General features: G+C 50.4%; 40 protein-coding genes (1 of these 40 running past the window's edge). 14 read left to right on the forward strand and 26 right to left on the reverse strand.

What is annotated here, in order from left to right:
• Together I2E69_RS13290 and tsaD are read right to left on the reverse strand one after the other, a co-directional pair.
• Nucleotides 1–69: the 5' end (the start) of a BACON domain-containing protein gene (locus I2E69_RS13290; RefSeq protein ID WP_195461716.1), read on the reverse strand. The gene continues 804 nt to the left of window position 1, outside the view; the window shows 69 of its 873 coding nt (coding positions 1–69); it begins with the start codon at nucleotides 67–69; the stop codon falls past the left edge of the window.
• Nucleotides 70–96: 27 nt separating this feature from the next.
• Nucleotides 97–1119 carry a tRNA (adenosine(37)-N6)-threonylcarbamoyltransferase complex transferase subunit TsaD gene (gene tsaD / locus I2E69_RS13295; RefSeq protein WP_195461717.1) on the reverse strand — a complete coding sequence of 341 codons (1023 nt, stop codon included), beginning with the start codon at nucleotides 1117–1119 and terminating at the stop codon, nucleotides 97–99.
• A gap of 60 nt (nucleotides 1120–1179) precedes the next feature.
• Between tsaD and I2E69_RS13300 the strand changes: the two genes are divergently transcribed.
• The 7 genes from I2E69_RS13300 to tpx all read left to right on the forward strand — a co-directional run bounded on the left by I2E69_RS13300 (nucleotide 1180) and on the right by tpx (nucleotide 10141).
• The gene (locus I2E69_RS13300) at nucleotides 1180–5775 is read left to right on the forward strand and encodes a translocation/assembly module TamB domain-containing protein (protein ID WP_195461718.1); all 4596 of its coding nucleotides are present in this window, start codon (nucleotides 1180–1182) and stop codon (nucleotides 5773–5775) included.
• 89 nt (nucleotides 5776–5864) lie between these two features.
• Nucleotides 5865–6539 (forward strand): MotA/TolQ/ExbB proton channel family protein, encoded by a 675-nt coding sequence (locus I2E69_RS13305; RefSeq protein WP_195461719.1) that lies wholly within the window; start codon nucleotides 5865–5867, stop codon nucleotides 6537–6539.
• 6 nt (nucleotides 6540–6545) lie between these two features.
• Complete coding sequence (locus tag I2E69_RS13310; RefSeq protein WP_195461720.1) at nucleotides 6546–6950, forward strand: ExbD/TolR family protein; 405 nt, start codon at nucleotides 6546–6548, stop codon at nucleotides 6948–6950.
• A gap of 115 nt (nucleotides 6951–7065) precedes the next feature.
• Nucleotides 7066–7755, forward strand: a complete 690-nt coding sequence (locus tag I2E69_RS13315) for a TonB family protein (protein WP_195461721.1) — start codon at nucleotides 7066–7068, stop codon at nucleotides 7753–7755.
• A 10-nt stretch (nucleotides 7756–7765) separates the two neighbouring features.
• On the forward strand, nucleotides 7766–8206 hold the full coding sequence (locus tag I2E69_RS13320) for a DUF1573 domain-containing protein (RefSeq protein ID WP_195461758.1): 441 nt from the start codon (nucleotides 7766–7768) through the stop codon (nucleotides 8204–8206).
• 13 nt (nucleotides 8207–8219) lie between these two features.
• Entirely contained in the window at nucleotides 8220–9530 is a 1311-nt protein-coding gene (locus I2E69_RS13325) for an amidohydrolase (protein ID WP_195461722.1), read from the forward strand.
• Between the two features lie 101 nt (nucleotides 9531–9631).
• Nucleotides 9632–10141, forward strand: coding sequence for a thiol peroxidase (gene tpx, locus I2E69_RS13330; RefSeq protein WP_195461723.1), 510 nt, complete (start codon nucleotides 9632–9634; stop codon nucleotides 10139–10141).
• A 72-nt stretch (nucleotides 10142–10213) separates the two neighbouring features.
• On the opposite strand, the gene I2E69_RS13335 is transcribed toward tpx, so the two are convergent.
• Both I2E69_RS13335 and I2E69_RS13340 read right to left on the reverse strand, forming a co-directional pair.
• The gene (locus tag I2E69_RS13335; protein ID WP_195461724.1) at nucleotides 10214–10864 is read right to left on the reverse strand and encodes a hypothetical protein; all 651 of its coding nucleotides are present in this window, start codon (nucleotides 10862–10864) and stop codon (nucleotides 10214–10216) included.
• 45 nt (nucleotides 10865–10909) lie between these two features.
• A complete protein-coding gene (locus tag I2E69_RS13340; RefSeq protein ID WP_195461725.1) occupies nucleotides 10910–12946 on the reverse strand; it encodes an alpha-amylase family glycosyl hydrolase in 2037 nt (678 codons plus the stop codon).
• 92 nt (nucleotides 12947–13038) lie between these two features.
• Here I2E69_RS13340 and I2E69_RS13345 point away from each other — a divergent pair, with 92 nt between their 5' ends.
• The 7 genes from I2E69_RS13345 (at nucleotide 13039) to I2E69_RS13375 (ending at nucleotide 23470) form a co-directional block, all read left to right on the forward strand.
• Nucleotides 13039–14592, forward strand: coding sequence for a peptide MFS transporter (locus I2E69_RS13345; RefSeq protein ID WP_195461726.1), 1554 nt, complete (start codon nucleotides 13039–13041; stop codon nucleotides 14590–14592).
• Between the two features lie 162 nt (nucleotides 14593–14754).
• A complete protein-coding gene (locus I2E69_RS13350) occupies nucleotides 14755–16758 on the forward strand; it encodes a sensor histidine kinase (protein ID WP_195461727.1) in 2004 nt (667 codons plus the stop codon).
• 148 nt (nucleotides 16759–16906) lie between these two features.
• Nucleotides 16907–17542 (forward strand): TetR/AcrR family transcriptional regulator, encoded by a 636-nt coding sequence (locus tag I2E69_RS13355; protein ID WP_195461728.1) that lies wholly within the window; start codon nucleotides 16907–16909, stop codon nucleotides 17540–17542.
• A gap of 92 nt (nucleotides 17543–17634) precedes the next feature.
• The gene (locus tag I2E69_RS13360) at nucleotides 17635–18972 is read left to right on the forward strand and encodes a TolC family protein (protein WP_229095525.1); all 1338 of its coding nucleotides are present in this window, start codon (nucleotides 17635–17637) and stop codon (nucleotides 18970–18972) included.
• Nucleotides 18973–18995: 23 nt separating this feature from the next.
• Nucleotides 18996–20006 (forward strand): efflux RND transporter periplasmic adaptor subunit, encoded by a 1011-nt coding sequence (locus tag I2E69_RS13365; RefSeq protein WP_195461729.1) that lies wholly within the window; start codon nucleotides 18996–18998, stop codon nucleotides 20004–20006.
• 15 nt (nucleotides 20007–20021) lie between these two features.
• Nucleotides 20022–23162 carry an efflux RND transporter permease subunit gene (locus I2E69_RS13370; protein WP_195461730.1) on the forward strand — a complete coding sequence of 1047 codons (3141 nt, stop codon included), beginning with the start codon at nucleotides 20022–20024 and terminating at the stop codon, nucleotides 23160–23162.
• Between the two features lie 14 nt (nucleotides 23163–23176).
• Nucleotides 23177–23470, forward strand: a complete 294-nt coding sequence (locus tag I2E69_RS13375; protein WP_195461731.1) for a PG0541 family transporter-associated protein — start codon at nucleotides 23177–23179, stop codon at nucleotides 23468–23470.
• Nucleotides 23471–24050: 580 nt separating this feature from the next.
• On the opposite strand, the gene rfbB is transcribed toward I2E69_RS13375, so the two are convergent.
• From rfbB to I2E69_RS13485, 22 genes are all read right to left on the reverse strand, one after another.
• On the reverse strand, nucleotides 24051–25106 hold the full coding sequence (rfbB, locus tag I2E69_RS13380) for a dTDP-glucose 4,6-dehydratase (protein ID WP_195461732.1): 1056 nt from the start codon (nucleotides 25104–25106) through the stop codon (nucleotides 24051–24053).
• 82 nt (nucleotides 25107–25188) lie between these two features.
• Nucleotides 25189–26091, reverse strand: a complete 903-nt coding sequence (gene rfbA / locus I2E69_RS13385) for a glucose-1-phosphate thymidylyltransferase RfbA (protein ID WP_195461733.1) — start codon at nucleotides 26089–26091, stop codon at nucleotides 25189–25191.
• Nucleotides 26092–26102: 11 nt separating this feature from the next.
• On the reverse strand, nucleotides 26103–27086 hold the full coding sequence (locus I2E69_RS13390) for an MraY family glycosyltransferase (protein WP_195461734.1): 984 nt from the start codon (nucleotides 27084–27086) through the stop codon (nucleotides 26103–26105).
• A gap of 26 nt (nucleotides 27087–27112) precedes the next feature.
• Nucleotides 27113–28072: an NAD-dependent epimerase/dehydratase family protein gene (locus I2E69_RS13395; RefSeq protein WP_195461735.1), complete on the reverse strand. Its 960-nt coding sequence runs from the start codon at nucleotides 28070–28072 to the stop codon at nucleotides 27113–27115.
• Nucleotides 28073–28100: 28 nt separating this feature from the next.
• Nucleotides 28101–29036 carry a nitroreductase family protein gene (locus I2E69_RS13400; RefSeq protein WP_195461736.1) on the reverse strand — a complete coding sequence of 312 codons (936 nt, stop codon included), beginning with the start codon at nucleotides 29034–29036 and terminating at the stop codon, nucleotides 28101–28103.
• The gene (locus I2E69_RS13405; RefSeq protein WP_195461737.1) at nucleotides 29030–29473 is read right to left on the reverse strand and encodes an adenylyltransferase/cytidyltransferase family protein; all 444 of its coding nucleotides are present in this window, start codon (nucleotides 29471–29473) and stop codon (nucleotides 29030–29032) included. Before I2E69_RS13405 ends, I2E69_RS13400 begins: the two co-directional genes overlap by 7 nt.
• 64 nt (nucleotides 29474–29537) lie before the next feature.
• Nucleotides 29538–30038: an adenylyltransferase/cytidyltransferase family protein gene (locus I2E69_RS13410; protein ID WP_195461738.1), complete on the reverse strand. Its 501-nt coding sequence runs from the start codon at nucleotides 30036–30038 to the stop codon at nucleotides 29538–29540.
• Nucleotides 30035–31276 (reverse strand): hypothetical protein, encoded by a 1242-nt coding sequence (locus tag I2E69_RS13415; protein ID WP_195461739.1) that lies wholly within the window; start codon nucleotides 31274–31276, stop codon nucleotides 30035–30037. The genes I2E69_RS13410 and I2E69_RS13415 overlap by 4 nt, the downstream gene beginning before the upstream one ends.
• 15 nt (nucleotides 31277–31291) lie before the next feature.
• Nucleotides 31292–32704: a lipopolysaccharide biosynthesis protein gene (locus tag I2E69_RS13420; protein WP_195461740.1), complete on the reverse strand. Its 1413-nt coding sequence runs from the start codon at nucleotides 32702–32704 to the stop codon at nucleotides 31292–31294.
• 116 nt (nucleotides 32705–32820) lie between these two features.
• Nucleotides 32821–33888, reverse strand: coding sequence for a hypothetical protein (locus tag I2E69_RS13425; RefSeq protein WP_195461741.1), 1068 nt, complete (start codon nucleotides 33886–33888; stop codon nucleotides 32821–32823).
• A gap of 25 nt (nucleotides 33889–33913) precedes the next feature.
• Nucleotides 33914–35164 (reverse strand): hypothetical protein, encoded by a 1251-nt coding sequence (locus I2E69_RS13430; RefSeq protein WP_195461742.1) that lies wholly within the window; start codon nucleotides 35162–35164, stop codon nucleotides 33914–33916.
• Nucleotides 35165–35170: 6 nt separating this feature from the next.
• Nucleotides 35171–36301, reverse strand: coding sequence for a dTDP-4-amino-4,6-dideoxygalactose transaminase (rffA, locus tag I2E69_RS13435; RefSeq protein ID WP_195461743.1), 1131 nt, complete (start codon nucleotides 36299–36301; stop codon nucleotides 35171–35173).
• 13 nt (nucleotides 36302–36314) lie between these two features.
• Nucleotides 36315–37517 (reverse strand): glycosyltransferase, encoded by a 1203-nt coding sequence (locus I2E69_RS13440; protein WP_195461744.1) that lies wholly within the window; start codon nucleotides 37515–37517, stop codon nucleotides 36315–36317.
• Nucleotides 37518–37566: 49 nt separating this feature from the next.
• A complete protein-coding gene (gene wecB / locus I2E69_RS13445) occupies nucleotides 37567–38697 on the reverse strand; it encodes a non-hydrolyzing UDP-N-acetylglucosamine 2-epimerase (RefSeq protein ID WP_195461745.1) in 1131 nt (376 codons plus the stop codon).
• 12 nt (nucleotides 38698–38709) lie between these two features.
• A complete protein-coding gene (locus I2E69_RS13450) occupies nucleotides 38710–39564 on the reverse strand; it encodes an SDR family oxidoreductase (protein ID WP_195461746.1) in 855 nt (284 codons plus the stop codon).
• A 4-nt stretch (nucleotides 39565–39568) separates the two neighbouring features.
• On the reverse strand, nucleotides 39569–40612 hold the full coding sequence (locus I2E69_RS13455; RefSeq protein WP_195461747.1) for a polysaccharide biosynthesis protein: 1044 nt from the start codon (nucleotides 40610–40612) through the stop codon (nucleotides 39569–39571).
• A 12-nt stretch (nucleotides 40613–40624) separates the two neighbouring features.
• Nucleotides 40625–41857 (reverse strand): glycosyltransferase family 4 protein, encoded by a 1233-nt coding sequence (locus tag I2E69_RS13460; RefSeq protein ID WP_195461748.1) that lies wholly within the window; start codon nucleotides 41855–41857, stop codon nucleotides 40625–40627.
• A gap of 122 nt (nucleotides 41858–41979) precedes the next feature.
• Nucleotides 41980–42516 carry a hypothetical protein gene (locus I2E69_RS13465; RefSeq protein ID WP_229095526.1) on the reverse strand — a complete coding sequence of 179 codons (537 nt, stop codon included), beginning with the start codon at nucleotides 42514–42516 and terminating at the stop codon, nucleotides 41980–41982.
• A gap of 163 nt (nucleotides 42517–42679) precedes the next feature.
• On the reverse strand, nucleotides 42680–43198 hold the full coding sequence (locus I2E69_RS13470) for a GNAT family N-acetyltransferase (protein WP_195461750.1): 519 nt from the start codon (nucleotides 43196–43198) through the stop codon (nucleotides 42680–42682).
• Nucleotides 43199–43205: 7 nt separating this feature from the next.
• Nucleotides 43206–44168 carry a hypothetical protein gene (locus tag I2E69_RS13475; RefSeq protein ID WP_195461751.1) on the reverse strand — a complete coding sequence of 321 codons (963 nt, stop codon included), beginning with the start codon at nucleotides 44166–44168 and terminating at the stop codon, nucleotides 43206–43208.
• Nucleotides 44168–45376 carry an acetyl-CoA carboxylase biotin carboxylase subunit family protein gene (locus I2E69_RS13480; RefSeq protein WP_195461752.1) on the reverse strand — a complete coding sequence of 403 codons (1209 nt, stop codon included), beginning with the start codon at nucleotides 45374–45376 and terminating at the stop codon, nucleotides 44168–44170. The genes I2E69_RS13475 and I2E69_RS13480 overlap by 1 nt, the downstream gene beginning before the upstream one ends.
• A gap of 11 nt (nucleotides 45377–45387) precedes the next feature.
• Complete coding sequence (locus I2E69_RS13485; protein WP_195461753.1) at nucleotides 45388–46497, reverse strand: DegT/DnrJ/EryC1/StrS family aminotransferase; 1110 nt, start codon at nucleotides 46495–46497, stop codon at nucleotides 45388–45390.
• Nucleotides 46498–46713 lie beyond the last annotated feature (216 nt).

Raw genomic sequence — 46713 nt, forward strand, 5'->3', positions numbered from 1 at the left:
GGGCAGGACGGAGGCGGAGGCCAGCAGTAACAGGCCCGCGAGGACCCGCATGAATTTGGATGTTTGCACAAATTATTTTTTTTGTGAGTGAGTAGCTTACAACTCTTCGAGGCGCGCCACGGGCGAAACGTCCAATGCGGCAAATTCGCCTTCGCGGTAGTGGTAGTACCCCGCCATGGCGATCATCGCGGCGTTGTCGGTCGTGAATTTGAACTCCGGGATGAAGGTTCGCCAGCCGCGCCGGCGGCCCGTTTCGCTAATGCCGTTGCGAAGGCCCGAGTTGGCCGAAACGCCGCCCGCAATAGCGATGTCGCGGATGCCGGTCTCCTTCGAGGCGCGGATCAGTTTGTCCAGAAGTATCTCGATGATGGTCGATTGCAGCGATGCGCAGAGGTCGGCCTTGTGTTTTTCGATGAAGTCGGGGTCCTGGGCCACGGCGTCGCGCAGCGTGTAGAGAAACGAGGTTTTCAGCCCTGAGAACGAGTAGTCGTAACCGTCGACGCGGGGGTGTGCGAAACGGAACGCCTTCGGGTCGCCCTCCTTGGCGAGGCGGTCGATCACCGGGCCGCCCGGATAGGGGAGTCCCATCACCTTGGCGCATTTGTCGAAGGCTTCGCCTGCGGCGTCGTCGATCGTCGTGCCGATGATCTCCATTTCGAGCGGGGAATCCACGCGCACGATCTGCGTATGGCCGCCGCTTACCAGGAGGCACAGGAACGGAAAATCGGGATGGGGCAGCGCGCGGTCCGGCAGGTCGATGAAGTGCGAGAGGATGTGCCCCTGCAGGTGGTTGACCTCGACCATCGGGATGTTATGGGCGATCGAAAGCCCTTTGGTGAACGACACGCCGACGAGCAGCGAGCCGACCAGTCCCGGGCCGCGCGTGAAGGCGATGGCGTCGATCTGGTCGGCGGTGATGCCCGCATCCCTGAGTGCCGTGTCTACGACGGGGATGATGTTCTGCTGGTGGGCCCGCGACGCCAGTTCGGGGATTACGCCGCCGTATTTGACGTGAACGGCCTGCGAGGCAATGACGTTCGACAGCAATACGTGGTTGCGCAGTACGGCCGCCGAGGTGTCGTCACACGAAGATTCGATGCCGAGAATTGTAATATCCATCCGGTTTTTCGTTATTTTTTAACTATTTTAGCTAAATTTGCAGGTTATATAGAAGTCCTGATGCGCAAAGGTATAAAAATATTGGGAAAGGTGTTCTCGGCGGCGGTTTTGTTGCTGATAATTGTTCCCGTGGTGCTCTCGCTGCTGCTCGACATTCCCGTCGTACAGAACTTCGTGGTGCACAAGGCCGCAGCCGTCATTTCGCGCAAGCTGGAGACCACCGTGGCGATCGACCGCGTGGACATCGGCATCTTCTCGAAGGTCAAGGTAAAGGGCTTCTATGTCGAGGATTACCAGCGCGATACGCTGTTGTATGTCGGGAAGCTGGATGCCTACATCACGAGTTTCGGCATCTTCGGCGGCGGGCTGGAGCTCAGCCGCGGCGAGATCACCGACGCGAGGCTTTACCTGCGGCAGACGCCCGACGGGGAGATGAACATCAAGCAGATCGTCGACCGCATTTCCGACCCCGACAAGCCCAAGAAGGGCAACTTCAAGCTCTCGCTCCGGAAGGCTTCGATCGAGAACATGGACCTCTGCCTCGAACGCCTCGACCGCCGCGACCCGGAATACGGCATCGACTTTTCGCACATGCACCTCTACGGCATCACGGCCCGCGTGGACGACTTCACGATCGACGGCTCGGCCATCTATACCTCCATTGCGGCCTTCTCGGCCCGGGAACGCAGCGGGTTCGTGCTGGACCACCTCGCCGGGCGGTTCTACATGACGCAGGGCTGCCTGGGCTTCGAGAACGCTTCGATCATCACGCCGTATTCGAACATCAACCTTCCCTACGTCTCGCTGGTGGGTGACTCGTGGTCTCAGTATAAGGATTTTATCGGCGAGGTGCGCATCGACGCTCTGATGCGCAATACGACGGTCGCAACCGACGACATCGCCTATTTTGCGCCTAAACTGCGGGACTGGCATGTGGATTTCACGAACGTCAACATCGAGGTTGCCGGCGTGGTGTCCGATTTTACGGGCAAGATCAAAAGCATGCAGATCGGCGAGGGAACGACGCTTGTGGCCGACGCTGCGGTGAAGGGGCTTCCCGACATCCGGAAAACCCATTTCGACCTGTCGGTTCCCCGCCTGCGCTCCACGGCCGATGCGGTCGACAAACTGGCCCTCGGCATCGCAGGACGCAAACTTTCGGATAAACTGGTCGATGTGCTGGGTAACTCGGGGCAGATCGACCTCAATGCCCGCTTCCGGGGTCTGCTCTCGTCGTTCGACATGCAGTTGGGCGCGGCGACGGGCGTGGGCAACATCTCCTGCAACCTGAAAATGGCCCCTGTCCGGGGAGGCCTGAGCAGCGTGCGGGGCGATGTCGAGACCCGCAATCTCCGGCTGGGCGACCTGCTCGACCGCCGGGACCTGCTGGGCAATGCCACCCTCACGGCTTATGTCGACGGCGTGATCGGACGGGGAACAGCCGACGCCCGGGTCGTAGGCAACATCTCGCAGTTGGGTTTCAACGGCTATGTTTACGACTCGCTGCGGCTCGACGGCCGCCTGCGCAACCGGGAGTTCGACGGCCGCATCACGGCCCGCGACCCCAACCTCGATTTCGATTTCTTCGGCATGGTCGACCTGAACGACTCCGTGCCGCGTTACGACTTTACGATGGACCTGCGGCATGCCGACCTGGCCCGGCTGCACGTCAACCGCCGCGACTCGGTGTCGCAGCTCTCGGCCCGTATCGTCGCCAATGCCGGAGGGCGTTCGCTGGACGACCTGAACGGCCGTATCCAGGTGACCGACGCCCGTTACAAATACAACGACAAGGAGATCACGGCTTCGAACATGACCGTTACGGGCGAGAACTCCGAGCGGAGCAAACTCGTGGAGTTGCGTTCGGACTTCGCCGATGTCACGTTCCGGTCGAAAACCAGTTACCGTACCGTCTTCGAGTACCTGCGCCGGAGCGCGTGGAAATACCTGCCCATGCTAAGCCGCGAAGGGCTGGAAGAGGGCCCTTCGGAGCGCAAAGCCGCCGTGGCCAACGACTTCTCGCTGCTGTCGGTCAATATCCGTAATTTCAACCCGGTGGCCGACGCCGTCTCCGCAGGACTGCAGATTGCCGACGGTTCGTCGCTGCAACTGCTGTTCAATCCCGCCAGCGACCAGTTGTCGCTGAAAGCCACGTCGGAATACATCGAGCGCAGGCGCATGCTTGCCACGCGCCTGTCGGTCAACGCCTCGAACCGCGGCGACTCGCTGGCGGTCTACGCCTCGGCCGAGGACCTTTATGCCGGGGTGCTGCACCTCCCGCGCCTCTCGCTGACGGGCGGCGCACGACAGGGCCGCATGCAGCTTTCGGCGGGCTTCGACGATACGACGCGCAGCGTCTCGGGACTCGTCGGGTTCCGCGCTTCGGTGGCTGAGGAGTACGGTCCGAACGGCCGCGTCGTCGATCTGCGTATACTTCCCTCGCACATCACCCGCGGCAACAAGACGTGGCAGATTTTCGCCCACAAAATCCTGCTGGATACCGCGCAGGTCGTGATCGACAAGTTCTACGTGATGAACCGCGAGCAGGAGTTGCTGCTCAACGGCGTCGCTTCGCGCAGCCGCGAGGATTCGGTGACGCTCTCGCTGCGCAACTTCGACCTGGCGCCCTTCGCCCAGCTTGCCGCCCACATGGGTTACTCGATCGAAGGCCGCACGAACGGTTCGGCGACGATGAAATCGGTGCTTCGGGGCGGTGAGGTCACGGCCGACATCCTGCTCGACAGCGTGGAGGTCAACGACATTCCCGCGCCGCCGATGCGCCTCGATTCGCGCTGGGATTTTGCCCGCAGCCGCGCCGGGGTGACGGTGACCAACCGGGTCAAACGCGACACGCTCATCCGCGGCTTCTATGCTCCCGACCGCAACCGTTACTACGCCCGGCTGGATGTCGACAGCCTCGACATGGGGCTGCTGAACCCGATTCTCTCGGGCGTTATCTCCTCGACCACGGGCCTGGCTTCGGCCGACCTCGTGTTGCAGGGGCAGGGACGCAAGGCCGACCTCGAAGGCGAAATCCGCGTTTCGCAGTTGAAAACGACGGTCGATTTCACGCAGGTGACCTATTCGATGCCCGAGGCGATGCTGACGGTGAAGAACAACCGCTTCAGGGCGTCGAACGTCCCGATCTTCGACCCCCAGGGCCACCGGGGACGCTTCGATTTCGACATGAGCCTCCAGCACCTTTCGAACATCTCTTACGACGTACGCGTGGCTCCGCAGCAGATGCTCGTGCTCAATACCGATTCGGACGACAACGACGTTTTCTACGGAAAGGTCTACGCTACGGGCCAGGCCCGCATCTCGGGCCACAAGGGGGCGGTCGACATGGATATTACGGCTTCGACCGACGGCAACTCCTCGTTCGTGATGCCGCTGTCGAGCAAGTCGAATATTTCGAGCGCCGATTTCGTGGTCTTCGAAGAGCCCGAGAAGGCCGATACGCTCGACGACGTGGCGCGCAAAAAACTCTCCTTCGAGCGCAAGCAGCGCCAGAAATCCGATGCCGGGAGCCAGATGAACATCAACATGGCGCTCGACGTGCGGCCCGATGCCGAGGTAGAACTCGACGTGGCGGGCAATACGGTGAAGGGCCGCGGCGAGGGTTCGCTCAACCTGCAGATCAGGCCCAAGGCCAATATTTTCGAAATCTACGGCGACTATACCATCTCGGAGGGCAGTTTCATGCTGTCGCTCCAGCAGATCATCAACAAACGCTTCACCATCGAGAGCGGTTCGTCGATCCAGTGGACCGGGGCGCCGATGAACGCAATGCTCGATATCGACGCCGCCTATAAGGTCAAGGCTTCGCTGCAACCGCTGTTGCAGGGCACGGCCGACCTGGGGGGCGACCGCTCGGTTCCCGTGGAGTGTATCATCCACCTCGGGGACCGCCTTTCGAATCCGACCATCACCTTCGACGTGCGGGTTCCCGGTTCCGACCCCGAGACGCAGAGCCTGATCGCCAACGCCCTTTCGACCCCCGAAACGGTCGACACGCAGTTCCTTTACCTGCTGCTGTTCAACAGCTTCATGTCCGAGACTTCGTCGCAGGCCACCTCGAACATCGGCAGTTCGGTTTCGGCGGCCACGGGCCTGGAGTTCGTCTCCAACATGGTCAGCAACTGGCTTTCGTCGTCCGACTACAACGTCGTGATCCGCTACCGGCCCAAGTCGGAGCTGACGAGCGACGAGGTGGATTTCGGGCTGTCGAAGAGCCTGATCAACAACCGCCTGTTCGTCGAGGTCGAGGGCAACTACCTGATCGACAACAAACAGGCCGTGAACAGTTCGATGTCCAACTTCATGGGCGAGGCCTACATCACCTACCTGATCGACCGGGCCGGGACACTCAAACTGAAAGCCTTTACGCAGACTATCGACCGTTTCGACGAGAACCAGGGTTTGCAGGAGACCGGCATCGGCGTCTACTTCAAGGAGGACTTCAACAACCTGCGCGACCTGCGGCAGCGGATCAGGGAGCGCTTTACCAACAAGAAACGCAAGGCGCAGCGCATCGCCCGCCGGACGGCCCGTGCGGCCGAAAAAGCAGCCGAAGAGGCGGAAAAGAAACGATTGCGGGAGCCGGCGGATACGCTTTCGCCCTTCGAATACGTTAAGGATGAAGGGGATGAATGAGCGGGGAATTGATCGTGTTCGGTAAGGCCCTGCCCGCAGACACGCAAATAACGAGACAGACAACAAATTTTAAATAAACGTAAAAATCTATGACAACTTTTTTGCAGGCCGCCGAGGCGGTGGTCGTTAGTGAGGAAACCCGTATGGGACTGTGGACCCTGTTTACCAAAGGCGGCTGGCTGATGTGGCCGCTGCTGGCGCTGGGAGGCGTGACGATTTTTATTTTCGTGGAGCGTTTCATGGCCATCCGCAAAGCCTCGGTCCTGGACATGAATTTCATGAACCGTATCCGCGACTACATCTCCGACGGTAAGATTTCGACGGCTGTGAACCTTTGCAAGAAGACCGACACGCCGATCGCGCGCATGATCGAAAAGGGTATCGAGCGCATCGGCCGCCCGATGAGCGACGTGCAGACCGCCATCGAGAATGTCGCCAACCTCGAAGTTTCGAAACTCGAAAACGGCCTTCCGTTCCTGGCGACGATCGCCGGCGGCGCCCCGATGATCGGTTTCCTCGGCACGGTGCTCGGTATGGTGCAGACCTTCATGGACATGTCCGCTGCGGGCGGTACGGTCGACCTGGGCCTGCTGTCGAGCGGTATGTATGTGGCGATGGTGACCACCGTGATGGGTCTTATCGTCGGTATCCCGGCCTATTTCGGCTACAACTACCTCGTGGCGCGCATCGAAAAGCTGGTGTTCCAGATGGAGGCCAACTCGATCGCGTTTATGGATATTCTGAATCAACCTGTTCAAAAATAGCATATTATGGCAATCAAACACGGATCGAAAGTCGATAAATCGTTCTCGGCCTCGTCGATGACCGACCTGATGTTCCTGCTGCTGCTGTTCCTGCTGATCGCCACGACGCTGATCAACCCCAACGCCTTGAAACTGATGCTCCCGAAAAGCTCGAACCAGTTGAAGGACAAGGCGATGACCACGGTGTCGATCCAGCAGAGCGGCCCCTCGTACAACTACTACGTCGAGTTGCAGAAGGTGCAGGGTATCGAGGGCGTGGAGCGGGCGCTCAAGGCGCGCCTCGACGGCCAGAAGGACGCTACCGTGTCGTTGCATTGCGACAAGTCCGTCGCGGTGGACGAGGTGGTGAAGGTGATGAACATCGCCAAGGACAATAATTATAAGCTTATTTTGGCTACTTCGCCGAAATAAGTTGAATTAAAAATGAAAAATTGAGAATTGAAAATTAGGCGTTTCGAATACCTGGCAGAGTCTGTCCGATGAACGATTTTTAAATTTTCATTCTTAATTTTTAATTGGGAAGCCAATGTACTACTACGATCCCGATAATAAATCCCCGCGCAGGTGGGCGATGATCGCGGCGGCGGCCTATGTGCTGTTGCTTGCCGGCTCGTTCGCGCTGGTGTCGTTCGATTTCGCGCCTGCACTGGACAAACCGGGCGACACGATCCTCGTCGACTTTACGGAGCCGCCCGTTCCCGAGCCGCCCAAGCCGCCCGTGAAGGTGGCCAACGAACCGCGCGTGCACGATGTCGCGGCTCCCGTGGAGCAGACGGCGCAGGTTGCAGGCAAGGACGAGGTGACGCAGACGCCCAATCCCAAAGCTCTCTTCAAGATGAACAAGGGCGGGGCGGACGAACCCGACAATGCGGGCAACCCGCGGGCCCCCGAGGGCGAGGACAAGGCCAGCGGCACGGGCCCCGGGCTGAATCCTGACGGACTGGACCAACTGGACCAGGGTCTGAAAGGACGCGGACTGGTGGGTAACCTGCCCAAACCGTCGTATCCCGGCACGAAGAGCGGTAAGATCGTTGTACGCGTGACGGTCGACGCTTCTGGCAAGGTCACGGGGGCTTCGTTCGAACCCAAAGGCTCGACGACGGATGCCCCCGAGCTGATCGAGGCGGCAAAGGCCGCGGCCCGCAAGGCGCGTTTCACCGAAAGCCGCGCTGCGGTGCAGGGTGGTACGATAACCTATATTTTCCGCATGGAATAGAATTTGAATGATGAAAATACTACTGCTGACAATCCTCGGCTGCCTGTGTTTTACGGCGGCCGATGCCGGTAAACCCGCCAAGGGGGCGCACCTGAAAATGGAAAATCCGACCTACGACTTCGGCGACGTGCCCCGCAAGGGCGGCGACCTGGTCCGTGAGTTCCGGTTTGTCAACGACGGTACGGCGCCGCTGGTGCTGGTGCGCGTCATCACCTCGTGTTCGTGCCTCAAGGCGTCGTTCTCGAAGCGTCCCGTGGAACCGGCCGATTCGGGAGTGATCCGTATCACCTACGAGCCCCACAAGAGCGAGCCCGGAGCCTTTAACAAAGTGATTCAGATCTACTCCAATTCGGTGGACGGGCGCGACGTGATCACCGTGCAGGGCAACTCGATCGAGGGGCAGCCGCGCGGGAAGGTCAAGACGGAGCGTGTGAAAGTGAAATATAAATAAAATACCGTTTTTTATGGCAATCCTTTTTTCAAATGCGACGGTGCTGCCGATGACGGCCGCCGGAGGGCAGCCCCCGACCTTTACGGGCTGGGTGGGCGTCGACGGCAACCGCATCGCACTGGTTACGGAGTCGGAGCCGGCTGCCGCGGAGTTTCGCGCGGCGCACCCCGGGCTCCGGGAGATCGACTGCCGGGGCAAGCTCGTGATGCCGGGGCTGGTGAACACCCATTGTCACGCGGCCATGACCCTTCAGCGCAGCTATGCCGACGACATCGCCCTGATGGAGTGGCTCCACGACTATATCTGGCCTTTCGAGGCGCAGCAGACTGCGGACGACGTGGTGCTGGGCATGACACTCGGCATTGTCGAGATGCTGCTGGGCGGCGTTACGTCGTTCGTCGACATGTATTATTTCGAAAACCGCTGTGTGGAGACGGTCGAGCGGCTGGGCATCCGCGCCATGCTGGGCTGCAACTACTTCGATTCGAACGTCGACGAGGTATTGCCGCAGGCGGAGGAAGCCGTACGGCTGGCTGCCGGGTGTGACCGGGTGCAGATCGCCCTCGCGCCCCATTCGCCCTACACCGTGTCGCCCGAAAACCTCCTGCGCGGAAAACAGATGGCGGACAAATACGGCCTGCACCTGATGACCCATATTTCGGAGACGCAGGACGAGGTCCGCATCGTACGCGAAAAGTACGGGAAAACCTCGGTCGAACACCTCGACGGGCTGGGACTGCTGGGCCCGAAAACCATCGGCGCGCACTGCGTCCATGTGACGGAGAGCGACATCGGGACCCTCGCTGCGCGGGGTGTCGCCGTGTCGCATAACCCGCAGAGCAACATGAAAATATCGAGCGGCGTGGCTCCTGTCGAACGGATGCGCGCCGCGGGTGCGCTGGTGACGGTCGGCACGGACGGAACCTGCTCGAACAACGACCTCGATATGTTCGAAGAGGTGCGCACGGCGGCCTTCCTGCAAAAATCGGCGACGGGCGACCCCCTGGCCCTTCCGGCCTGGGAGGCGCTGCGGCTGGCGACGGTCAACGGCGCGCGTGCGATGGGCTATGCCGAAGGCGAACTGGGCGTGGTCCGCGAGGGGGCGCTGGCCGACCTTGTCGTCGTGGACCTTCAGAAACCGCACCTGCAGCCCATTCACAACGTCGTTTCCAACCTCGTTTACTGCGGCAAGGCGTCGGATGTCGACACGGTGGTCGTCGACGGTCGGATCGTCGTCGAGAACCGCCGCGTGGCGGGCGTCGACCTGCCGAAGCTGTATGCTGCGGCTGCAGAAGCCGTGGCGCGGATCAAAGCCGAAAGCTGAAAAGGGCGGATCGGCACTGCATTGCGTATCGTTCCGGCGTCCCGGCTCCTGCCGGGTGGCATCGGAATTGCGTTTAACCACCTGATTAAATCGATTGAATTATGGAACACAAGGTAACTTTCGGCGGCAAGCCCGTGACGCTTGTCGGCAATCGCTGCAAAGTGGGGGAGATGGCCCCCGTATTTACGGTTATCGACGCGGGACTGAAACCCGTATCGTCGGATATTTTCCACGGCAAGGTGCGTATTTTCAGCGTCTTCCCGTCGGTCGACACTTCGGTCTGCTCGTTGCAGAACATCCGCTTCAACCGCGAAGCGTCGAAACTGGGCGACGACGTGGTCGTCGTGGCCCTGTCGGTCGACCTGCCTTTCGCCCAGAAACGCTTCTGTGCAGCCGAAGGTATCGACCGCGTGCATGTCTTTTCGGACTACAAAGAGCTGGATTTCGGCATGAAATACGGCTTCGTGATCGACGAACTGCGCCTGCTGGCACGCGGCGTCGTGGTCGTGGACAAGGACGACGTGGTGCGCTATGTGGAGTATGTGCCCGAGATCACCCACGAACCCGATTACGAAAAGGCGCTGGACATGGCGCGCGAACTGGCGAAGTAACCCTCCGCAGCGGCCCGAAAAAAGGAGCGAATCTCACGATTCGCTCCTTTTTCTAATGTAGTGGATTCAGGGTCAGGAATTTATCAGCGACCGGCTTCGTGCCCATTTGTTGCACGCCGCCGAGACGAGGACGGCGATGAACGCGGCAGGGATGAGCGCGAGGATCAGCGGCTGCCAGCAGGCGGAGGGTCCCTCGGCGTAAAGGACGATGCCGGCGATATAGTGGATGAGGCCGATGGCCAGCCAGGCCGTCAGCATCACCGAACCGATCGTGATATTGAGCCGCAAGGGAGAATAGCGGCCTGCTTTTTTCGAAAAGAGGTTGCTGTCCATCTCCCACGGGCGGCACAAAGCTCCCAGCCGATAGCGCTCCGGAATTACCAGACCTTCCGTTTCATCCCGTTCGATCTCGAATATGTAGCTTTCGTAGACCTCGTACCAGGCTTTCGACCCCTTGGCCATCATGATCCAGATCAGGGCGAACGACGTTCCGAGCAGCGCTGCCGCGCAGGCCGCTTCGTGCAGCACCAGGAGGTTGGCTGCCCCGGGTTCGGCGTTCAGGATTTTGGACGCCAGCAGTCCGTAAACGATGAAACAAAAGACCAGAAAGATGGACAGGAGGAACGATCTGCGCCACAGGTTCGTGACTTCGAACGTCCGACATTTGTAGAATCCTTCTCTTAATTCCTTTAAAGACACTTCATTGCTGTTTTCATTGGGCATAGTAAATCTGTTTTGATTAATAAAAAATATAGAATAGTTGCGTAACTATTTTTTGCGTAGGTAGACCGTTGCTGTCCGCGAGGTGTTGTAGACGCGGATGCGCGGGCATGGCGTGCCGTCGCTGTCCGGGACGTTGAACGAGAAGTGCTCCGCCTCCATCGACTGCCGTTCGGGGCCGCCGAAACGCTTTTCGTCGGTCGAGAGCACCGGAACGTATTTGCCCGGGGCCTGCACGGGAAGTTCGTAGTCGGGGATCGAGGCTGCGGGATGCCAGTTGAAGACGAACAGCAGGTCGCCGTGCGAGAAGACCATCGTCTTGTTCTGCTCGTCCATCAACAGGTTCCAGGCATAGCCGTCCGAGAGCACGTTGTATTTTTTCGCCAGTTTGAGCATCGCCTTGTCGAAGTCGCCCAGCCAGGCGTAACGCAGAAATCCGTTTTTTGCCAGCGACCATTGCCGCCGGGCGTGGGCGTAGCTCCATCCGTTGCCTTCACGCGGGAAATCGATCCATTCGGGATGCCCGAATTCGTTGCCCATGAAGTTGAGGTAGGCCTGGCCGCCCGTCGAAAGGGTCATCAGGCGGATCATCTTGTGCAGGGCCATGCCGCGATCGATCACGACGCTTTCCGACGAGCGGTCCATGTGGAAATACATCTCCTTGTCCATCAGCCTGAAAGCGATGGTCTTGTCGCCGACGAGCGCCTGGTCGTGCGATTCGGCGTAGGCCACGGTCTTGACTTCGGGCAGGCGGTTGGTCATCACCGACCACATCTCCCAGATGTCCCACTGTTCGTCGGGAACGTCCTTCAGTTGTTTGATCCAGAAGTCGGGGATGGCCATACCCAGGCGGTAGTCGAAGCCGATGCCGCCGTCGGCGATCGGGATACACATGCCCGGCATGCCGCTTACGTCCTCGGCGATGGTCACGGCCGGGGGCAGGAAGTCGTGGACGAGGCGGTTGGCCAGCGTGAGGTAGTCGAGGGCGTCCTCGTTGACCCCCTCGTCGAAGAACCGGTCGCGGGAGTCGAACGTGACATAGCCGTGATGGTGGTAAATCATCGACGTTACGCCGTCGAAGCGGTAGCCGTCGAAATGGAATTCGTCGAGCCAGTATTTGACGTTCGACAGCAGGAAATGCTGCACCTCCTCCTTGCCGTAGTCGAAGAGTTTCGAGTCCCAGTATTGCTGGTAGCCCGCGTCGCCCGGCAGCGAGTAGAGGCAGTCGGTTCCGTCGAGCTGGTTGATACCCTCGTTGAGGTTTTTGACGTAGTGGGCGTGCACGAGGTCCATGATCACCGCCAATCCCAGTTCATGGGCCCGGCGGATCAGCTCCTTCAGCTCCTCCGGCGTGCCGCAGCGCGACGTGGGGGCGAAGAAACTCGACACATGGTAGCCGAACGATCCGTAGTAGGGGTGCTCGGCGATGGCCATGAGCTGTACGGCGTTGTAGCCCTCTTTTTTGATCGTGGGGAGTATTTTTTCCGTAAATTCGCGGTAGGTTCCCACGCCCTCCTTCTCCTGCGCCATACCTACGTGGGCCTCGTAGATGAGCAGGCTGCCGACCGCGGAGGCGTCGAAGGCATCGCCGCGCCAGTCGAACGGCTGTGCAGGGTTCCAGAACTGCGCCGTGTAGTTTTTGGTGGCCTCGTCCTGTACGACGCGCGTGGCGTAGGCCGGGATCCGGTCCATCCAGCCGTTGTCGCCGTGGACATGGATTTTATAGAGCGAGCCGTGCCGCAGCCGGTCGCGGTACATCGCCGCCGGGAAAAAGGCGCTCCAGACCCCTGCCGCATCCTTGTGCATGCGGATTTCGGTACGCTGCCAGTTGTTGAAATCGCCGAAGACGTAAACGTCGTGGGCCCCCGGCAGCCATTCGCGCAGCCACCAGCCGTCCAGCGCATCGTCCCACTGCCAGCCGAAATAACGGTAGCCGTTGGCGTAGTCGACGAGCGACCCCGACGAGCGTTCGATAGCGGCGAGTTTCTGCGTATAGCGTTCGACGCGCCGGTTCATCTGTTCCTCGACGGGGTGCAGCCATTCGTCGCGTTCGACGATTGGAAGTCTTCGGGTCGTTTTTTCCATAGGGGATGTTCGAATTTATACAAATATACTAAAAATTTTTCTATCTTTGTCAGCAAACATAAAATCATATCATTTACTAACACCAAATTTCTATGTTTAAAAATCAACCCAAAGGATTGATCGCGGCGGCTTTGGCCAATATGGGCGAACGCTTCGGTTTCTACATCATGATGGCTATCCTGACCCTGTTTATCTCGGCCAAGTTCGGCCTGGACGAAGCTACGGCGGGTTATATCTATTCGGGTTTCTATGCGTCGATCTACCTGTTGGCGCTGGTGGGCGGTATCATCGCCGACCGGACCAAGAACTATAAGGCGACGATTATGTGGGGCCTTATCGTGATGAGTATCGGCTATTGCCTGATCGCCATCCCGACCCCGACCCCGGTTCCCAACCTTTCGCTCTACCTGACGCTGACCTGCCTGGGTCTGCTGGTGATCGCCTTCGGTAACGGTTTGTTCAAGGGCAACCTCCAGGCGCTCGTCGGTCAGATGTACGACAACAGCGAATTCAGCGCCAAGCGTGAATCGGGTTTCCAGATTTTCTATATGTTCATCAACGTCGGCGGGTTCTTCGCGCCGTTCGTCGCTATCGGCGTGCGTAACTGGTGGCTCAAGGTCAACAACTTCGATTACAACGCCAAACTGCCCGAACTCTGCCACGAATACCTGGCCAAAGGCGAGCAGATGGCCGGCGAGGGCCTTGCCAACCTGAATTCCTATGCCAGTGCGGTTCACCTCGACGGTACGTCCGTGAGCGACCTGCACGCATTCTGCAACAACTACCTCGACGTTTTCAACCGCGGTTTCCACTATGCCTTTATCGCCGCTATCGTGATGATGCTTATCTCGCTGGCGATCTACATGGTCAACAAGAACAGTTTCCCCGACCCGTCGCAGAAAGCCGCAGCCAAAGGCGCCAAAGCTTCGGCCGCGGAGATCAAGATGTCGGCGCAGGAGATCCGCCAGCGTATCTATGCGCTTTTCGCCGTGTTCGGCGTCGTGATTTTCTTCTGGGTTTCGTTCCACCAGAACGGCTATTCGCTGACCTATTTCGCCCGCGACTACGTGAACCTCGACGTGATCAACATCGACCTGGGCTTCACGACCATCAAGGGCGCCGAAATTTTCCAGAGCGTCAATCCCTTCTTCGTCGTGTTCCTTACGCCGATCATCATGTGGTTCTTCGGCTGGCTGCGCAAGCGCGACATTGAGGTTTCGACCCCGATGAAGATCGCCATCGGTATGGGTATCGCCGCCCTGGCTTACGTTTTCCTGATGCTCTTCTCGCTGGCCCTGCCTACGAAGACCGAGTTGGCCGGCATGCGCGCCGACGAGATGCAGTCGCTGCTGGTTACCCCGTGGGTGATGGTGGGTCTTTACTTTATCCTTACGGTGGCCGAGCTGTTCATTTCGCCGCTGGGCCTCGCGTTCGTATCGAAGGTTGCGCCTCCCCACATGCAGGGCCTGATGCAGGGCTTCTGGCTGGCCGCTACGGCAGTGGGCAACGCCCTGCTGTTCGTGGGCGGATGGCTCTACCTCCACACGCCGATGTGGGCTACGTGGGCCGTATTCGTCGCCGCCTGCGGATTGTCGATGCTCGTCATGCTGTCGATGGTCCGGTGGCTCGAACGGGTTACGAAATAGACGGGTATCCCCGTTTTGGAAAAGGTTGCCGCAATATCCTGCGGCAACCTTTTTTTGTTTATCCGCGGCGATAAGTTTGGTATTCGGGCGGATATTATTAACTTTGTGCCTTATCCAATTAATCGTATCATGTCTTTGCGCATCCGCAACTCTCTTTTAGGGATGTTTCTTTTGGCCGTGCTTGTCGGCTGTCTGCCCGTACAGGCTGCGCAGGACCGCGGGAAATCACCTGCCGACAGTATCCTGAAACTTTATTACGAAGATGTCAGAGCCCGCCTGAGTACGCCCGAGGGGCTGCAGATGTGCGATACGCTCTTCACACGCGCAAGCGAAACAGGCTGGGTGCAGATGCAGGCCATTGCGCTGTGCCTCAAACTCGACTATTATTATTTCCGCAACGACCGCGAGGGAATCCTCGAAGGTACGAGGCGCGTGCGGGATTTCTGCCTGGCGCACGGCAAGTCGGAGGAGCTGCGTTATTTCTACTATTTCGTCTGGGGCGGACGCCTGATCACCTACTACATCAAGCAAAGCCAGCATAACGTTGCGGTGTACGAGACGCGCCAGATGCTTGCCGAAGCGCAGGCCGACGACTACCAGCGCGGCGTTGCCGATTGCTACCGCCTGCTGGCTAACCTCTACCTCGTGCAGGACTCCTTCCGGCAGGCGTACGAGAATTTCCGCCGTGAACTCGATGTCCTGGAACGTCATGGAATCGAGGATGTCAACCTGCCTACGCAGTACGCTTCGCTGGCCCAATGCGCCGTCGAACTCGACATGCCCGATACGGCGCTCGTCGTGCTCCGCAAGGGGCGGGCGCTCGATCCGGAACAGCCTTTCCAGCGGTTTTCGCTTTATAAAGCCTATGCGCTCTGCTACCTCGAAACCGAAGATTTCGACCTGGCGCGGCAGTATGTCGATTCCGCCGAAATGCAGTTTCGCGGCGAGCCCTCGATGCAACTCCATATTTCGGGCCTGCGTTTCCTGAAAACCGAATATTACAAGACCACGAAGCAGTATGATAAGGCGCTGACGGTCTTGCAGGAATCGCTTGCCGACACCGTCCGGCGGGAGACGGGGCATCTCTATTACACGCAGTTGAAGGACTTGGGCAATATCTACTGGCTCAAGGGCGACATGCGCCGTTCCGCAGCGAATTACCGCGATTACATCCATCTCTCCGACTCGGTGCGCAGCGCGGAGATGCGCAGTTCGACCGACGACTTTTCGGGTATTCTCGAGATCGCCCGCCTGCAGAACGAGACCAAGGAACTGCAACTGGTCCTGCAGCAGAAACGGCTGCGCAGCACCTACTTCATCATTGCATTGCTGGGCTGCGTGCTGGTGTTGGGCGGACTCTTCTTTGCCCGTGCGATGAAATTGAACCGCAGGCTGAAAGCGTCCGAAGCGCTGGTCAAGGCGCAGAACGAGCACCTCGTGGCTGCCGGGGAAGAACTCCTGCGGGCCAAGGAGAGCGCCGAGCAGGCGAGCCGCATGAAGAGCGATTTCATCCGCAACATGTCGCACGAAGTGCGGACGCCGCTCAATTCGGTCGTGGGTTTCTCGCAGGTCCTCGCCTCGAAGTACCACGACGATCCCTCTGCGACCGAATACACCTCGATCATCGTGTCGAGCAGCATGAACCTGCTGCGGCTGGTCGACGACGTGCTGAACGTCGCCTATCTGGACCAGGCCGATACGCTGCCCCGCACCGACCATACGGCGATGAACAACCACTGCCACGAATGCGTCTCCAAAATCCTCTCGCAGGTGAGGCCCGGGGTGACGATGATCTTCGAACCGTCGTCGGCCGACCCGGTGGTGCATACCAACCTCAAGCGGGTGATGCAGATTATCCAGCACCTGCTGCTCAACGCTGCGAAGTTTACCGTCGAGGGGGAGATTATCCTGACCTACGACTGCCTGATTCCGCAACGGCTGATGCGCTTCACGGTGACCGATACCGGGCCGGGTATTCCGCTTGCCGACCAGGAGACGGTTTTCGAACGTTTCGTCAAACTCGACACCTTCTCGCAGGGCACGGGGCTCGGGCTGCCTGCCTGCCGCCTGACCGCAGTCAAACTGGGCGGCCGTTTGTGGGTCGATCCCGCCTACACCGACGGTTGCCGCATGATTCTCGAAGTGCCGGTCGACCTGCCGGAATAAATTGTTTTTGCAGATATATCTTACACGAAGGAGTCCTGTTAGGCTCCTTTTTTGTCGTTTTTGTTAAAAAACGCAGGAAAACGAAAAACTTTTTTTGTTTCACGAGTTTTCTTGTATATATTTGCGACCGTATCAATCGGATTAGATCATGGATCAGAAGGAACGAATCATTGAACAGGCTATGCAGATGTTCGTGTCGCAAGGCATCAAGTCGGTGCGCATGGACGACATCGCACAGCAGCTGGGCGTCTCGAAACGGACGCTCTACGAACTGTTCGGAGACAAAGAGGGGTTGCTCTACCTGGCGATGGACCGCTTTTTCGAGCAGAGCCGCCTGGAACGCTCGGCGGCGTGCGCTCATGCACGCAACGTACTCGAAGCGATGTTTATGGTACTGGGCGGCGTTATGGACAATGCCGAGGTTATCCAACGCCTGTTGAACAACCTGCGCAAGTTTTACCCGGCCGTTTACGAAAAGATGGTGCGTGAAGGCTCCGCCAAAAGCCGCCGCGACTTGCAGGATATGCTCGAAACGGGAATTGCCGACGGACTGTTCGTCGATACGTTCAACATCGATCTGGCGATCTCGGTGCTTTACTACACGGCCTCGGCGCTCACCGTACGCAAGGACCTGATGCTGCCCGAGGGCATGCCGGAGCGAGAGGCGTTCGTCCAGATTATCAGCAACTTTTTTCGCGGTATCTCCACGACCAAGGGGCTGTTGCTCGTCGACGACTATGTGAAACGTTACGAACCGGCTAAAACCGTAAATAAAAAGCAGTGACCCGTGTGGAAAGGGCCGGAAGAGGGCCTTTAAAATATTTGTCCATACCGTTCGTCTGCATAAATAATAACGAAATATAATTTTTCTGAATAATGATGAAACGACTTTTTTTAATCTTAGGCCTTTGTGCGGCCGGCATCGCCGGCGCTTCGGCCCAGATGCGGTTGACACTGCCCCAGGCCTTGGAACTCGCCCTGAGCGAGAACCCGACCATCAAGGTCGCGGAGATGGAAGTGCAGCGTTACGACTACGTGAAACGCCAGACGTGGGGCAGCCTGCTGCCGCAGGTGTCGGTAACCGGGCAGGCTAATCACCAGTTCATCGTACAGCAGATGTCCAAGGGTTTTTCGCTCGGAAGCGATCCCTATACGACGTTGAGCGGTGCGGTCGATGCTTCGCTGCCGCTCTTCGCACCACAGGTTTACCGCCTGATGAAACTCAACGACCAACAGATGGCTGCAGCCGTCGAATCGGCGCGCGCGTCGCGTATCGACCTGACGGCCGAGGTGAAGAAAGCCTTCTACAACATCCTGCTGGCCGAGCAGTCGCTCGCGGTGCTCCGCGAATCGGAGGCCACGGTGCAGCGTACGGTCGACGACACCGAGGTGCAGTACAAACACGGACTGAGTTCGGAGTACGACCTTCTGACGGCCCAGGTGCAGTTGAGTAACCTGAAGCCCACGATCCTCCAGACGGAGAATTCGATCAAGCTGGCCAAGCTGATGCTCAAGATGTACCTTTCGATTCCCGAGGACGTGGCGATCGAGGTAGTGGGCGAGCTGGACGCCCTGCGCGACGACGTGCTGGCGGGGACCGACGGGCTGACGACCGACGTGACCGACAACTCCGACCTGCGCACGCTCGAATTGCAGGAAGAGATGCTTCGCCTCCAGCTCAAGGCCGAGAATGCAAGCCGCCTGCCGACGATCGGGGCCTTCGGAAACTTCACGCTTACGGGAAACAACATGGGTTCGGTGAAGTTCGATATGGCGACCGGCGGCATGTCGAGCGTCAAGGACGGTTATTTCTGGCAGAATCCGCTTTCTGCCGGCATCCGGGTCTCGGTTCCCATCTTTTCGGGCCTGACCAAGATGAACAAGTCGCGCGAGCTGAAGAATCAGATTTCGCAGATTTCGCTCCAGCGCAGTTATGCCCGCCAGCAGGTCGACGTGCAGGTACGCTCGGCGCTCAACGACCTGATGACCGCCCGCGAGACGATGTACGCCCAGGAACTCACGGTCGAGCAGGCGCGCAAGGCCTACAAGATTTCCGACACCCGCTACCGTGCGGGCGCGGGAACGATCCTCGAACTCAACAGCGCGCAGCTTTCGCAGACGCAGGCGCAACTGAATTTCTCGCAGGCGATCTACGACTACCTTTCGGCCAAGGCCGAGTACGACCGGATCATCGGACGCGAACATGACAAATAAATAAAAAAACAGGATAAGAACGTATGAAAAGATTCGTGATTTTAGGAATTGCCGCCGCTACGATTGTCGGTTGCACGGGTAAAAAGAACGCCGTCGTTACGGAAGACAAAGGCGTGCTGACCAAGAGCGCCGTCGCCGAGGAGGCTACGGTGCGGCTGACGGAGGTTTTCACCTCCGAGATCGAACCCTACAAGGAGAACGACATCACTCCTGCGGCTTCGGGCGTACACATCGACAAAATCATGGTCGAGGTGGGCGATCCGGTGCGCGAGGGCCAGTTGATCGTGTCGCTCGACCCCACGCAGTACACCCAGCAGTTGGTGCAGTTGAAGACCGTCGAGGACGACTACAACCGCCTGCTGCCCGTCTATGAGGCGGGAGGTATCTCGGCCCAGCAGATCGAACAGGCCAAGGCTCAGTTGGACGTGCAGCGCGAGGTGGTCGCCAACCTCAAGAAGAATATCGAGGTGCGTTCGCCCATTTCGGGCGTCGTCACGGCCCGCAACTACGAGTCGGGCGACCTGTTCGCCCAGCAGCCGATCCTGCACATCATGCAGATCGACCCGCTGAAGGTCATCGCCAATATTTCGGAGCAGTATTTCCCCAACGTGAAGGTCGGGATGCCGGTGAAACTGACTGTCGACATCTTCCCCGACGAGGAGTTTACGGGGACCGTGTCGCTGATCTATCCGGCGCTGGACCCCACGACCCGCACCTTCAAGGTCGAGGTCAAGGTTCCCAATGCCAAGCGCACGCTGCGTCCGGGCATGTATGCCCGCACGACCTTCGACATGGGCAGCAAGCAGGGCGTGATGGTTCCCGACGTAGCCATCCAGAAGCAGGTCGGCTCGGCCGAGCGTTACCTCTATGTCATCGTGGGCGATTCGGTTGCCGCCCGCCGTTCGGTGGAGGTGGGCCGTCAGATCGGCGGCAGCGTGGACATCCTGCGGGGCGTCGAGCCCGGCGAGCAGGTGGCTGTCACCGCGCTGTCGAAACTCTTCGACGGGGCCAAAGTGGAAGTTAAGAAAGACTAAAAAAGACCCTTTTCAATGAAAATATACGAAAGCGCGGTCCGCAAACCGATCTCTACGATCCTGCTGTTCGTCGGCGTGATGGTCATGGGCCTCTTCTCGCTGATGAACCTGGCGGTAGACCAATATCCCGAGATCGAAATACCCCAGATTTCGGTCATCACCTTCTATCCGGGCGCCAATGCCGCGGATATCGAAACCAACATCACCCGTGTGCTCGAGGACAACCTCAACACGGTGAGCAACCTTAAGAAGCTGACTTCCAAGTCGCAGGATAACGTCTCGATGATCACCGTCGAGTTCGAATACGGTTCCGACCTGAGTGAAGGGGCCAACGAAATCCGCGACGTGGTGTCGCGTGTGCAGTCGATGCTGCCGGACGACATCGACTATCCGACGATCTTCAAGTTCTCGACCTCGATGATTCCCGTGATGATGATCGCCGTCACGGCCGAGGAGAGTTATCCGGCCCTGAACAAGATTCTCGACGACAAACTGGTCAACGTGCTCAACCGCGTCGACGGCGTCGGCGCCGTGTCGATCATCGGTGTGCCCGAACGCGAGGTGCAGGTCAACGTCGATCCCGCCAAACTCGAAGCCTACAACCTGACTGTTGAGCAGTTGGGCCAGATCATCGCCGCCGAGAATGTCAACATCCCCAGCGGTACGATCGATATCGGTAACAATACGTTCAATATCAAGGCCGACGGCGAGTTCAAACTCTCGGACGAGCTGCGCAAGGTCGTGGTGTCGAACGCCGGAGGCCGCACGGTGAAACTCTCCGACGTGGCCCAAATCCGCGATACGCTCGAAAAAGCGACGATGGACGAGCGCGTCAACGGCCAGTTGGGTGTGCGCGTGATGTTCCAGAAGCAGTCGGGCGCCAACACCGTGAATATCGTCCACGAAATCCAGTCGCGCCTGCCGGAGATTCAGAAAACCCTCCCGAAGGATGTCAAGATGGAGCTTATCTTCGAGGGCTCGAAGGAGATCACCGACGCCATCGGATCGCTTTCGGAGACCATTCTCTACGCCTTCATCTTCGTGGTGTTGGTGGTGATGGTGTTCCTCGGCAGGTGGCGTGCGACGATGATCATCTGTATGACGATCCCCGTGTCGCTGATCTGTTCGTTCATCTACCTGTTCGCTACGGGCTCCACGCTGAACATTATTTCGCTCTCGTCGCTCTCGATCGCCATCGGTATGGTCGTCGACGACGCGATCGTGGTGCTCGAAAACATTACGACGCATATCGAACGCGGTTCGAACCCCAAGGAGGCCGCCATCTACGCTACCAACGAGGTATGGCTGTCGGTTATCGCCACGACGCTCGTGGTCGTTGCGGTGTTCCTGCCGCTGACGATGGTCCCGGGCATGGCGGGTATCCTGTTCCGCGAACTGGGCTGGATCGTGACGATCGTGGTCTGCGTTTCGACCCTGGCGGCTATTTCGCTGACCCCGATGATGTCGGCCTACATGCTCAAACTCGAGGGCGGCGTGCACGACTACAAGGGCCTCGGCGTGATCTACAAACCCATCGACCGGGCGCTTGCCTGGCTGGACGGCGCTTATGCCCGTTCGCTCAACTGGGTCGTACGCCACCGTCGTATCACCTTCTTCTCGATGATGTCGATTTTTATCGTGTCGCTGGGTCTGCTGACGCAGGTTCCGACGGAGTTCTTCCCTCCTTCGGACAACAACCGTATTTCGGCTACCGTCGAACTGGAGCAGAATATCGCCGTGGAATATACGGCGCGTATCGCCCGTCAGATCGACAGCATCATGTATGCGAAATACCCCGAAATCGTACTCGTGTCGGCTTCCTCGGGCGCCAACTCTTCCGACGACGCCTTTGCGGCGATGCAGACCACCGGTTCGCATATCATCAACTACAACGTGCGCCTGTCCGACGTGGAGGAGCGCGACCGCTCGATTTACGTCATCTCCGACCTGCTGCGCGAGGAGCTCGACAAGATTCCCGAGGTGCGCCAGTATACGGTGACCCCCGGCGGTATGTCGGGCAGCATGAGCGGTTCGGCGACCGTGGATGTCAAGGTCTTCGGCCATGACATGGACGTTACGAACGCCATTGCCAACGACCTGAAGGAGAAGATGGGCGAACTGAACGGTGTACGCGATGTGAAGCTTTCGCGCGACGACCTTCGCCCGGAGTACAACGTCGTCTTCGACCGCGACCGCCTGTCGTATTACGGCATCAGCAGCGCTACGGCGTCGCAGGCCGTGCGCAACCGCATCGACGGTCTCGTGGCTTCGAAATACCGGGAGGACGGCGACGAGTACGACATCGTCGTGCGCTATGCCGAGCCGTTCCGCAACCGTATCGAGGACGTGGAGAACATTACGCTCTACAATGCGCAGGGCCGCCCCGTGAAACTCAAAGAGGTGGGAACCGTCGAGGAGGAGTATGCCGCGCCGATGATCGAGCGCGAGAACCGCCAGCGCGTCATTTCCGTCAAGTCGACGCTGGGAGCCGGCGTTGCGCTGGGCGACGTGGTGGCCGAGGTGAACCAACTGATCGGCGAATATCCTACGCCCGACGGCGTGGACCTCGCAGTGGGCGGTACGGTCGAGGATCAGGGCGACGCCTTCTCCGACCTGGGAACGCTGCTCATCCTGATCGTCATCCTGGTTTATATCGTGATGGCCACGCAGTTCGAGTCGCTGAAATTCCCCTTCATCATCATGTTCACCATTCCGTTCGCTTTTACGGGTGTGTTCCTCGCGCTGTGGATGACCTCCACGCCGCTGTCGCTGATCGCCCTGATCGGAGCCATCATGCTCGTGGGTATCGTGACCAAGAACGGTATCGTGATGGTGGACTACATGAACCTGCTGATCGAGCGCGGCTCGGGCGTCTTCGACGCGGTGATCGCCGGCGGTAAAAGCCGTCTGCGTCCGGTGCTGATGACTTCGTTTACGACCATCCTGGGTATGTTGCCGCTGGCAATCGGCACGGGAGCCGGATCGGAGACCTGGCAGCCGATGGGTATCGCCGTGATCGGCGGTCTCACGTTCTCGACGATCCTGACGCTGTTTATCGTTCCGGTGCTCTACTCGATCCTCGTCAACCGCTCGCAGCGTAAGGAGAAGGAGAAGCTGGCGCAACTGGCTGCCAAACACCAGGCAAGCAACCATTAATTGAAATTACGACTATGAAAGCAGTATTTTTGTCATACAACCAGGCGCTGACCGACCGCGTGAACGCCATTCTCGACGAGCAGGGCATCCGCGGCTTCACCAAATGGGCGCTGACCCAGGGCCGCGGTTCGGTCGACGGCGAACCCCACTACGGCACGCATGCGTGGCCCTCGATGAACGCTTCGATCCTGGCTATCGTCGACGATGCGCAGGTGGCTCCGCTGATGGATGCCTTCCGTGAACTGGACGCCGCGACCAAGATGCAGGGTTCCCGGGCGTTTGTCTGGAACGTCGAAAGCGGTTTCTGATTCCGCTGATTGCGGCCGCCTGCCGCATATCCCCCGAACGGGGCGGATGGAGAGTGTACACGAAGTACTATCATCCATTCATTTTCAGATAGAGTTGTAACTTAAAAGGTTACAACTCTATCTGTATATAGCAAGTAATGATTAGGAAACAGCACAACCAACGAGGAAAGCATCTTCGTTATCGACACTCATCCCCAGTTTGTTTTGCGTAAGGCTACTCTGTGAATGGTTGCTTTTGTGCATGTCAATAGGTTCGTTGTTGAACCAATATATACTGTCATTCAAATTGAACATGTCTGGAGACATGGAAGGTTTGAAGTTGAAGACCGAGATGTTGAAGATTCACAGGGTCTTGGATGAGTAAAGATATCCCGTTAGCCGCATGAAACTCAATGCTCATGCTTAGGTCAATAGCCGGTTCTTCCTAGGCAGGCTTACTCTTGCGAACTCGGTGAAGATTGATCGGATTCACCGAATCAGTACAGCTCGAACTCAACTAAATGAACTCATCATGAGATTCTCCGAATGCACACCCTAAAGATAGCAAAAATCCCGGCTCTTATGAGCCGGGATTTTAAATCTAGCGGGTTTTATACATTTCCTCATAGTAACGTTTATAATCGCCTGAAGTAATATTATCCAACCACTCTTGATTGTTCAAATACCACTTGACGGTTCTTTCAATACCTTCTTCGAATTGAAGGCTCGGTGACCATCCAAGTTCCTTGTGCAATTTCGTCGAGTCGATTGCATATCTCAGATCATGACCTGCGCGATCGGCAACATAAGTGATAAGATGAGTACTCGTCCCCTCCGGATTGCCTAAAAGGTTGTCGACTGTTTTTATAAGAATATTGATAAGGTCGATATTTTTCCATTCGTTGAATCCTCCGATATTATAGGTCTCTGCGATTCTGCCTTCATGGAAAATAAGGTCGATCGCGCGCGCGTGGTCCTCGACATAAAGCCAATCCCGGATATTTTCACCTTTACCGTAAACCGGCAGCGGTTTACGGTTGCGAATATTGTTGATAAACAATGGGATAAGCTTTTCTGGAAATTGATAAGGACCATAGTTGTTCGAACAATTCGTTATGATTGTCGGGATTCCATAGGTATCGTGGAAAGCACGGACAAAATGGTCACTACTTGCTTTGCTTGCACTATATGGACTGTGCGGCTGATATTTGGTCGTTTCGACAAAGAATCCGCCGTTCATTTCGAGTGCGCCATAAACTTCATCGGTGGAAATATGGTAAAACAACTTATTTTCCCAATTTCCGTTCCAATGGCTTTTTGCGGCCTGTAACAGCGAAAGGGTTCCGAGGACGTTCGTCTCGGCAAATGTGAACGGGTCCTTAATACTACGATCGACATGACTCTCGGCTGCAAGGTGAATAACACCGTCGATGTCATATTTGCGGAATATATTCGATACGCTGCCGAAATCGCAGATGTCGCACTTCTCGAAATAATAGTTAGATTTATCCTCGATATCCTTCAAGTTGGCAAGGTTGCCGGCATAAGTCAGTTTGTCGAGATTGACAATCGTGTAATCGGGATATTTGTTGACAAAAAGTCTTACGACATGGCTGCCGATAAAGCCTGCGCCTCCCGTGATTAAAATATTTTTCATGGTTTATTATAATATCGTATTTCTGCTCATAATGCAATAGCTGTCTTTCCCTAGTTGTATCACCGGGGGAGGGCTGAATACCTCAGTTGCTATTTCTTATTTTGGACTGGATTTGACTGGCTATTTTTAATAAGTATTGGCCATATTGATTTTTCTTCATGGGTTCGGCAAGCCTCAAAAGGTCTTCGTTTGTTATCCAGCCTTTCCGCCATGCGATTTCTTCCAGGCAGGAAACTTTTAAACCTTGGCGATTTTCGATTACCTCAATAAACGTAGAAGCTTCATACAAGGATTCGTGTGTACCTGTATCAAGCCAGGCAAAGCCTCGGCCGAGTTGTTGCATCCTGAGTTCTCGGTCTCGCAAAAACCAGTCGTTGACGGCGGTGATTTCCAATTCACCCCTTGCCGACGGTTTGATACTTTTGGCAACTTCAACAACTTTATTCGGGTAAAAATAGAGCCCGACCACCGCGTAATTGCTTTTGGGCTCCTGTGGTTTTTCTTCGATACTCAGAACATTTCCGGCTTCATCTATTTCCGCGACACCATAGCGTTTAGGATCATTTACCCAATAACCGAATATTGTCGCTATATTATGCTGTTCGGCATCTTGTACGGCGAGTTCGAGCATAGGACGAAATCCCTGGCCGTAGAAAATATTATCGCCTAGCACAAGACAAACGGAATCATTGCCAATAAACTCCTCCCCGATAATAAATGCTTGGGCCAATCCGTCGGGAGAAGGCTGTTCGGCATATTGGAACCGGACACCGTAGTTACTTCCGTCCCCCAGTAAATGCTTGAACATCGGCAAATCGAAAGGTGTCGATATAATCAATATATCGCGTATGCCGGCCAGCATTAAGGTCGAAATTGGATAATAAATCATCGGTTTGTCGTAAATAGGTAGCAACTGTTTGCTGACCCCCAAGGTAATGGGATATAACCGCGTTCCACTTCCCCCGGCTAATACTATGCCTTTCATGTTAGGTTCGTTTATGATTGTTTCAACGTTTTGAGATATTCGGTATGCAAGTGGTAGTATTTCGTTATAAACAGCGCATATGTTACGCATAACACAGCAAGTACGATCGAAAGATACAGCCAGCCGTTTATCGGCAACCAAATGATACCGGCAGAAACGACTGCTTGAATAATCATATAGATTGCGGACACCCGAACATGTGATATATGCAGTTCATTGGCCATAAGTTGGTAAGCATGTTTCCGATGCGCTTGCCCTATGTTTTCTTTAAGTATTATTCGGTGGATAATAGTCAGGATAGAATCAACACCGTATACGGAAAGAAATACGATATACCATAAATCGCCGGTTTGGATGATTAACTGCCCGAGCAGGAAAATAATTATGAATGAAATTCCGATAGAGCCCACGTCGCCTGCAAAACATTTGGCTTTTGTCCGGAAGTTGAAAAAACAGAAAACCAAGACACCGAGGATAGCGGAGATTATCAAAGATTGCTCGACAAACGGCATACGGGCATTTACGATTGCCAGGGAGAGCAATACGATCAAACTGTAACCGCCTGTTATACCGTTAATACCGTCCATGAAGTTATAGGCGTTGATGATTCCCGTGCAGAAAATTACAGATACAATAACGATCCACCAAGAATCCGAGACAAGGATTCCCCATTGGTAAAATAATAGTAATATTGACACGAATTGAATCGCAAGTCTTATGGAATTGGAGACGGAACGAATGTCGTCGATAAAACTAATTGTACAAATTGAAATTAAGCCAACAAGAAACCACAAATAACTAACGCCGAAAAACACAGCTTGAATCAGCATCGAAATTGGGAAAATGATACCCCCGCCCCGGAGTGTAACCCGCTTATGGGAACTCCTCTGATTCGGTTTGTCGATGATATTGAAGTGGTCGGCTAAGCGGAAATAGACAAGTTCGAACAGGACCAACAAAGTGGCAATTACACCGTACAGTAAACGATATTCCATAGCAAGAAATTAATAGCTGGAAGAAGTTATTTGAGGGTTGTAAAACTCCGGATCGTTTTGGCAAGACCGTCGCAAGCACGGACTGGCATTGAGTCGACGCCGAGTGCCCGTTTGATTTTTGTATTCGCAACAACATAATTCTCAGTCAGCTTATTAAGGCGGAATGTGTTTAAGGGCAAATGCAACACATCGCCTATTTTCGCACAACTGATGATAAAACCTTTGGGAAGACGCCAGATATGGGCTTTCCGACCAAGCGCAGTGCACATTACATCGATAAGTTCATTGGTCGACAGCGCTTCATCGTCTGCCATATTGTATACGCCGCTTTCTACATTTTTTTCGAGCAGGCCGTTTATCGCGAAGTTCAGATTATCTACAGATGTAAACGTTCGTTTATTCTCGAATTTGCCCAACGGCCAAGGAATACGTTTATCGACGACCTTGAATAAAAGGTTCAAATTCCCTTTATTGCCCGGGCCGTGAATCATACAAGGACGAAGAATAATTATCTGGCGATTGGCATATAGTTCGGGGGTTGTATTTAAAGCCGCTTGGATATATTCTTCAGCCTTCACCTTGCTTGTCCCGTATGGACCTACAGGACATGTCTTGACATCTTCGGTCAGGATATCGCCAGGAACCCGATCGACAGCGGCTTTGACAGAACTGAAAAAGATAAACTTGGTTGCCTCCGGCCGGGCGCTGAAATAGTTGAATATTTTTTGAGTCAATCCGGTGTTGATATCGAAATAGGCTTGTGCCTGGAGCCTGTTTTTCGTATCATGGGCTTTGCCGGCCAAGTGGATTATTGCATCGACAGTCGGAATTTTTCCCTCTTCCAGGTTTTCCCATGAAAAAGTCTTGACAACGCCTTTTTTTTCGGGGGCGACAATGTCCAGTCCGTAAATCAGATGGTTTGCGGACAGCGCATGAACCAAATTGGAGCCCACAAAACCGTGAACGCCGGTGATTAGAATTGTCATGATATTGATGGCTAGATAGGATCTTTGCTTATATGATCGTTATGGTTTCATCGAGTGATTTACGCCGACTTACCGGAGCCGTAAATTCCGATGGATAGTTCCCTACGAGTAATTCCAATATTATTTTTTCCTGTCTGGGGATGCAACAAGTCTTCCGTATGATTTTGTTGAGCGGAGTTCTGTCGATCAGGTCCTTCCTCATGATACAGCATCCTATACCGAACGTATGGAGGGCTAGGGTCAAATAACCGGCAAATATGGACGCGCTAACGATCCAATCATTGAATTCATAAATGTCGTATGCGGAACAATCGGCTGTTATGAATATGTGTTTGGGTGCGCCGTAATCGTTTGCAGAATCTCGGTTCAGCGCTGTTGCGAGTTTTCGGTCATTGATGATGTATATATGAGACGGTTGTCTATTGCAGGCACTCGGAGTACAGAGGGCTAACTGGATTGCTTGCAATAATTGATCGTCATTAATGTCACCGGTAAAAGTGCGGATGCTGTGTCTCGACGTAAATAGCCGTGTAATAAGAGGAATAGATGCCGAAAAATCTTCTTTGTTTACAGATAGGATTCCCCCGAAATCATCATTTGTTGAGAATCCTTTTATGGATGATGCGTTGTAGTATGTTATCAGTTTATTCAATTTCGTTCTATCTGTTTCGATTTTTTCCTTGAACGAAATGAATTTTCTGATTGTTGCCACCCCTGTTTCGATTGCGAATCTTGCCCCGGCATCAGTAGCGACCGCCTTACCGGACAGTTGGTCGATTGCCCGTAACAGATTTAGAGCTCTGTCGAAGCCTTTGCCGGCAATCTGATTTGAAAGACACATGCTCTTTTCCAGCCTGTGTGTTTCGATTAATATGCTGCTTAATTCGTTCTTAGGCCGCATGTACTTTAACATGCGCCATTCGTCGATGAGGTGAGACAGGTAAAACTTGATTGTGCTTAACATAACTCACCTTTTTTATCCATATATGCCGCTAAAGCCTCTTTAAGAAATGTCGACGATGTTCCAGGAGTATGAGGCAAAAAGATTACATCTACTCCGACTTGCCTAAATTCTTCGACTATTTTATTGTACATTTCGCTGTTTTCCCAATCGGAGCCGTGAAACATAACGTCGAAATGCAAGTTATTCCATGCGTCTATCTTATTCATCGAAGTTTGGGCTAGTGCTTTGTCTACATATTTGATAGATGAAACGATATCCAGTCTCTCGTTAAATTTGATAATCGGAGTTTTGTGTTTATATTCTTGTACTAACTCATCTGTACTTACACCGACTATTAGGTAATCGCACAGAGCTTTTGCTTTTTTTAGGATATTCAAATGTCCGATATGAAACATGTCAAATACACCCGTAGTGTATCCGATTTTGTACTTTGCCATTATGCTGCCTCTTTATTTATTATTAGATTATTAACTGAAAAAAGAGGCGGTATAATCCGCAAACCTAAAGATCCCCCCCCCTCAATGTGCCGGTTACCACATCGGCAATATTAGAGGTCCTATTTTCATCATTTTGATCCGATTGTTTGTCGAGAAGGTTTCTTAATTCTGTACTCGATATGCCGTTCGTATGGGGTAAATAGACAATCTCAACACCAATAGGGGTAAATTCCTCTTCGTATTTTTTCCATTGCGGAGTTCCTTGCCAGTCCGAACCGACGAACATCTTATCAAAATGATACTGATTCCATGCCCCAAGTTTGTTTTTATCAAACTGTGGAACGACTTCATCGACATATTTGATCGCTTTGATAATCTCGCATCGTTCTGAAAATGGAATAATCGGGGTCTTGTGTTTGTCCTGTTGCACCAATTCATCCGTAGAAACTCCAACTATTAAATAATTACACAGTTGTTTGGCATTTCGCAAGATATTCAGGTGTCCGATGTGAAACATATCGTACACCCCTGTTGTGTAACCGATTATTGGTTTCGATTCTCTCATTTTATTTTTCTTAAAATATCCATTATTGTTTGCATATTCTCTCCACCCAGACTCTTGCCCAAAAGAGCGTATATTTTGTATTTGAATCCTTTTTTTTCGATATCAGAGGTGTCATAATATTGATTTCCTACAGAGTTCATTGCTAGTTTTAATTGTCTCGCGAACTCCGCATGCATCGTGTTTTTGTATCTTACATATTGGTCGTCGCCGGTATATTTGATACTGATTTTGTCGTCAAGGATATCTTTTAAATAATCGAGTATGGTTTTGCCGGGAACCGGATTAAACATGCTGTCTACTTCTGGGATGAAATTATAACCGATAACGCCTGCAGGTTCGCTGGTTACTGGATGGACTTTAATAGTCGGCTTGTGTTCCAGATATGTTACATCTGCCGCCCCGCTTGTAGAGATAAAAACATCGATGTTTTTGATCAGATCACGCGGGATAGGATACATCAGTCCGGTGATAATCAATTTGACATTATTGCATCGTGTTACGATGTCCGATATTTTTTTGCGAACGCTTTTCTGCGACGTTCCCCCAATTAAAACCAAGTTGTATCGCTTATCTGGATGTTCCTTGAAGAAACGCGATAATAATTTCAGCATCGGAATAACAAATGGTTTTTCCAACCGTCCGATACTCCCGATTGTCAACGCGTTATCCGTATCGAATTTATCAGAAACGGTGTTTGGGACATCGTCGACAACATTATTGCAATATGCCGAAAACTTGCTCCAGGAATGCGGCGTAAGCAAATCGTCTTTTAGCATCATGTTAACGGAGCGATCCGTAATTCCGGCCAACTCCTGACGATCGTATTTAAATCGCAGAAACTTGATCTCGTCTTTTGAGTAGTCGTGTACTTCCTGTACATTTAATACAATATGTCTTCCGTTATATCTGCGAGCGAGCAATTCGCCCCATTTGGCTTCATCTATGCCGTCCGACTCGATAATACAGTTATCATCAGGACTGAAATGTATTATCCGAGTAATCTTATCGATTGTCCTGAGCCTCTCTTTTTTTGTAAATAGACACGGAGGGTACATGACATTGGGAATTATCATCGATTTGTATTTCGCCAATCCGGCAATCATGATCTTTCCCCGCATGCCCGATATTACATAGCAATCATGCCCTTGTTTTTCCAGAAAGGTTGTTTTGTTATACAGATATTGCTCCGAACCGCCGATATTGCATATGTTCATTGCAATAAAGATATATTTGCTCATTATTTGTGGCCGTTATTAATGTCTGAAGATCGGGATTGCATCCACCAGTCTGGATATCACATACCTACAATGACCTCCATTGCGGTATATCATATACCAGATCAGATTATAGATCACGGCAAACGATGTGGCGCAAACTATGAATAGTACGATATTGTGAATATGAATCATATCCATAATAAATTTCATGGACAGGAATAATACGGAAATAACCAAGATGTATTTGAACATTTGATAATAGTAGGACAGCACGCCGGTTCGGCCACCGATAATCAAATAGGCATCAACAATTCCCAGTGTTAAAAGACGTGCGAGGATAGTTGCGATAAATAATCCGCTTACTCCTATTAATTTGTAAAATATGACTGAGAATACGATGTTTAGTATGGATGCGACAAGCGGGGCGTAGCGCCCTTTTCTGAATACGCCGAGCGCATATCGGTATGTTGTGGAAATCGAATGCGTATCCTGAACAAAATACAGGGCTCCGATGACAATTACCACATTATAGTCTACGATACAATCCTGCCCGAATATGATGGCTACAAACTGATCTGCAAACAAAAAATATCCAACTGCAAAAAAACCGGTAATCCATACTGTTACAAAAAGAGCCTGGAAAAATGTATTTTTACAATCTGAAGAGGATTCTATTGCCCTTTTATTTCCAACACTTGCGGAAAACGCAGAAGTCAGTTGCGTTACGACACCGGATAATGTGCTTAGAATCAATATATAATTTGCAATCTTGCCGAGAAATACCAGACCACAATAATAACTGATGAAAATATTGCTGACGTAATTCAAAAAAGAACTTCCCACTTTGTACAGGAACATCGCCCGAACATCTGTAAAAAGTGCATATTTATTCTCCCGGGATATCTTTCGGGACGGGGTTTTTAGATAAGGATATTTTTTATTGGTTATATATGTTGCTAAAAGGTTATTGGATAATGAAAAAATAATTTGAACGACTAAAAATAAGTAATAGTCTTTCCATACGAACAATATGACGATTTGCAGTATTACTTGGGCAATATGGCAAACTTGGTAAATAATTTTTTCGATGTATTGATTTTGGTCTGCAATCAGGAGCGTTTTAGGTGCGGCATACAGGTATGTACAAGCGGTCGTTATGAGTGTCAGAATATACATCACATATATATTCTCCCTTATGCCGTCGTTTGCCGTGACGAATTTGTCGAGAAAAGGGATGACTATTATACCTATAGCGAAAATGGCGCACGCTATATAGTTATATATTTTTTTATAATAAGAAATGAAACTTTTGATTTTCTCGGTGTCATGGTCTGCAATCGGCTTATATAAACTGAATACAATTGCATTGCCTATGCCCAATTCAACAAACGAAAGCATGCTGACGATACTCGAGAAAAGGGAATTGACACCAACATATGCCAATCCCATGGATGCTATCAAAGCTTTTCGGCAGGCGAATCCGAGAAGTATGGTAATGCATTGACATACTACGGATACAAATGCATTCCTAAAAATATTATATGTTCTTGATTCTGACCGCACCATTACTGTTTATTGAGCGGTGATTTTCCGAAAAACATCTCTCCGTTATTGGATATCGACGAATAGTTCCCGAAGGGAAATAAATATTCCGACAGACTGTGTTCTATTATTTTGATGTCATCCTGGAATTCAGGAAATCGTCGTACCAGGTTCGTGTTTGCAGCAGATAGCTGGGGACGAAAAATCGTTTGCCGGTTGTTGTTTTTGAGATGTAGGAAATTATCGATTTTATTGACCGTCTCATCATAATTGTATACCATATCTTCGAAAGAAATCACTAGGACACGATCGTTGATTTGTTTATAGGGTTGGTTATCCCGGAGAAGCCGATAGTAGGTAATAAAATTTTCAACGGTGTCAGTCGGCATAAACCGGCCGCGGGACAGTAGCTTTACTTTGGCGAAAATGTATAGATCCCTGGGATCCCTATCTACGACAATTGCATATGGGTCGTCGTAAAACGGGAAGCTTTTAGCCGGGTTATTTCCGACAAAAGCTTGATCAAGGATCACGTTTTTTTTGAAATCGCATCCCATTGCCTCCAGCAGATTGTGGACATACATGCGAGAGGCCATATAAAAGTTCGATGGTTTGATAGCTGCCTCGACTCGTTCAAGGGGATAAAAATCGAAATTCCGTTTTACGATTCTTTTTTTCTCAAGCCACGGAATTATTCTATGTAAAATCAAAGAATCTCCGATATAGTGTTTTAGCCAATGTCCGTATTTTTGGTTGATTGCGGGGGAGAATCCGATAAAACTCAATTGAGTTATCGAAGAGAGATATTCATTGGTCAACCGGTCGATTGTTTGTCGGTCGATTCCGGTCATCACGGACCACTCCCTCGAACATTGTGCGATTAATTTTCGGAAACGCTGAATAGCATATATCCCACTGGACAATCTATTCGGGCATTTCATCAAATGATATTCTAAATCTTCCAATCCATCCGGAGCCGTAGTCAGGGTAAATTCAATATTATCAAAAACCTGGGTATCATCACATTCAAGCAGATAGTCCGTTACAGCACTTGAACCCGTTGATCCGAATCCACACGTTGAAATTATCATATTCTAAAGCTTTCAGTAAATCAGATTATTTATAGCAGCCATTTGATGCTGTATTCGTAGAATTGATCAGTAATGCCAAACCTACGAATCCTGTTGCGGCTGTTGCCGCGCCAAACGTATTGGATAAGACTGATGCTGTAATGAAAATTAAAATGAATGAATAAACCAAACCGGAATCGCTGCGATTCGATACAGCAGCCTTGAATATTTTTAGGATTCTTCCAAAGAAAAAAATGATAAATGCTAAACCGATACAACCATACTTAGCCATATAATCTGTAATCGTCGAATGCTGTCCGATTAATGACGAATATTTGCTCCCCAAATGATTTCCGACACCGAAAATGAAACTGGAAAAAGACGAAAACATCGTATTTATGTTATTCCGTAATAAAACTGTCCTGGAGGTGTAGTCGGAACTACCGAGCGACTCCTTCAACAATGCAGTAAGACGGAGGGATACCCTTTCCGGTAGAACCGCGACAAGCCAATCGAATTCGCTGCCAATAATTACAATAAACACGATTGCTACAAACGATAGGAACAGAATACGTGTTGCTCTTTTTTTTATCGAAATAATAAACATTACGAGCAACAATAAAATAGAAAGGGTCAGGCTGGTAGTTCGAGCCTCGAAGCTCAACATAAAATAGTACGAGCAGAATAATGCAACCAGATCGATTACTTTGTGAATAAACTTATGATCCGTTCGGAGTAAATATGCACAGATTCCGATATAATAGACCAGCATATTATAAAATTCGGTTTGTGCGACGTTTAAATTTATATAGTCATCGGGAGCATCATAAATGTAATAATGGATATTTTCAATGGTATGGCCTAAGTAGATATTATCCAGTATATTCAGCAATACTACAATTTGAATTATCCTCAATAGCAAATGCCTCCATCTGGCCGGATAGTGTTGTAGGATGTAGGAAGATTTATACACTAAATCGAAAAAACACATCACTAGGAAATAATTGCCGATCTCCGCCGTTGAAAAACCCACAACCTTCAATAGTAATTCCCAGCAAAACCAGATAAACAGAGGAATAGCCAGGTTGGGGGCCTTATAGGTCGGTTTTCTCCTTGAAAAAAAGACTTCGATATACCAAAGGAGTATGATTCCGATATAGATCAGTTTTGGAAGGTTGCGATTGAGGACAGGAGTGATTGCAATGACGACTGTCAGTAATAATAAAAAAGCATTTACATATAATCCTTTTGATATGGGCCTACATATATTTCCATATTGTGGGGCACTGATATTCATTATAATTTATTTTGTATAAAATGAGTATATCAGAGATACTACCGACTCGATATCGCTGTCCTTCATTCCATAGTACATTGGTAATCTCAACAACCGGTCGCTTTCCGCCGTTGTATAGATGTCTTTGCCTACAAAATAGCCGAATTTTTGTCCGGCCGGAGCCGAATGTAACGGGACATAATGAAACGCTGTTGCTATGCCATTTTCTTTCAAATATGAAATCAATTTTGTCCTTTCATCGAGGTTTTTTGCTTTGATATAAAACATATGGGCATTATGCGAACATTCGGCGGGAATGTAAGGCAACTCTATCCGGTTTTTATCCGACAACGGTTTTAATTCCAAGTAGTATTTGTTCCATGTGCTCAGTCTGTTGTTATTGATTTCATCGAAGGCATCCAGTTGAGCGGACAGATATGCGGCATTGAGCTCGCTTGGAAGATAGGAAGACCCGTAATCGACCCACGAATATTTGTCTACCTGACCTCTGAAAAAGCGACTTCTGTCAGTTCCTTTCTCCCGTAATATCTCAGCCGGCTCAATATATGTTTTGTCGTTTATCAACAAAGCGCCGCCTTCACCCATACTATAATTTTTCGTTTCATGAAAGCTGAAACATCCGAATTGACCGATGGAACCCAGGGGTTTGTTTTTGTAGGAGGCGTTGACACCTTGTGCGGCATCTTCAATTACCGACAACCTATATTTGTTTGCAATGTCCATTATCATATCCATCTCGCAGCCTACTCCTGCATAGTGAACGGGAACGATCGCTTTTGTTTTTGGGGTAATGGCAGCCTCAATAAGGGTTTCGTCCATGTTCATCGTTCGAGGATTGATGTCTATAAACGCAAGTTTGGCCTTCAACTGAACAAATGCGTTTGCCGTTGATGAAAATGTATATGACGGCAATATTACTTCATCTCCCGGATTAATGCCGGCCAATCTTGCGGCCATTTCAAGGGAGTGTGTACCCGATGTCGTTAGTAAAACCCGGGGCGAATGCGTTTTGTCTTCCAAGAATCGGGAGCACTTTCTGGTAAACTCTCCGTCTCCGCAAATTTTATGATTATTAATTGCCCGGAGCAAATAATCTTGCTCTTTCCCAATGTAAGGAGGAATGTTGAAGGGTATCATTTTATTATTTATGTTAATTGATGGATTTACCTGCATCTAAAAGTTTCTCATAGTATTTTTGATTATCATACCTTTGAACTGCATATGCGCGGCATGTATCGATCGTGTCCTGCGTCTTCTTGCGGGTCTTTTTTATGACATCAACCATCTGGGATACATTTTTTGCTTCGATGAAAGTGGCAGTTGTTTCATCGGCAATGTATGGCATGCCGGAAATATTGAAACAAAGCAGAGGAGAACCACAGGCCAATGCCTCCAGGCAAGCATTCGGCATTGTATCGAGCAAACTCGGGAAAACAAATAAATCCGCGAGGGAATAATATTCTGCAAGTTTTGACTGGTTTGCTTCGAATCCTACCGGGATATAGTTGTCGGGGCAAAGCGAAATATCTCCGGTGTAACCGACGTGCACAAAAATAAACCGGTGGTCGTTTTTAAGTGCCTCTGCGGCTTGCATAAAATATTTGCAACCTTTTCTTTCGTACGAAAGAGGGGCTACGCAGACGAGAATGATCTTTTCCTCTGCTATATTTAGTTGTTTTTTTAATTTCGCGACCTCACGGGGATAATATAAATTGATATCTATCGCTTCGTCTACGATATCAGTTTTTATATTACGCATAAGAGGAGATTTCTTCGATGCTATTATCGTATATTCCGGCCCGACAAAAACGGCTTTTCTTAATTGGGAATATGCCTTTTGCTTGATTCGATAGATAAGCCGGCTTCGATCGAAAAACAAACTCCGGGGATACTCCCGTTTTTGCGGACAATTACCGCAGCCTGACAAATAGTTGGTACATCCGTTACTATATCCGCACTTGCCCAGAAACGGGTATTCATCGGCCATGATATAGATGAAACGAATGTTGTTTCTGACGATAAAATCGAAAAACAGTTTTTCATTCAGATAATACCCATGGAGTCCTATTCCGTAAATCGTATCGATACGCTTCGTCTTTAAAAACCGCAAGAGTCTGCGCGTAGCCCACTGAGAGTAGAAGCCCTGAGCCCCGAATAGACGGCAGAGCAACGCATGCAGGTAGAATTCAAAAACACGATCTATCCGATAGTGCGTCTCATCAATCTGTTTTAAACCTCTGCCGTAGCAGAAAAACGAATTGTAGCCTTTCTGCAATAGATATTTGTGCAATCCGGAACCAATTTTTCCGGTACTGCTCTTATGGACCGAATTCACGATCGCAACGTTTCGCATAAACGCCATTTTATTTTGTAATAAGCATCCTTAGATACTCCGATTGAGATTACTGCGTTTTGCGCCAGATCATTTTATTTACAATGCCCGTATAGGACTGGATCAATTTCACGACTTTGGTGGAAACATTATTGTCTGTATAAGCAGGTACATCTGTCCCTAGATCACCATTGGAATGCATGGACACGGCTAAATCGACAGCCTGAAGAACCTGTTCGGTCGATATGGAACCGATAATAAATACACCTTTATCCATGGCTTCCGGACGCTCGGTTGATGTGCGTACCGATACGGCAGGGAATTTAAGGTATGCGCCCTCCTCAGGAACGGTCCCGCTGTCTGAAACCACACAAAAGGCATTCTGCTGGAGTTTGTTGTAATCGAAAAATCCGACAGGCTGGTGCTGAATGACCCGTTTGTCGAATTTGAAACCGCGCTGCTCAATAAATTTTTTCGACCTGGGATGACAAGAATAGAGTATGGGCATGTCATATTTTTCGGCCAGGGCATTCACGGCATTCATAAGGCTGAAAAAATTAGATTCGATATCGATATTTTCTTCCCGATGTGCGGAAAGAAGAATATATTTATTCGGTTCGAGTCCGGATTCGGTTAAGATGTCGCTCTTATTGATCTGTTCGATTGTTGAATCTAAAACTTCGGCCATTGTAGATCCGACAACAAATGTATATTCGGGTTTTACCCCACAGTCGAGAATATATCTGCGGGCATGTTCGGAGTAACAGAGGTTGATGTCACTGGTTACGTCGACAATCCGCCGGATAACCTCCTCCGGAAGGTTTTCATCTTTGCATCTGTTGCCTGCTTCTAAATGAAATACCGGAATTTTCAACCGTTTTGCCGCTATTACCGACAGGCAGGAATTCGTATCGCCAAGAACGATAACTGCATCCGGTTTGACTTGTTGCATCAGTTCGTAGGATTTCGCAATTACGTTTCCCATCGTCTGTCCCAAGTTTTCTCCGACCACATTCAAATAGTGATCGGGTGCCCGCAATCCCAAATCCTTGAAAAAAACCTCATTGAGCGTATAATCGTAGTTTTGTCCCGTATGGACTAAGATATGGTCGAAATACCGGTCGCATTTTTTGATAATGGCCGACATTTTTATAATCTCGGGACGAGTGCCGAGTATTGTCATTAATTTCAATTTGTTCATGGCGATTCGTTATTATAATTTATAATGTGGATACATATCTTTGTGGGCAATTATCCATTCGGTCAACTCGGCGATCATCGGCTCGTACTCTGGAATAAGATACCCGAATTCGAACCGTGTCCTTTTCAAGGACTTATCGGCATTAATGCCTTCAACCGGAGTAATCTTTATCGAGTCGTTTCGTAAGTAATGATTGAACAATTGGAGCAAATTGTATTTGCAGATGGAATTGGTAGGTACCATATTATATAAACCGTGAGCTTTTTCTTTTGCGGCGGCTTCTACTGTTTTGGCAAGTTGCAGGCTTGTCTGACCAGTCCATATTGCTTTGGTAAATCCGACGATTTCGCCTTGTTGTTTCATAAACCAGTTCATCAAACCGATGCCATCCGGATTAATATCAGGACCGACTGTCGAAGTGCGTAATGTTATATTTTTATCGTCTTCAAGCTCTCCGAGCGCTTTAGAGCGGTTGTAGAACGTTGTCCCGTCTGGGAAATCTGCTTCTGTATATTCGCCGCGTTTACCGGAGAATACACAATCGGTACTTATGTGAATGATCTGCGTATCAGTGCCGCATGTAACCTCTGCTAAAAAATGCGGAAGATATGAATTCGAGAATGTGGCAAGGGCTTTGTCCTGTTCTGCAAATTGATTGAGAATGCTGATGCAATTAACTACCGAATCATATTTGCCTTCCGTAATGAGCGTTCTCAATAATCCGGTGTCTCTCGTGTCCCCGATAATACTTTTTACATACCGGGATAAATTGCGATCGACCCCGAAAACTTCGTGTCCTTTTTCCTGGAGATACAAGGATATGGTATGACCCGCCATTTTGTTACATCCAAGTACTAAAAATTTCATAATACTATTGATTTAATTTTTGTTGTTCGCGTATATATTCTAATTTCAGCAATTTTTCCTTGACTTGTTCAACAGAAAGGAGTTTGGTATTATTGGAGTTGAATTCGGAAAGGAGATTCCGTTTCATGTCCCCATGAATAAAATATTTATCATAGTTTAACCCTCGTTTATCGCAGGGAACCCGGTAAAAATCGCCCATGTCGATAGCTTGGGCACATTCTTCGTTAGTCAGGAGCGTTTCGTACATCTTTTCTCCGTGCCGAATACCGATGATCTTAATATCCTCTTTTTTGCCTCCAAACAGTTCGCATATAGCCTCGGCTTGTGTTTGGATTGTGCAGGCAGGAGCCTTCTGAACCAGAATATCTCCATTTATTCCGAATTTAAAAGCAAATAAAACGAGATTGACAGCCTCATCGAGCGACATAATGAAGCGGGTCATTTTTGGCTCTGTCAATGTAATGGGCTGTCCTTCGCGAATCTGGTCGATCCACAACGGAATAACCGAACCGCGCGAGCACATCACATTACCGTAACGGGTACAGCATATTTTTGTCTTATTGGACGATACGGTTCGCGATTTCGCAACTATAACCTTTTCCATCATCGCTTTTGAAGTTCCCATTGCATTGACCGGATAGGCGGCCTTATCCGTAGATAGGCAGATTACGGTTTTAACACCTTCCTCGATTGCTGCCGTGAGCACATTGTCTGTTCCCAAGACATTGGTTTTTACGGCCTCGATCGGGAAAAATTCACAGGAAGGCACTTGCTTCAAAGCCGCTGCGTGGAAAATGTAATCCACACCGTGCATCGCATTTTTTACTGATGCAAGATCACGAACATCACCGATGTAGAATTTAATCTTTTCGGCAACATCGGGCATTTTAGCCTGAAATTCATGGCGCATATCGTCCTGTTTTTTCTCATCACGAGAGAATATCCGTATTTCACCGATATCTGTTCTCAAAAAACGATTGAGTACCGCATTTCCGAACGATCCCGTTCCTCCGGTAATCATTAAAGTCTTGTCTTCAAAAATTGACATATGTTCTGATTTTTAGCTGTTTGCAATGTGTTGATCCATCTTATTGAGTAACATGTCTTTATCGAAATGTTCGCAATAGTAGTTTCTCGCATTGGCAGACAGTTGGTCTAATTCTTCCTTCGATTTATTAGCCAGACAAATAATCATCTCGGCCAATCCGTTTGCGTCAGACGCCGCTGCCGTAACACCGCATCGGGCCTTTTGGATAATGTCCCTGATTTCTCCGTCGGCGCATACGATTATAGGTTTTCCGCAAGCAAGACATGATTGTGTTTTGGCCGGAATGGTCATTGCGAATACTTCATTTTTGGATAAACAGATTAACGAAGCTTCTGTTTGTGCGAACAGATTGGGAATTACTGTCGCCGGAACCTTGGAATGGAGAACGAAAAATTCATTTAAATGGCAATCGTTTATCTGTTTGATTAGGGTATCCTTGTAGCGCCCGTCACCAACAATACAGAATTGGATATTATCGTTCCCTTTTTCGCGAAGGATTTTTGCGGCATCAATCAGCACTCCGAGTCCTTGTGCTTCTCCGATATTACCTGCAAATAGTATCTTGAACTTGTCATTAATCGGGAAGATTTTATCGGTGGCCGGAATTTTATCCGAATTGACGGGCTTGTAAAAATCCTCGGCATATTGGGGCCAAAATATGAGTTTGTTTTTAGGAACTCCTAATTTGGATATCGACCCGATGAAAGACTCTGAGGATGTAAATATCTTATCGCACCCTTTGTATATTCTTTTTGTTAGCTTTTCGATTGGTCCGATAATCAGTCGGTTGCGTATGCCTGTAATAATCTCGAAATTATCAGGCCATAAGTCTGTTACATATATATGACAAGGAATTTTTCTCCTTTCCGCGATCCATACGCCGACAAGCGCCTGCGTCATGGGGGAGACTTCATATATGAAAACGAGGGACGGATTTATTTTAGTGAAATGAGACCAGAACCAGCCGGAGATAACAAACGAAATATAATTTAGCGCCAGCCTAATCGAACTATGCCCTCTTGAAATTAACGGTATCCTGATTATTTCAATGCCGTTCCATATTTCGTGTCTGTTCTTGAACCAGCCGTATCCTTTGTAAAATTTGCCTTGCGGATAATTGGGTATCCCGGTAACAACGGTTACTTTATATCCCCGCTTTATCCACTCTGTACAAATGTCGTTTATTCTGAATTGTTCCGGATAGAAATATTGTGCAATAACCAGAATGTGTTTTTTATTCTCCATTTATAACGATTTTGCTGGCTAGAGGATGTGTGGCAGATTTGAGGATCATTTTTGCACATAAATCCACTTTCGCATATATTTATGCGAACAATTTGTAGTAGCTATTTAGATTGAGATACGGTTTATTCGTAGTCTTCCCTTATGCCCCAAAGTTTACGAAACCGATTTTGTTGCTGTTCATTTTTAAAATCCAGCAACCAGTCGATATACGAATAGGTTGAATGGTAGTTTAAATCCCGTTGCGTCTTCGAAATATCCAAGTGATTTAATAAAGCATCTGGTTTTTCACGCCAGTATGCAACACCCCAGGCGGAAAACTTTTGGGATTTATAGGCCGAATCGTCCATACCACCCATATCGATAGGATAATTATATCCGCATATTGCCATCACGGAAGAGTCATCCTCAAATCGGTCCAGACCGGAGTTTATGTAGTCCAGAAAAGCAGGAGAAAACTCATTGTCGTCTTCAGACGCAATGAGCCTGTCATATTTAGAGAATGCATATTCTTTGATTCTCTTATAATTTTCATTTACCCCCAGATTCACATCCGTTTTAAAAACTACAACATTTTTAAAGCCATCAATACGACCTGAATCCAGATACTCCAATATTTTATGATAGCCATAATCATGTTTGGGCTCAGCAGGATAATCCAAACCAATAATCAATTCGGTCTTATCTGCATGGGTACACTTTGAAAGGGATTCGACACACCTCCTGAAGTGTTCATATCGGCAAAGTGTCGGAATGATTACCGGTGCAAATGATGATATATTCCCAATACGAGAGTCTCTCATTTTATGAAAGCCGATGGTTGCTTTAAATAAAATCCGATGCTAAAATGGATAAAACGATTTGATTCTTAAATCCTCCGTTTTTATATACGGATTGACGAAGAATGCCGTCTTGACGATATCCTATCCTTTTAAGCATTTTTATAGATTGAATATTATCTTCCAGAACCAGGGCTTCAACCCGGTTCATTCCGCGTTCCTTGAATACAAATTCAAGCAGTTGCCGGAGGGCTTCTCCGGCATATCCGTTCCCCCAATAGTCTTTATTTCCGATCAGCACATGCGAACGACAAGTTCGGTTGATATAATTAATATCCGTAATATATACATTCCCGATATACAGATCATTTTCTATCAGACAGATTGCAAGTTTGATATCCTTGGTTTGTGCAATCGTATCTTCTACCCATTTTTTTTCATAGGCCGAAGATACATAATACCGAGTCCCCCCTAGCATGCTCCATATTTGAGGATCGCGACGCCATTCTATCGATATTTTATAATCGTCAGGCTCAAAAGCGCGCAGATAAACTCTGTTTTCCATGAAATATCTATTTATTAATCAATTCAACGATGCTGTTCATCTCATTTTCTCCGTAGCGCTGATCAATCGGAATAGCGATTATCCGATCTGCCAATTGATATTCAATCGAATCCGCATCGCACCACTCGAAAACATTCGGCCAATAAGTGGCAACAAATATTCGATGGGCTATCAACCTTTTTTTTAAGGTTGGATCATTCGTATAAAACGGATAAACCATCGGACAAGCAAAATCTTCCATTGCCGGAACAGGCAAGAGATTTCGTTGCTTAAGGGCCTGATGCAACAATCGAAAATTGCGAATACGCCGTTCTTTTACCGTATCAAAATCGACGGAAGACAATAGGGCCTGCGTCAACCAGGACATCCGCCGTATCGGTTGATTGGCCAGCTTTCGACTATTGTCCTTAAAATCCGGATACCCCGCTTCTGCACCAAGGTCATACCGTTTCAATAAATGGCTGCAGCGATCATAGGAATAATCCATATCATATTTTTGGATATCTGCTCCATCGTCCATAACAGCAATGCCCCCATCGGGAACACCAACAAACTTACGCGGGCTGTATATTGTTTTCACACCCGTAAATTCAGGGCAGAAATATGCTTGCGCATTATCGACAATCAGTCTGTCGGCATATTGGCTAGCAAGAGCTTGAATATATTGGTCCTTAATACCGAAATAATTTGTTACGAGGATATATTCATCGCTTCCCAATATAATTCGGTCCGATATTTCCAATTGATCGTTAATGGAGTAAAAAACGTATGGAATTTTTAATTTCAGGATCGGTTCAAGAATCACATCGCAAGTTAAATACGGAACATATATTTTTGCGATCTTCGGCAATGACAAAAATATGTATTCCAATGCATTTCTTCCGCTATTCACACAGACACCCTCGGAATGCAGGAATTTTTGTTTCTGTCCGGCCAATTCAAGAGAGAAATATCCTCCGATCGGATTCATTATGCTATATTTATTTTCACAAGTTCATCCTTATGTGCACAGAAATAATCCATGCTTTCGACTGTATCAAAGTGCAAAAATATAATACCCAAAGCTTTGCCGGCACCGTCGAAAAATTCCACAGTATCTCCCGTTTTTTTGTAAATGACCTTGCGATAGATATTCTCCTCGATTTCTTTCGCAAATTCGATCCCGGAGAATGTACCGTTTTCATAGCAGTGCAGCACATAGTGCATAAAACAGCCTTCATGCATTTTCAACATGAAGTCGGGTTTCTGTCCCATGGCAGCACTAATATTGGCTTTCACGAGATCGACTCCAAAAACATCCGAAAGCTGCAGGGGAATCATATTCCCGCCGGCCCGCGGGCCGAGTTCGAGAAAATGAACGTTGTCTTCTTCGTCAAGAAGTATCTCGATATTCAATTCTCCGAATTTAATATCGAGAGATGTAATTATACGTTGCAACTCGTCATGTACCCGTTTCGTCTGAGCTGCATCCAAGCCACAGGGCCATTTTTTACCAATGGGAATTAACCCCAGTCCGTCACGATCTCGCAAACAGGACATTTCACCGTAAAGCACGATTTTACCATCCCATACAAAAATATCACCTCCGATAACGGCAGGAAACCCTCTCTCGATATATTCTTCGATAATTAAGATCTTGTTACGCGCGTAACTATCCGCCCATGCAATGGCCTTTTCAAGGTCATCCGTATTTTCCAGTTTTGTAACCCCTTTCGATCCGGAAGAATCCGTAGGCTTGACAATAACCGGAAAATGGAAATGCCCGATCCCTCTTTTTATTTCGTCAAGCGGAGTATCAGGACAAAATACATAAACTTGAGGACAAGCAAAATCATGTGTCCGAAGAAATTCCCGGAATCGATGTTTAACCCCCAAAATAGCGACCGATTCTGATGGATTTGTCGGCAGGCCGAGGCGTTCAGCCACAATAGCTGCGGGAAGCGCCGCCGGATCGGAAGCATAGGCGAGAATACCATCCACCCTTTCGCGTTGGGCGACTTCGTACACGGCTTCGACATCCGTAGTACTGATATTATAATATTTATCTGCCGCATATTGGCCGGGGTTATCCGGCAGGTAATCGCAAAGAACAGTATAAATACCCATCTCCTTTGCTGACCGTATGGCCACAACCTGCTGAGCCGAACCTCCCAGCATGAGTATTTTCTTTTGAGACATGAATTGTCAAATTATTTTACAACGCATTCCAAAATTCGTTCGATATCACTTCCTGCCAGAATATGATGCATAGGCAAACATATGACCGAATCCGCCATTTTATGTGCATTGGGGAGATTTTCAGGACGAGCACTCGGCAGACCTCGGTAGGTTGAAAATTCACTGATGAGCGGATAAAAGTAACGGCGAGCCAGGATGTTCTGTTCCTTCATTTTAAAGTAGAGTTCGTCCCGAGACATCCCGAATTCCTCTTTATTGATAAATATCGGGAAGTAGGAATAATTGTGGTCGACGCCTTTTATGTCATCCAGAATCCGGACGCCATAAACGTTATGAAGAGCCATGCGATAGGCCTGTGCGACTGTTTTTCGACGAGCAATGGCGGCGTCGACGTATTTTAGATTGAGCAGGCCGAATGCAGCACGCACTTCATCCATTTTGGAATTGATACCGGGTGCGACGACCTCCGTTTCGCCAGCAAAACCGAAATTTTTAAGATAGTCGATGCGTTTCTTTGATACCTCATCGTGGCAAATCAAAGCTCCGCCTTCGATCGTTGTATATGTTTTTGTTGCGTGAAAACTCAACGTCGAAATATCACCTTCTTCAAGAATCGATTTCCCATTCACCTTTACCCCGAAAGCATGCGCTGCATCATAGATGACTTTCAGACCGTATTTATCAGCAATCTCCTTGATCCGTTTGGTATTACATGGATTTCCGTAAACGTGTACAGGCATGATCGCCGTTGTTTTCGGAGTGATAGCCGCCTCGATTTTATCTGGGTCCAAACAGCCGGTTACCGGATCGACATCTACGAAAACAGGTTTGATCCCATTCCACCAAAGCGAGTGTGTGGTAGCTACGAAACTAAACGGAGTCGTAATAACCTCTCCGGTAATGCGAAGAGCTTGTAGTGCTGTGATCAGAGGTAATGTGCCGTTCGTAAATACGCTGATATATTGAACATTCAAGTATTCGCACAATGCCTTTTCAAGGAGGCGATGGAATTGACCGTTGTTTGTAATCCATTTGCTGTCCCAGATTTGTTGTAAATAAGGGATAAACTCCTCCAATGGCGGAAGCAGGGGCGATGTTACGGTAATTTGTTCGTTATTCATATTCTGACAAGCAATTTCTACTATTGGAGACTGGGCTTTTCCCGATCTTGACTACGAGTTGGCTTTACCTTGAATATTGCCTAAGCCTTCCTTGTCGTACTGCTCAAACCTGGAGTTTTTGGAAATGAACTCGGGAACGGTCTGTTTCATCAGCCTTACCATCTGCGGGATGTCGACCGAGCGGGAGAGCGTCTCCAGTTCTTCGGCGACGCGGCA

The organism is Alistipes sp. D31t1_170403_E11, from assembly GCF_015553985.1.
Lineage (GTDB): Bacteria > Bacteroidota > Bacteroidia > Bacteroidales > Rikenellaceae > Alistipes > Alistipes montrealensis.

Bases quoted from the DNA above. Each gene is read 5' to 3' on its own strand.
- tsaD (WP_195461717.1), bottom strand. From the start codon at position 1,119: ATGGATATTACAATTCTCGGCATCGAATCTTCGTGTGACGACACCTCG.
- I2E69_RS13300 (WP_195461718.1), top strand. From the start codon at position 1,180: ATGCGCAAAGGTATAAAAATATTGGGAAAGGTGTTCTCGGCGGCGGTT.
- I2E69_RS13305 (WP_195461719.1), top strand. From the start codon at position 5,865: ATGACAACTTTTTTGCAGGCCGCCGAGGCGGTGGTCGTTAGTGAGGAA.
- I2E69_RS13310 (WP_195461720.1), top strand. From the start codon at position 6,546: ATGGCAATCAAACACGGATCGAAAGTCGATAAATCGTTCTCGGCCTCG.
- I2E69_RS13315 (WP_195461721.1), top strand. From the start codon at position 7,066: ATGTACTACTACGATCCCGATAATAAATCCCCGCGCAGGTGGGCGATG.
- I2E69_RS13320 (WP_195461758.1), top strand. From the start codon at position 7,766: ATGAAAATACTACTGCTGACAATCCTCGGCTGCCTGTGTTTTACGGCG.
- I2E69_RS13325 (WP_195461722.1), top strand. From the start codon at position 8,220: ATGGCAATCCTTTTTTCAAATGCGACGGTGCTGCCGATGACGGCCGCC.
- tpx (WP_195461723.1), top strand. From the start codon at position 9,632: ATGGAACACAAGGTAACTTTCGGCGGCAAGCCCGTGACGCTTGTCGGC.
- I2E69_RS13335 (WP_195461724.1), bottom strand. From the start codon at position 10,864: ATGCCCAATGAAAACAGCAATGAAGTGTCTTTAAAGGAATTAAGAGAA.
- I2E69_RS13340 (WP_195461725.1), bottom strand. From the start codon at position 12,946: ATGGAAAAAACGACCCGAAGACTTCCAATCGTCGAACGCGACGAATGG.
- I2E69_RS13345 (WP_195461726.1), top strand. From the start codon at position 13,039: ATGTTTAAAAATCAACCCAAAGGATTGATCGCGGCGGCTTTGGCCAAT.
- I2E69_RS13350 (WP_195461727.1), top strand. From the start codon at position 14,755: ATGTTTCTTTTGGCCGTGCTTGTCGGCTGTCTGCCCGTACAGGCTGCG.
- I2E69_RS13355 (WP_195461728.1), top strand. From the start codon at position 16,907: ATGGATCAGAAGGAACGAATCATTGAACAGGCTATGCAGATGTTCGTG.
- I2E69_RS13360 (WP_229095525.1), top strand. From the start codon at position 17,635: ATGATGAAACGACTTTTTTTAATCTTAGGCCTTTGTGCGGCCGGCATC.
- I2E69_RS13365 (WP_195461729.1), top strand. From the start codon at position 18,996: ATGAAAAGATTCGTGATTTTAGGAATTGCCGCCGCTACGATTGTCGGT.
- I2E69_RS13370 (WP_195461730.1), top strand. From the start codon at position 20,022: ATGAAAATATACGAAAGCGCGGTCCGCAAACCGATCTCTACGATCCTG.
- I2E69_RS13375 (WP_195461731.1), top strand. From the start codon at position 23,177: ATGAAAGCAGTATTTTTGTCATACAACCAGGCGCTGACCGACCGCGTG.
- rfbB (WP_195461732.1), bottom strand. From the start codon at position 25,106: ATGAAAAATATTTTAATCACGGGAGGCGCAGGCTTTATCGGCAGCCAT.
- rfbA (WP_195461733.1), bottom strand. From the start codon at position 26,091: ATGAAAGGCATAGTATTAGCCGGGGGAAGTGGAACGCGGTTATATCCC.
- I2E69_RS13390 (WP_195461734.1), bottom strand. From the start codon at position 27,086: ATGGAATATCGTTTACTGTACGGTGTAATTGCCACTTTGTTGGTCCTG.
- I2E69_RS13395 (WP_195461735.1), bottom strand. From the start codon at position 28,072: ATGACAATTCTAATCACCGGCGTTCACGGTTTTGTGGGCTCCAATTTG.
- I2E69_RS13400 (WP_195461736.1), bottom strand. From the start codon at position 29,036: ATGTTAAGCACAATCAAGTTTTACCTGTCTCACCTCATCGACGAATGG.
- I2E69_RS13405 (WP_195461737.1), bottom strand. From the start codon at position 29,473: ATGGCAAAGTACAAAATCGGATACACTACGGGTGTATTTGACATGTTT.
- I2E69_RS13410 (WP_195461738.1), bottom strand. From the start codon at position 30,038: ATGAGAGAATCGAAACCAATAATCGGTTACACAACAGGGGTGTACGAT.
- I2E69_RS13415 (WP_195461739.1), bottom strand. From the start codon at position 31,276: ATGAGCAAATATATCTTTATTGCAATGAACATATGCAATATCGGCGGT.
- I2E69_RS13420 (WP_195461740.1), bottom strand. From the start codon at position 32,704: ATGGGATTGGCATATGTTGGTGTCAATTCCCTTTTCTCGAGTATCGTC.
- I2E69_RS13425 (WP_195461741.1), bottom strand. From the start codon at position 33,888: ATGATAATTTCAACGTGTGGATTCGGATCAACGGGTTCAAGTGCTGTA.
- I2E69_RS13430 (WP_195461742.1), bottom strand. From the start codon at position 35,164: ATGAATATCAGTGCCCCACAATATGGAAATATATGTAGGCCCATATCA.
- rffA (WP_195461743.1), bottom strand. From the start codon at position 36,301: ATGATACCCTTCAACATTCCTCCTTACATTGGGAAAGAGCAAGATTAT.
- I2E69_RS13440 (WP_195461744.1), bottom strand. From the start codon at position 37,517: ATGCGAAACGTTGCGATCGTGAATTCGGTCCATAAGAGCAGTACCGGA.
- wecB (WP_195461745.1), bottom strand. From the start codon at position 38,697: ATGAACAAATTGAAATTAATGACAATACTCGGCACTCGTCCCGAGATT.
- I2E69_RS13450 (WP_195461746.1), bottom strand. From the start codon at position 39,564: ATGAAATTTTTAGTACTTGGATGTAACAAAATGGCGGGTCATACCATA.
- I2E69_RS13455 (WP_195461747.1), bottom strand. From the start codon at position 40,612: ATGTCAATTTTTGAAGACAAGACTTTAATGATTACCGGAGGAACGGGA.
- I2E69_RS13460 (WP_195461748.1), bottom strand. From the start codon at position 41,857: ATGGAGAATAAAAAACACATTCTGGTTATTGCACAATATTTCTATCCG.
- I2E69_RS13470 (WP_195461750.1), bottom strand. From the start codon at position 43,198: ATGGAAAACAGAGTTTATCTGCGCGCTTTTGAGCCTGACGATTATAAA.
- I2E69_RS13475 (WP_195461751.1), bottom strand. From the start codon at position 44,168: ATGAATCCGATCGGAGGATATTTCTCTCTTGAATTGGCCGGACAGAAA.
- I2E69_RS13480 (WP_195461752.1), bottom strand. From the start codon at position 45,376: ATGTCTCAAAAGAAAATACTCATGCTGGGAGGTTCGGCTCAGCAGGTT.
- I2E69_RS13485 (WP_195461753.1), bottom strand. From the start codon at position 46,497: ATGAATAACGAACAAATTACCGTAACATCGCCCCTGCTTCCGCCATTG.